The sequence below is a fragment of the Bacteroides sp. NSJ-39 genome, assembly GCF_014287315.1.
Taxonomy (GTDB): domain Bacteria; phylum Bacteroidota; class Bacteroidia; order Bacteroidales; family Bacteroidaceae; genus Bacteroides; species Bacteroides finegoldii.
In genome coordinates this window covers 57,672-104,649 of the sequence record NZ_JACOOB010000016.1, presented here as the reverse complement: position 1 = coordinate 104,649, position 46,978 = coordinate 57,672, and the positions used below count along the sequence as shown (strand labels likewise).

The following is a 46,978-nucleotide window of genomic DNA, read 5'->3' as shown; positions in this document are numbered from 1 at the left end:
AACTAGAGGTTCAAGCAGGGGAAACTAAAGTTTCAGGCAGAGGAAACTGGAGTTTCAAGAGGGGGAAACTAAAGTTTCATACGCAGGAAACACTTGGTGAAAAGCAGGATGGCAAAGACAGTGCGTAAGGATAAGTAAGGGAAAGTGTAAGGATGAGCGAGGGAAAGGTGTAAGATACACCGCATCTGCAACCATCCCACACCACTATCCTACACACTATTAATATACTAATATTCAACAACATAAAGTGAGAATGGTGTAGGATAGCAGATAATCTTCAATTTTAAATCCACGAGGAGAAATACTCTTTCTGATATATTAAAGATATGAACAGGTCTCAATCAGATTTTATACTCTTCTATCTTTCTATACAACGTAGTAAGTCCAATTTTCAGCAAACGGGCAGTTTCCGTTTTATTTCCCTTAGTGTATTCCAAAACACGGGCAATATGTCTTCGTTCCATTGCCGCCAGTTCAAAGCCCTCCGCACTATCGTCCGAACATTCGTAATGAGTATTTTGAATTTCCAAAGGTAAATCGCAAATATCCAACCGCCCACCTTCGCAGACAATCAGGCTACGCTCGATAACATTTCGCAATTCGCGGATATTTCCTTTCCAAGACTGTTTCTCCAAAGCCTCCAGAAAAGCGGGAGTCATCTCACTAATGGAATACGAAAGTTTCTCGGAAAAGCTCTTGGCAAAAGCTGCTGCAAGAATACTGATATCCCCTGCCCGCTCACGAAGTGCAGGGAGATGCACCTGAAATACAGAAAGACGATAGAACAAATCTTCACGAAAACATCCCTCTTTGATTTCTTCCTGCAGGTTGCGGTTCGTTGCAGCAATGATACGCACATTCACCCTGGTAGGCTTTGTGTCACCTATTTTTATATACTCGCCGGTTTCAAGAATACGCAGTAACTTGGCTTGCAGTTCAAAAGCCATTTCCCCTATTTCATCCAGAAAAATCGTTCCGTTATGAGCTTCCTCAAAAAGCCCTTTCTTATCTTTCAAAGCACCGGTAAATGAGCCCGCCTTGTGCCCGAACATCTCACTCTCTAATAATTCCTTACTAAAAGAGGAGCAGTTGACCGCTACGAAATTCTGTTTACTCCGCTTACTATTATAATGGATAGCCTGAGCAAAAACCTCTTTTCCTGTCCCGGTCTCTCCGGTAAGTAATACCGGAACATCCGTGACAGACACCTTCTGTGCCAAAGAGATAGCCTCTTTCAGCACTTTCGATTCTCCTAAAATAGAATCGAACGAATACATCTGCCCGACTTTCTTCTCCAGTTTTTCCAACCGGACATTCATTCTTGCTTTCTCCGCAGCACGACTAATCAAAGGAATGATCTTATTATTATCATCTCCCTTCGTTATATAATCGAATGCACCATTCTTGATCGCCTGCACCCCGTCAGGAATATTGCCATGTGCGGTGAGAAGAATCACTTCCACATTAGGAGCCTGCTTCTTGATATTCAGCACTAAATCCACCCCATTCCCATCAGGAAGAAAAACATCACACAGAACCACATCGGGCGATTGGACTTCAAGTTGTTTGACAGCAGCTTTACAATCGCCAGCCTGACATACTTCGTACCCTTCAAGTTCCAGCATACGTGCCAAAAGGCTACGAATCTGGATTTCATCGTCAACAATAAGAATCTTACTCATACAATTTACTTACATTTAATGGAAGAATAAAAAACAGGGTGTGCAAATATAACTTTTTTCGATGAGTCTATGAACATTTCTTATATATAGTTCGTTATTTCCATAGGAAACTATTTACACTATAAAATTATGAAGATTATCATTATCGGAGGCGTTGCAGGAGGAGCTACCACTGCTGCCCGAATCAGACGAGTAGACGAGACAGCAGAAATTATCCTTTTGGAAAAAGGAAAGCATATATCGTACGCCAATTGCGGGCTGCCTTATTATATAGGAGGAGTGATTGAAGAACGGGAAAAATTATTTGTACAGACTCCCGAAGCATTCTCGACACGCTTCCGTGTTGATGTCCGCACGGAAAACGAAGTGATTTTTATTGACCGGAAGAAAAAGACAGTCACCGTACGTCAGAGTAGCGAGGATACGTATGAAGAGAGCTACGACAAACTGCTGATATCAACCGGAGCTTCTCCCGTACGGCCGCCATTACCGGGAATCGACCTTCCGGGTATTTTCACGCTAAGAAATGTCACAGATACAGACCGTATCAAAGAATATATCAACAGCCATTCTCCCCGAAAAGCGGTAGTGGTAGGAGCCGGATTTATCGGTCTCGAAATGGCCGAGAACCTGCACGCACAAGGGGCGAAAGTCTCGATTGTGGAAATGGGGAATCAGGTAATGGCTCCTATCGACTTTTCGATGGCTTCGCTCGTGCATCAACACCTGATGGACAAAGGAGTGAACCTGTATTTGGAACAAGCCGTAGCTTCTTTCGAACGGGAAGGGAAAGGACTGAAGGTTACTTTCAAGAACGGACAGTCGATTTCTGCCGATATTGTCATTCTATCCATCGGAGTACGGCCGGAAACCAGTCTGGCCCGGGCTGCCGAACTAACGATCGGGCCTGCCGGCGGTATTGCCGTGAACAACTATTTACAGACATCCGACGAAGCCATTTATGCTATCGGTGACGCTATCGAATATCGCCATCCAATCACCGGAAAGCCCTGGCTCAACTACCTTGCAGGCCCTGCCAACCGCCAAGGACGCATCGTTGCAGACAATATACTGGGAGCTAAAATTCCATACGAAGGTTCCATCGGCACTTCCATCGCCAAAGTCTTTGATATGACGGTGGCTTCCACCGGCTTGCCCGGCAAACGGCTACGCTTGGAAGGTATCGATTATATGTCGTCTACCATTCATCCCGCTTCTCATGCCGGATACTACCCGGACGCTATGCCGATGAGTATAAAGATTACGTTCGACAAACAAACGGGACGGCTGTACGGAGGACAGATTGTCGGCTATGACGGAGTGGACAAGCGAATTGACGAGCTTGCGCTTGTCATCAAACATCAAGGTACGGTATACGACCTGATGAAAGTAGAACAGGCATACGCTCCTCCATTCTCCTCCGCCAAAGATCCTGTAGCAATAGCCGGATATGTAGCGGAAGATATGATTACGGGTAAAACGAATCCTGTCTACTGGAGGGAGCTGAGAGACATCGAGATGGAGAATAAATTCTTACTGGATGTCCGTACACAGGACGAGTTTGCATTAGGATCATTACCGGGAGCGGTCAATATCCCGTTGGATGAACTCCGGGACCGGATGTCGGAATTGCCGAAAGACCGTATGATTTATACGTTCTGCGCCGTCGGCCTGCGCGGTTATCTCGCTTACCGGATATTGACGCAACACGGATTTGACAAAGTACGTAACCTTTCAGGCGGATTGAAGACTTACCGTGCAGCCACAGCCCCCATCGTTATACACCAGGAGAATGAAGACCAAACAGACGAATCCCCTTCACCGCAAGAGAAGACACTTTCGAGCGAACCGTCAGCCGCACCGGCAATTCCCGTAGCAGCTGCAAAAACAATCCGTGTGGATGCGTGCGGGCTGCAATGTCCCGGTCCAATACTGAAAATGAAAAAGACGATGGACGGACTGGCTTCCGGCGAGCGGGTAGAGATTACGGCTACCGATCCGGGATTCCCGCGTGATGCTGCCGCATGGTGCAGCTCGACCGGCAATCAGCTCATTTCCAAAGAGGCATCCGGAGGAAAATCTGTTGTTATTATAGAAAAAGGAGAACCAAAAGCGTGCAATATTGTTACTTCTTGTGAGGGCAAAGGAAAAACTTTTATCATGTTCAGTGATGATTTAGATAAAGCTTTAGCTACCTTTGTACTTGCCAACGGTGCGGCAGCCACAGGACAGAAAGTTACAATCTTCTTCACTTTCTGGGGATTGAACGTTATCAAGAAACTGCATAAGCCGGAAACCGAGAAAGATATTTTTGGAAAAATGTTTGGCATGATGTTGCCTTCCAGCTCGAAGAAACTGAAACTTTCAAAGATGAGCATGGGAGGAATAGGCGGAAAAATGATGCGGTATATCATGAATAAGAAAGGTATTGATTCTTTGGAATCACTGCGCCAACAAGCTCTGGAGAACGGAGTGGAATTTATTGCCTGCCAGATGTCGATGGATGTGATGGGAGTGAAACAAGAAGAACTTCTGGACGAAGTGACTATCGGCGGTGTAGCGACTTATATGGAACGGGCCGACAATGCCAACGTTAATCTGTTTATTTAACGGAACGAAATAATAAATATATGCAATGAGAAATATGAAAACAATATGTGCCATACGCGATGTATTCAGAGCTATGACCAATTTTGAGGCTAGCTTTGAGCAAGTCTACCAGATAACGCTGAACGAGGCCATGATTTTGTGCGCTCTCAAGTGCTCTTCGGAAAGAATGACGGCAACAAACCTGTCGAAACAAACAGATTTGAGCCCTTCCCATACATCAAAAATGCTCCGGATACTGGAAGAAAAAGGACTGATCGTAAGAACTTTGGGAAGCGAGGACCGGCGGCAAATGTACTTTACCCTGTCTGCTGCAGGAAGAGAACGGGTTTGTGACATGGAAATACAGAAGGTGGAAATCCCCGAATTACTGAAACCTCTGTTCAAAGACGCAGAATCTTAAACGGTTCTCTGCAAAACTATAAAGAGAGTTCAAAACGCGGATTAACATGAATTAATCCGCGTTTTATTATTCATTATGACACACTCTCTTCTTTATTACAGACACAGAAAGAAAAATGTTAATTTTCCGGCAAAATAATTCTTCGTGCGAACCTTTTTATTTCTTTGTTGTTGTTTGTAACAAAAGCCCCAAGGTACCAGGGCCTGATTTTTATATAACCTAAACATTATAAAGATATGAAGAAATTAATTCCTATTTTATTGGCGGTCTTTGCACTCGCATCCTGCGAAAAAGACCCGGACATGGGTAAGCTGGATAACAACTATCTGGTATACACTAACTACGACAAGAAAGCTGACTTCAAAGTTCCTACATTCTATCTGGCAGATCAAATTCTGGTAATCAACGACAGTAAAGAACCGGAATATCTCGAAGGAGAAGGCGCTGAACAAATTCTGGCTGCTTACACGGAAAACATGGAAGCCAGAGGCTATACAGCCGCTGATACCAAAGAAAATGCTGATCTTGGTATCCAAGTAAGCTACATCGAAAGTACTTATTATTTCACCAGCTACAATCAGCCCGAATGGTGGTGGGGCTATCCCGGCTATTGGGGACCCGGTTACTGGGGCGGAAACTGGGGTGGCGGATGGTACTATCCGTACGCTGTGACTTACAGTTATAGCACCAACTCATTCCTGACGGAAATGGTGGACTTGAACGCCGACCAAGGTGAAAAAGCCAAACTCCCTGTTGTATGGACCAGTTATCTGACCGGATTTGAAACAGGTTCGAGCGCTGTCAACCGTACTCTTGCAGTGGAAGCTGTCAATCAGTCATTCACTCAGTCACCTTATCTTACTAACAAATAAACAACTACAACTGTTATGAAAACAAGAAAAAATATATACTTCAAGGTAGTAGCCTTGGCGGCTATTGCCATCGCCTTCGCCATGCCGGCTAAGGCACAGCTATCAGACAACGGATATGCTAATATCGACTGGCAGTTTAATGTTCCCCTCGGCAATCATTTTGCCGACAAGTCCAGTGGTTGGGGTATGAACTTTGAAGGTGGTTATTTCGTGACTCCTAATATCGGTTTAGGTCTTTTCCTAAACTACCATACGAACCACGAATATGTAGGCCGTGAAACCTTCCAACTGGGAGCCGGTGAGGTAACTACCGACCAGCAACACACCATGTTCCAATTGCCTTTCGGTGCTGCTGCCCGTTACCAATGGAATCGCGGTGGATCCGTACAACCATACGTCAGCGCTAAACTAGGTGCCGAATATGCTAAAATCCGTTCCAACTTCAATATGCTCGAAGCAAGAGAAAACAGTTGGGGCTTCTACGCTTCTCCTGAAATCGGTATCAACGTATTTCCTTGGGTATACGGACCGGGACTACACTTCGCTCTCTACTACAGCTATGGTACCAACAAGGCTGATGTACTGCATTACAGTGTAGACGGACTGAACAACTTCGGTTTCCGACTGGGTGTATCATTCTAAGGCTAAACTCTATCAGAATTACGTTAATAAAAAGAATGCCTCTCTGCTTCCACGAGCAGAGGGGCATTCCATTTTATAGCTTGCCGGAAAAGGAGGGATTACTTTTTCTTCATCGCATCATAAATCGCTTCCTGTATCCTTTCACGAATGTGCAATTGATTCAATTTACGGTTGGTCGCGTCCGGATAAACCCGGTTACTCAAAAAGACATAGACCAACTCATTCACAGGGTCCACCCAAGCACAGGTCCCGGTAAACCCAGTATGACCATACACTTCGGCAGGCACACCGGGAGCACAGTTCCCTTTCTTCGAATCAGTCATATCCGGTTTGTCGAATCCCAAACCGCGCCGGCTTATCTTTGAAACTTCTGTAGTAAACAGTTGACAGGTTTCCTTACTCAGATAACGCTGTCCGTCCAACTCCCCTCCATTCAATAACATCTGATAGATACGGGCAACCTCACGGGCTGTGGAAAAAAGTCCGGCATTCCCACCCAATCCACCAAAGAAAGCAGAAGCCTCATCATGAACAAAGCCTTGCAAAGTCTCTTTTCGCAAGAAACGATCTTTATTGGAAGGCACAATCTCCGATTTGGCAAAGCGGCGTAAAGGCAAATAACCCGTGCGCTCCAACCCCATCGGTCCGTAAAATTCACGTTGCAGATAGGCTTCCATCGGCATTTCCGCCAACTGTTCCACCAGCATTCCCAACAGAATAAATCCGATGTCACTATATACATAGCGTTTCTGTCTCAATGGAGTTTCCGCAATTTTCTCTTCTATCACTTTCCTGAATGAACGGTTCAGCCATATACTATCACAGATTTGAACGGTATAATCCCCGGTCCCGACAGACGAGATATATTCTTTTTTAAACTTAAAATCCGGATTCGCCCATGTGGTCGTACCAATCCGTAACAGATGTTTCGCATCCCTACGCGCACTGAATAATCGTCCGTCGTAACTATCCTTATCTATCACTTCCTGATAGAACGGTATCCAAGATGGCAAACCGGACTGGTGAAGCAGGATTTCCTGAATAGTGATATCTTTCTTGTCTGTACGTTGCAGGAACGGTAAATAATCCGAAATCTTATCGGTAAGGCTGAAACGTCCTTTATCGTAAAGTTTCATAATAGCCAGCAGAGTTCCCGTAGTTTTGGATAAAGAGGCCAAATCGTAAATATCCGTAGATTCAACACGAGGACTGCCCTTTCCCGCATACGTACCGAACGCTTTATCATACATGATATGCCCGTTTCTCAAAACAACTATCTGGCAACCGGGATAGGCTCCCTGCTGAATGCCGTCCAGTGCAATGGCGTCAATCTTTTTCAGAAGAACGGACGAAAGACCATGCTCCTCCGGGATGAAATGTAAAGGCGTTCTCGGTGTAATGGTCACTCCCGCCCCTGTGGGAAACAATCCGCCTATACTTGCCGACAACCTTCCGTCCGCCGTGGCTTTGGCATATAAGATATCAGCCACCTGCCGCTGCACGTCACCATTATGGCTATGCCCCAATATCACGGCTGATGCGCGGGACACCGCACGTTGAATCTGCAACATCATTTTGCCGGGTGTAAAGAACAGATAGATAGCCGGGCTTTTAGGAACAAACTTGGCAAAGAAAGACTGATAAGCCCCCAATCGTTGTTCACTGACCGCTACTACAATCCGTTTATAAGCAGCCAGCGAATCACGCAACTTCTGATTTTCCTGTTCAGTCTGATTGGCACGAAGACGGAAACGGACCAATGAAGTATAACGGGACATCTGACTCGCCAGCGCATTCGTCTCACCCGGTTTTCCAACTTCGAGCAATGCAATCTTCTGTTCCTTGTCCGCGTGCAACGGTAAAATATGGTTCTTATTGTTCAGCACAGTAATCGCCGCCCAATTCAACCGACGGATTAAATCACGTGTCTGAGGAGTGTTAATACGCTGTTCCAAACCGGATACTTGCACAAACGGCTTTTTCTTTAATCCCAGTGCATATTTATAAGTCAGCACCTTACGGCATTTACTCTCAATATCCTCCCGGCTCAACTCCCCTTTTTCAATGGCTTCCAATACGGCGGATATCTCCGCTTTCAGATTACGGGGAGCCAGCACCATATCATTTCCCGCTTTCAATGCTTGCAAACTGACACTTCCATTCCCCGACACCCCTTTCATGGCAAGCGCATCTGTAAATATCAGCCCTCTAAAAGCCAATTCGTCCGTCAGCAAATCATACACCACATTGCGAGACAATGACGATGGGAGTCCGCCCACCGGTTCTATGATGGGCACTTGCAAATGGCCGACCATCATACCGCCCAATCCTGCCCGGATCGCTCTTTTAAAAGGATAAAGTTCTACACTGTCCAACCGCTCGCGAGTGAAAGGAAGCACAGGCAACGCCTTATGCGAATCAATATCCGTATCTCCATGACCGGGAAAATGCTTGCATACAGACAGTACTCCTCCTTCTTCCAGGCCGGATGCGTAAGCGATAACCTTATCTGCCACCTGTATCGGATTTTCTCCGAAAGAACGGGTATTAATCACCGGATTCTTCGGATTGATATTCACATCCGCCACCGGAGCAAAATTAACCTGAGCCCCAATCTGTTTGCACTGGCGGGCTACTTCACGCCCATACGCATGAATCAACCGATTGTCCTGAATACAGCCCAGCACCATATTTCTCGGGAAAACAGGTGTGCCGCGCAAACGCATTGCCAGCCCCCATTCTCCATCGAAAGTAATCATAACAGGTACTTTGGCTTGCCGTTGCGCCCGATTCGTCAAGTTGACCTGGTTCTGCAGTTTTCCACCGGAAAAAAGAAGTCCCCCCACTTTATAAGTATCAACGGCTTCACGCAGCAATTCCAGATTTCGTTTGGTATCCACAGGAGCGATGGTATAGATAAATAACTGCCCGACTTTTTCTTTGAAGGAAAGCCTATCCATTACCGAGTCTACCCAATGGCGGCAGTCCTTATCCTGAAGAGCCTTATATACCAACTGCGGTTCAACGGCAGCAGCATTTTGAGCCGAACCCGTTACCGGTCCGGCTGAAATAAGAAATAAAAACGCTAAGATTGAGGAAAGTTTCTTCATTTATGTTCCAAAGTCAAATCAAGACGGCCTACACGCACACCACTCTTCCCCGTGTGCATGACAGCCACTTCTTCTCCATCCATGTTCAAATATGTTTTCGGGCCTTTCATAAAGGTGTGCGAATGCCCGCCCAAAATCACATCGATATTACGTGTATTCGCCACCAGGCGTTCGTCCATCTGAATTCCCAAATGCGACAGACATACCACAACATCACATCCTTTTTCTTTCAGCAAAGCAGCCACTTCATTCGATACCCCGACCGGGTCCTCATAAACTATTCCTTCACATTTATTAGCCTGAATCAATCCTTCCGGTTCCGCTCCCAGACCGAAGACACCTATTTTCAAACCATATTTCTCTAAAATAACGTATGGCTTTACAATATCTTTCAATACCGTAGCTTCCAAATTATAATTGGCACAGACTACCGGAAACTTTGCCATCTTGAAAATACGGGCCATGTTATCCACATCGAAATCAAACTCATGATTGCCGATAGTCATCGCGTCATAGCCCATTTCGTTCATCAACTTAATTTCCACTTCCCCCTGAAACATATTATAATAGGGAGTCCCCTGCGAAATATCCCCGCAATCGAACAACAATACATTGTCGTGCTCTTTGCGGAACTGTTCAAGGAAAGTAGCCCGGCGGACAAATCCTCCTTCATTATAATTGTGGTCACCTTTCTGATTGACCGGTTCAATACGACTATGCACATCGCTAGTCTGCAAAAGTATAAGTTCTTTAGTATCCTGCGCAAATAGGGAAAAGGCAAAGCTTACTACCAAGCACAGCAGAAATGATATCTGAATTCTTCTCATATCCAACATTTTTAGGTTCTCCTTTTTTATTTTATAGAAATACGTCCATCCAGTCTGGAGGTAATCAGCTTACCTTCGGCAGTCTGCTTCCGCACATATTCAAGAAACAGGCCGCGCAAAGTAGCGTTCTCCGGACATACACGTTTCTCCGCTTGCAGAAGAGCGTCCATCCGCCCGTTTCCATCCGCCAGATAATCGATGGTAGCTACCGTATAAGATTGGTCATCCTTCACCGGTTGTCCGCCAATGGTTACATTCAGCAGTTCGCCTTCCTTACTGATTTCCATACGAATGCCGCTCACTCCTTCTCCATGCAAGGAAGCGATAGCCTTAAAAAGACGTTTCATGTCCGCCCCCTTCATTGTCAACACACAAAGCGAATTCTCGAAAGGAAGGATTTCGAAGATTTCGCCAACGGTGATATCTCCCTTCGGCAGGATATTGCGCAATCCTCCCATATTTACCAATCCCATATCGGCAGGTTTACCCAATACCCGAACCGCCGCCTGCTGCAACACACCTGCCACAAGATTGGAAAGGAGGCTTTCCGGATTCCCTTTATCCATTATCATTTCACTGGTGCCAATGACTTCATACATCATCGCATCTACTTTGTCCTTATAGGGCTTCAATATCTCAGCAGCTCTTTTGTCGGGATTCGCATCCCAGACCGAATCGATCGTAATCATACTGCCTTTTACTCCAACCACTTCGTAGTTAGCCGTGGTTTCCCGTGCCGAGCGACAGGACGTAAAGAGGAAACCTCCCGCCAACACGGCTACAATCAGATACTTTACATAAGTCTGTTTCATGTTCGCTATTTTTAGATATGCTACAAATATACGAAAACATTTGGCTATCTGACAAATAATTCGTTACTTTGCACCGCTTTCGCGCAATCGCTGTCAAGAGAAGAGATACTTGGTATGTTGCGTTGTAACGATGAAACAATTTAATAATAACAACAATGGATTTAATTAAAATTGCAGAAGAAGCATTTGCTACCGGAAAACAGCACCCGAGCTTCAAAGCAGGAGACACTGTAACAGTAGCATATCGTATTATCGAAGGTAACAAAGAACGTGTACAGTTGTACCGTGGTGTTGTTATCAAAATCGCCGGTCACGGAGACAAGAAACGTTTTACTGTACGTAAAATGTCAGGAACTATAGGCGTAGAAAGAATTTTCCCAATCGAATCACCGGCTATCGATAGCATCGAAGTGAACAAGGTAGGTAAAGTTCGTCGCGCTAAATTGTACTACCTGCGTGCTCTTACCGGTAAGAAAGCTAGAATCAAAGAAAAAAGAGCTAACTAATCCTAGTTACTTTTCGATTCGAAATAAAAAAGGGAACTTCCTGCAATGGAAGTTTCCTTTTTTATTGTCATTCCTCCCTCTGATCTTCCACTCTGAAACATAAAACCCCGAGAGTCATAAACTCCCGAGGCTTCATTACCTTTATTACAATAATGATATATTATTCTTTCAGATCCTTCAATTCCCAAGCCAATGCACTGGCACCCAGTACGGCGGCATCAGAATCCTTCAGTTCGGAAACGAGCAATTTCGTCTTACCTTTATAGATATTCAGGATATTCCTATCGATTGATTCCTGAATCGGTTTCATGATATAGTCACCGGACTTAGCCAAACCACCGAACAATACAATTGCTTCGGGACTGGAGAATGCGATAGCGTCCGCCAAAGCTTCACCCAAAATATTTCCGGTAAATTCGAAGATTTCCTGTGCCAGTTTATCGCCTTGAACGGCTGCGTCATATACATCCTTTGAAGTAATGTTTTCTGCAGGAATATTACGGAGCAGACTTGCATCCGTGCGGGCAGCCAAAAATTCGCGAGCAGTACGGGCTACACCGGTAGCCGAACAATAGGTTTCCAGACAACCTTTACGGCCGCAACCACAAAGACGACCATCGCGACGAGCGATAACATGTCCCAACTCACCGGCAAAACCATCATGACCATACACCATCTGACCGTTGATAACGATACCGCTACCTACACCTGTACCTAGTGTAATCATGATAAAGTCTTTCATGCCACGGGCGGCGCCGTATGTCATTTCACCGATAGCGGCAGCATTAGCATCGTTTGTCAGGGCTGTAGGAATGCCCAGTCTTTCTTCAAACATAGCAGCCAACGGAAGAATACCTTTCCAAGGCAAATTCGGAGCGAACTCGATAGTTCCTGTATAGTAGTTACCATTCGGAGCACCCACACCGATACCTCTGATTTTATCCACACCGCCATTGGCGATAATCAATGGAAGAAGATTTTTGCACACTTCATCTGCATATTCTTCTACCGTAGGATAACCGGATGTTTTGATAGAACTGCTTGCTATAATAGTTCCGCGTGCGTCTACAATTCCAAAGACGGTATTTGTTCCGCCTATGTCAATACCTACTACGTAGGGTTTCTCCATGTTTGAATTCATGATACTTTTATTTAAAAGGGTTAGTTAATCATTAAGTTTACTGCACACAAATTACGTAAAGAAGATTGAGTCTACAAAATGTTTTTCAAAAAAAGTTCAACCTCTTTGCAACTTTTCTTTTCTCGCTACCGTCTAATAGAAGAAATTCATAAGAAAACTGAAACTAAATAAAGGAAACTGTGATACAACTGACAAATATCAATAAGACCTATAATAACGGAGCACCTCTTCATGTGCTCAAGGGTATCGACCTCCACATCGGGCAAGGTGAATTTGTTTCCATCATGGGAGCGTCAGGGTCAGGAAAATCGACTTTACTTAACATATTAGGTATTCTTGATAATTACGATACCGGAGATTATTATCTGAACAACGTACTCATCAAAAATCTAAGCGAAACCAAAGCCTCCGAATACCGGAACCGCATGATCGGATTTATCTTCCAATCATTCAATCTGATATCGTTCAAAGACGCAGTAGAGAATGTAGCACTTCCTTTATTCTATCAAGGAGTAAGCCGTAAAAAGCGCAATGCCCTTGCTTTGGAATACCTCGACCGTCTGGGGTTGAAGGATTGGGCGCATCATATGCCGAACGAGATGAGCGGCGGACAGAAACAGCGTGTAGCCATCGCCCGCGCACTCATCACCCGACCGCAAATTATTCTGGCGGACGAGCCCACAGGAGCATTGGACAGTAAGACCTCCGTAGAAGTGATGCAAATACTGAAAGACCTGCACCGGACGGGGATGACCATCGTAGTCGTCACACACGAAAGCGGAGTTGCCAACCAGACCGACAAGATAATACACATTAAGGACGGTATCATTGAACGAATCGAAGACAACATTGCCCATGACGCTTCTCCTTTCGGTAAAAACGGATTCATGAAATAAAGACCAATCAGACATGATCGACATCTGGCAAGAAATATACAGCACCATTAAGCGCAACAAGCTAAGGACTTTCCTCACAGGGTTCGCTGTGGCATGGGGAATATTCATGCTTATCGTCCTCTTAGGGGCCGGCAACGGACTGATTCATGCTTTCGAAGAGTCTTCTTCGGAACGTGCACTGAACAGTATTAAAATCTATCCGGGATGGACTTCCAAGTCTTACGACGGACTCAAAGAGGGACGGAAAATCCAGCTGGACAACAAGGACTTACGGATCACCGACACTCGTTTTCCGGATTATGTAATTAAGGCCGGAGCTTCCATCTGGCAAGGTACCGTCACCATCAGTTTCGGCTCGGAATATGCCAGTGTCGGGTTGGCAGGCGTCTTTCCCAATCATATAGAAATAGAAACCATAAAGCTCTTTAAAGGACGTTTTATTAATGAGACGGATATTAAAGAAAGACGGAAAGTAATCGTCCTGCATAAAAAAACGGCTGAGATTCTTTTTCATAAGACGCATACCGAACCTATCGGGCAGTTTGTCAATATGGGAAACGTTGCCTATCGGGTAGTGGGACTTTGCAACGACAAAGGAGATAGCGGTGAGAAACCTGCCCTCATACCTTTCTCTACCTTGCAAACGATCTATAATAAAGGAGACAAGCTGAGCTGTCTGACCATTGCTACGAAGAATATGGAGACGATTGAAGCGAATAATAATTTTGAAAAAGAGTATCGGAAAGCGTTGGGAGCCAACCACCGTTTCGATCCTACCGACAACAGCGCCTTATGGATATGGAATCAGTTCACCAATTATCTGCAACAACAAAAAGGTATGGCCATTCTACGTACCGGAATTTGGGTGATCGGCATTTTCACTCTTTTAAGCGGCATTGTAGGAGTATCCAATATCATGCTGATCACCGTTAAAGAACGTACACGCGAATTCGGTATCCGCAAAGCGTTGGGAGCCAGACCGGGCTCGATCCTTTGGCTGATTATTGTAGAAAGTGTAATCATCACTACTTTATTCGGCTACATAGGTATGGTGGCGGGCATCGGAGTGACCGAATGGATGAATACCGCTTTCGGCAATCAAGTCATGGATACCGGCGGATGGACAACAACCGTCTTCCTGAATCCGACCGTCGATATAAAAATCGCCATTCAAGCTACACTTACATTAATAATCGCCGGAACGTTAGCCGGATTGTTCCCTGCCCGCAAGGCTGTCAGCATCCGTCCGATTGAAGCACTTAGAGCAGATTAAGATTATGAAAATAGACATGGACACCTGTGAGGAAATCCTCATTACCATCACAAGAAATAAAACAAGAAGCCTGCTGACCGCATTCGGCGTGTTCTGGGGAATCTTCATGCTCGTAGCCCTTATCGGAGGCGGACAAGGATTGGAAGAGATGATGAAGAAAAACTTTGAAGGATTTGCCACCAACTCCGGTTTCCTTGCCGCGCAAAGAACGGGCGAGGCTTACAAAGGTTTTCGCAAAGGAAGATGGTGGGATCTGGAAGCAACAGATATCAACCGCCTCCGGTCACAAGTCAAAGAAGCGGAAGTGATTACTCCTTCCGCAGCCCGCTGGGGCTCCAAAGCCGTATACGAAGATAAAAAATACGATTGCAGTGTGAAAGGACTGTATCCGGACTATCTCCATATCGAATCACAGGAGATAGCATACGGCAGGTTTATCAATGATGTAGATATAAAAGAAGCACGCAAAGTATGCGTTATCGGGAAAAGAATCTACGAGAGTCTTTTCAAGCCGGACGAAGATCCGTGTGGCAAATACATACGTGTGGATGGAATTTATTACCAAGTCATCGGAATGTCTGCTTCCGAAGGAAACATGAGCATACAAGGACGGTCTTCGGAGGCGGTCATCCTTCCTTTTACTACCATGCAACAGACTTACAATCTGGGAGGGCAGATTGACGTGATCTGTTTCACCGTGAAACATGGAGTCAAGGTATCCGACATACAACCCCGAATGGAACAGATCATTAAAGCTGCGCATTATATCGCTCCCAACGACAAACAGGCACTTATGTATCTGAATGCCGAAGCGATGTTTTCTATGATCGATAACTTGTTTACCGGTATCCATATACTCATCTGGATGGTAGGATTGGGAACTTTGCTGGCGGGTGCTATCGGCGTGTCCAATATCATGATGGTCACCGTAAAAGAGCGTACCACTGAAATCGGTATCCGCCGGGCAATCGGAGCACGTCCGAAAGATATCCTGCAACAGATTCTGTCTGAAAGCATAGTGCTGACCGCCCTTGCAGGAATGTGCGGAATCTCCTTTGCCGTCATAGTGCTGCAACTAACAGAAATGGCAGCTAACTCAAATGGAGGTGATATCCGTTTCCAAGTTACCTTCGGACTGGCAGTCGGAACGTGTATCTTACTGATTGCGTTGGGTATGCTAGCCGGACTGGCACCCGCTTACCGGGCTATGGCTATCAAACCGATTGAAGCGATCCGGGAGGAGTAGAAGTTGAGAATGGAGAGTTGAGAATTAGAAATTAAACATATATATCCAAGATGAAAAAGTATCTGAAAATCGCATTATTGGTAGTCGTTGCTATCATTCTTGTCGGAACATTTGTGTTCCTTTATCAGAAATCCAAACCTAAGGTAATCACTTACGAAACAGTTAGACCGGAAGTGACTGACCTCCAAAAAACAACAGTAGCTACCGGAAAGGTGGAACCGAGAGACGAAATCTTAATCAAGCCGCAGATTTCGGGTATTATCGACGAAGTGTACAAAGAAGCCGGACAAGCTGTGAAGAAAGGGGAAGTTATCGCCAAAGTAAAAGTAATCCCTGAACTCGGTCAACTGAATTCTGCGGAAAGTCGTGTGCGCCTGGCAGAGATTAATGCAACACAGGCAGAAACGGATTTTGCCCGCGTAAAGAAGTTGTACGAAGATCAGCTGATTAGCCGGGAAGAATATGAGAAAAGTGAAGTAGCTTTGAAGCAGGCTCGCGAAGAAAGACAGACGGCTAAAGATAATCTGGAAATCGTAAAAGAAGGGATTACCAAAAACAGTGCCTCTTTCAGCAGTACCCTGATTCGTTCCACTATCGACGGACTGATTCTGGATATACCTGTCAAGGCTGGAAACTCCGTTATCATGAGCAACACTTTCAACGACGGAACCACTATCGCCACAGTAGCCAATATGAACGACATGATTTTCCGTGGTAATATTGATGAAACGGAAGTGGGACGTATCCATGAACAGATGCCGATCAAACTGACAATCGGAGCTTTGCAGAATCTGACTTTCAACGCCATTCTGGAATATATCTCTCCGAAAGGGGTAGAAACCAATGGTGCCAACCAATTTGAAATCAAGGCTGCAATTACCATTCCGGATTCCGTACTGATCCGTTCCGGATATTCGGCTAATGCGGAAATCGTATTACAAAGAGCCAATCAGGTATTGGCAGTACCCGAAAGCACTGTTGAATTTAGTGGTGACTCTACATTTGTGTACATCATGACAGATTCAGTGCCCGAACAAAAGTTCCAGCGTACACAGGTGACTGCCGGTATGAGTGATGGGATCAAGATAGAAATCAAGAAAGGGGTAACCATTCAGGACAAAATACGTGGTGCAGAGAAAAAAGATAAATAATTGAATCCGATGAAAATAATTCGTAAAACCATATCAGCCTTTCTGCTTGCCGGAGTCGGAATCATCTCCATCCAGGCACAGAACAACCCTTCGCAAGCGTGGACGCTGCGGCAATGTATCGACTATGCCATTGAGCATAATATAGAAATCCGTCAATCGGCCAATAATGTCGAAGCAGGCAAAGTGAGCGTAAACACCACTAAATGGGCACGCCTTCCGAATTTGAGTGGTAGTGCCAGTCAAAACTGGAGTTGGGGGCGTACCGCTTCTCCGATAGACAACTCGTATAGTGACATCAACAGCGCCAATACCAGTTTCAGCTTGGGAACAAACGTACCTATATTTACCGGTTTGCAATTGCCCAACCAATATTCACTTGCCAAACTGGATTTAAAAGCTGCTATAGAAGATTTGAATAAAGCCAAAGAAGACATTGCAATCAATGTCACTTCCGCTTATTTGCAGGTTTTATTCAACCAAGAATTAAGTAAGGTTGCTCATAATCAGGTAGATTTAAGCAAAGACCAGTTAAAGCGCATCCAAGGGCTCCACGGAGTGGGTAAGGCGTCCTCTTCTGAAGTGGCCGAAGCACAAGCCCGTGTTGCACAGGATGAAATGACTGCTGTACAATCAGACAATACATACAAGTTGTCATTATTAGACCTCACCCAACTTTTGGAATTACCTACGCCTGAAGGATTCGTGCTCGAAAGTCCTAAGGAAGAACTAGAGTTCGAATCTCTCACTCCGCCGGATGACATATATACACAGGCACTTGCTTACAAACCAAGCATTAAGGCTGCAGAATACCGTTTACAAGGTAGTCTTAATAGTATTCGTATTGCCCAAAGTGCGTTTTATCCACAACTCTCTTTCAGCGCCGGTTTGGGTAGCAATTATTATACTGTGAGCGGAAGATCAGAAAACAGCTTCGGCAGTCAGATAAAGAACAACTTGAATAAGTATGTAGGATTCAATTTGAGCGTTCCGATCTTTAATCGTTTTTCTACACGAAACCAAGTACGCACCGCTCGTTTACAACAAATAGACTTATCTTTGAGATTGGATAACGCAAAGAAAGTACTCTACAAAGAGATTCAGCAGGCTTGGTATAATGCTCTAGCTGCTGAAAGCAAGTACAACTCCAGTGAAGTGGCAGTGAAAGCTAACGAGGAGTCTTTCCGCTTGATGAGTGAGAAATTCAATAACGGCAAAGCTACCTTTGTAGAATATAATGAAGCCAAACTTAATCTGACGAAAGCTCTTTCGGATAAGTTGCAAGCAAAATACGACTATCTGTTCAGGACTAAAATTCTGGATTTCTACAAAGGACAAGTCATTGAATAAAAAGAAATATATTTGAGTTTAGTATAGTAGTTCCTTAAAACATATCCGTTGGTTCATTCGTTATTATAGAAAGAACTAACGGATATGAAGTGTTTTATCATCATAGTGATCGTAGTGATTAGTAATACATTTTTAGGAGTTGCTAAACCAATGAAAAATCAATCAGAAATCTATTTTGCAGGAGGATGCTTCTGGGGAACAGAACATTTCCTGAAACAGATTCGAGGAGTAGAAAGTACTCAAGTAGGATATGCCAACAGTAATGTTGCCAACCCGAGTTATGAACAGGTCTGTTCAGGAAAAACCAATGCTGCGGAAACAGTAAAGGTGGTTTATGATCCTAAAACGGTAGATTTAAATTTGCTGCTCGATCTGTATTTCAAGACAATTGACCCTACCAGCCTCAACCGTCAGGGTAATGACCGGGGAACACAGTATAGAACCGGAATTTATTATGTAGATAAAGAAGATCTTCCTGTCATTAACCAGGCTATTAAACTATTGTCTGCACAATATAAGACTCCTATCGCTATAGAAGTAAAGCCATTGACTAATTTCTATCCGGCAGAGACTTACCATCAGGACTATCTGGATAAAAATCCGGGAGGATACTGCCACATCAATCCTGCTTTATTTGAAATGGCACGCAAAGCCAATGCACCGAAAACAAAAGTGTATCAAAAACCGGATGACTCAACCCTCCGCAAGGAACTGTCGGCGGAACAATATGCAGTAACCCAGAAGAATGCCACCGAACCGGCCTTCCACAATGAATACTGGAATGAGCATCGCCCAGACATTTATGTTGATAGAAGAAAGATACTTCGCATGGCATGATACGTACGGAAGTGCGCAGTAGAACCGGAGATGCCCATTTGGGACACGTATTTACAGATGGTCCGAAAGAGAAAATGCAAGAGGAAGGTTATGGAGAATATCTACCACTCGTCAAATAGATATTGAAGAGTTACAAAAGCTAATCGTAACTGTTCATTAGAAAAACAGAACGGTGTACGAAAACGAACGAGGTTGTGTCAAAATGCTGACACAACCTCATCCAAGTTACGGGCGTTGCCCGGAATAGTCTAGCCGGTGAAAACCCGGAGTCTAGTTCTCCTTCCGCTGAGGAGTAATGAGATTGATATAAATAATAAAGGAATAGGTTATCTTCTTGAACCGCTGCTGTTTCTTTCAGAGGAACGGGAAGAGCTTTGAGTGCTATTGCTTCTCGCACTTCCGGAAGAAGAGCGTCTTTCTGTTTGTCCACTAGAGACATTGCTCCGGGTAGATCTACTGCGACCAGAATCACTGCGACTGGAACTACCGCGCCTGGAACTGGAAGAGCTGTTATTTCTCTCAGAACTGTTATTTCTATTATAGGGACTACTATCGTTTCGTTTACTTGAACTTCCTCTCGAACTACTACTTGTTTTTCCACTTTCACGATTGAAGCCAGTTGAACTTCCGCTTGTTGGTCTGCGATTAGAGCTTGAAGAACCGGGACCTGTTTCCGGACGGTAAGAATTACCCGGACGAGTCGGTGCATTATGCGGACGTACCGAAGAATTCGGACGAATCCGAACCGAGCCAAAATCCGAACGGCGGTAAGAGTGATACACTCTTTGATCTCTTACCCGATGAGGCGTAGAATAATGGTGAAAATTATTGTATCTACCCCGATAATAGCTGGTATGATGAATATGCGGACGATAGTGCGCTCCACAATAGGTATGATAATGATAAGGCACACCGAAATAGAACAAGCCGCGATTCGGATAATTGATATAAACCCGTAAACTCCATCTTCCTCCGGTCACATAAATCGGCCGATAAAAATAATCGGCTCCCATGAACCGGCGATATTGTCCATCACTCAATACCCAACGAAGATCGTCATTACGGATATCCAACGCTTCATAATAGTCATCCATCGCCCATTCATAACCACGTGCCACGTAATCCATGATATTACGTACCGAATAAATAAAGTCGTAATTAATCTCATACGCATCATTATATTGTTGAGTGGTCAGATTCAGTTCATACGCCATCTTATCTGTAAGAAAACGTGTTTCCTTACGTATCTTGCTAGTACTCATTCCTGCCATCACAGTCATACCGGCACCCAAACCGATAGCAAAAAGTAAAAATAATATCCGCTTCATAATTCAACCTCCTATCATTTATTATTTCAATACCCCCACACTTAATCATTTATCACTATCGACGTCTGCCGTAGCTTTGCACAAACTTATTCATCTCATCCTTGTTAGACGAAAATGTCAGCGTAGCAATGACTGTAAAGAAAGCCCCTTTATCAACGATACGCGGATACATCATCTTCATAATCTCCATCCGGTCATCATCAAAAGTATAAAGTCGCGTCAATTCAAGACATTGCCCGGAAGTAAAATCCGAACCGGCCAACGCCGTCTTAATCATCTCCATGCGGTCATCCTTAAAAGGTTCTTTCTTCACCTCACTGAGAAACTTCTTAAAAAGTTGCTCACTCATCACTCTGTCATATTGACTATCCGGACAATATCCCTCTTGTCCGGGGCGGCCAGGACTACCAGGACGAATCTCTCCACGTCCATCCACGTAAATCTCTTTCACACTATTCCCATCAAAATAAATACGTTCATTATATAACCGCCTCCCTTTCCATACTCTCTCTCCCGGACGGGCAGAGCGTGTAGCATACACTTCAACGGTGTAATATCCTGATTTCAAGTTAGCGACAAAACATGTTGTAGTCGGCAGACACATCTGGTTTCCTCCCAAATACACAAGAATCGGGGTATCTCCGCCATCAATACGAATTCCACTTACAGCCTGCGCCTTTAAAGAGAGAGCAGCGAGTAGGATACAGAAACTTATTACAATCTTACGCATACTTATCCAGTTTTTATTATTAATATCTCTAATCTGATAGTACAAAAATAGGGTGAGAAAACTCCCCACCCCAATGATTCCCTCTATTCGTGCATAGGGATTTCCCTATTCTATTTAGGATTCCACCAAAGCAATGCCATCCTCATGCAAGGTAATCAGACGTTTCTTATACAAATCGCCTACTCCTTTCTTAAAGGTTTTCTTACTCACACCGAACGTATCATAAATATCTTCCGCAGGACTCTTGTCGTTCAGATGAATCCGTCCTCCCTGCTCTTTGATATAATCAAGTAATGTCTTCGCAAAATCATCGACCTTTTCAAAACCGGGTTTCTGAAGAATCAAATCCACCTTTCCATCCTCACGCACCTGTTTCACAAAAGCCTTCATTTCCATTCCGGTCTCTATCGAACTGAATATTTCATTCTCATACAGTAAGCCGCTATACATATCATCTATAATTGCCTTAAAGCCCAAGTCTGTTTTCTGCCAGATAAGAATATTCACCTCTGCTCCCGGAGCATATTCCGGCTTTTCTTTCGACAGATAACGTTCCACTTTTGCTGAAGCCACAATACGGTAACTCTCTTCATCCACATGTGCATGAACCACGTATTTCCGTCCAACCTGCATTTTCATCTTCTGCTCACGGAACGGCACAAACAGGTCTTTCATCAATCCCCAGTTCAGGAAAGCTCCGTATTGATTTACCCAGGAGACTTCCAGACAAGCAAACTGTCCGACCTGCACTAACGGGGTCAGTGTCGTAGCAATCAGCCTCTCATCCATATCCAGGTAAAGAAACACATTCAAAAAATCTCCTATCTTACAATCCTCGGGCACATAGCGGGTAGGCAACAAAATCTCACCTTCTTCCCCACCATCGAGATATACGCCGAAATCGACTTCCTTCACGACTTCAAGCTGGTTGAACTTTCCTAATTCGATGCTCATATTTTTCCTATTTATACACTATCATATTTAGATCCATCGCAAAGATAATCTATTTTGAACAAAACTACCCTTCCAGGCACTATAACTTTTCGTTATCGGGTAAAACTATTTGCAATGAACAATCAGGCTCGCAATATGTTAACTTTGTAACGGCAAAAAGAAATGAAAAAGTTATTCACCTTTAAATATATTAAGCTTTATGGAATTTTTGACTAACGAGAAACTTACAATTGTGGGAGCTGCCGGAATGATCGGCTCTAATATGGCGCAAACAGCCATGATGATGAAACTGACTCCGAATATCTGTCTGTACGATCCATTCGCACCGGCTTTGGAGGGAGTGGCGGAAGAACTGTATCACTGTGGCTTTGAAGGCGTCAACCTCACTTACACCTCCGACATCGAGGAAGCGTTGACCGGAGCTTCTTATATCGTATCTTCCGGTGGAGCAGCCCGCAAGGCTGGCATGACTCGTGAAGATTTGCTGAAAGGTAATGCAGAAATTGCCGCTCAGTTCGGCAAAGACGTTCGCCAATATTGCCCGAATGTAAAGCACATCGTAGTCATTTTCAACCCTGCGGATATCACCGGGCTGATTACCTTATTATATTCAGGTCTGAAACCTTCACAAGTTTCCACCCTCGCCGCATTGGACAGCACCCGCCTACAAAACGAATTGGTGAAATACTTCCATATCTCCGCTTCCGACATTCAGAATTGCCGTACGTATGGCGGTCATGGAGAACAAATGGCAGTATTTGCCTCTACAACAAAAATAAAGGGAGAACCGCTGACTGACTTTATCGGTACCACCCGCCTGCCATTAAACGAATGGGAAGAACTGAAAGTACGCGTCATACAAGGGGGAAAACATATCATCGACCTACGCGGACGTTCTTCTTTCCAGAGTCCGGCCTATCTTTCCATCGAAATGATTGCCGCCGCTATGGGAGGACAACCTTTCCGCTGGCCTGCCGGAACCTATGTCTCAAACGGGAAGTTCGATCATATCATGATGGCAATGGAAACTTCGATCACCAAAGATGGCATTACTTATAAGGAAGTAGCGGGAACACCTGCCGAACAGGAAGAATTGGAAAAGAGTTACGAACATCTGTGCAAGCTCCGCGACGAAGTCATTGAAATGGGAATCATCCCAGCCATCAAAGATTGGCATACATTAAATCCGAACATCTATTAAACGGATAATATTAGTATAACGCCGGAACTGAACGATATTTTCTATATCGGAGTTCCGGCTTATTTTGTTTATGAGTGCGACGCAGGCAGGGAAGAACATTCCGGGCAAACGCCCTTCAACACATAGTTTATACTATGCAGTGCAAATCCCTTCGGCAGATCAATGACCGGAATATGCGTGCCTTCCAAACAGAATGTCCTGTGACATTTCTCGCAATAGAAATGCGAATGTAAATCCTGAACCACACAATTGCAGGAATTATCACAAACAGCATATTTCAACGACCCACTTCCATCATCTATACTATGTATCAGGTGATGCGATAAAAAGAGAGCGATTGTCCGGGATATAGTCGACTTGTCAACCGTATCCAATAACGTTTCCAAATCGAGCAATGATACCGCACGCCCGACTTCCATCATATTCTTCAGTATGAGAAGCCTTATCGCCGTCGGTTTGATATCTCTCCGCGCCAACTTATCCAAATAAATATTCTCTTCCATATTCTCTCCTATTTTATCATTTTCTGTATTCTTACAGCATTCATAATAGCGAGCAACGCCACACCGACATCCGCAAAAACGGCTTCCCAAAGAGTAGCGATTCCACCCGCTCCCAATATCAGCACTAACAGTTTCACTCCGAATGCAAGCGTAATATTCTGCCAGATAATCCGGTGTGTCAGTTTTCCTACCTTTATAGCTTCCGCCACCTTAGACGGCTGGTCCGTCTGAATCACCACATCAGCGGTTTCTATTGCCGCATCACTGCCCAAGCCACCCATAGCGATACCGACATGGCTCAACGCCAATACGGGCGCATCATTCATGCCATCGCCTACAAACGCTATCTGATTAGCCTCATCCTGCCGCAGTTCTTCCAAATGTCGCACTTTCCCTTCCGGCAGCAAGTCTCCATACGCCTTCGATATACCTAGCTTTTCAGCAAAGTTAGTAACAATACTTTGTTTATCACCGGACAATATCTGAATGTTTTCAATATTCAACGCTTTTAGGTTATCAATCGCTGTTTTTGCATCGTCTTTCAGCGTATCAGCTAATAACAAATAACCGGCATAGTTAGTTCCGATGGAACAGACCACAACCGTATCGGTTATCTTCAACAATTCTGCCGGATATGCAATATTAAATTTGGACAACAGTCGACTGTTTCCGACCAACACAGTATTTCCGTCAACCGTCGCCTCCAGACCAAAACCGGCAAACTCTCTCGTATCAGAGGTTGACACCAGTTCTACATTCTGTTGTTTCGCATATTCCACAATGGCTTTAGCTATCGGATGTGTGCTATTTCGTTCTACCGAAGCTATCAATCGAATCAGGTCTTCTTTCGCAATACCGGACACCGGTTTACATTCCTGCACCTCAAACGTTCCTTTCGTCAGAGTCCCTGTTTTATCGAATACAACTGTATTGATTTTCGTAATAGCATCCAGATAGTTCCCGCCTTTAAACAGGATGCCAAGCCGGGATGCGGCTCCGATACCTCCAAAATATCCCAACGGGATGCTCACCACCAAAGCGCATGGACACGAAATTACGAGAAAAACCAAAGTTCTGTACAACCAATCATTAAATGTAAATACAAAGTGCGTGCCAAACAACGAATAGACAAATGGCAGAAGAACGATTAATACTGCCATCCCTATTACAATCGGGGTGTAGACACGCGCAAACTTCCGAAGAAACAACTCTGCCGGTGCTTTCCGTTCGGAAGCGTTCTGAACCAGTTCCAGTATCCGGGCAAGCGCACTTTTATCAAAAGGTCTTGTCACCTTTATACGAATAACCTTATCCGTCACAATCATTCCGGCAAGTACTTCCTCTCCTTTCCGAATATTGCGCGGCACACTTTCACCCGTTAGCGCCGCTGTATTGAATGCAGCGACCTCACTCTCCATCGTTCCGTCCAAAGGTACCCGCTCACCTGCTTTTACTTCAATTATCTCACCGACTTTGATATTCTTCGGGCTCTCTACAATCAATTCATGATCTCTCAGCACCAAAGCTTTTTCCGGTCTCACATCCAAGAGAGCGCCAATATTACGTTTCGCTTTATCAACCGCTTTCTCCTGAAATAGCTCTCCGACTGTATAGAACAGCATTACAGCCACCCCTTCCGGATACTCGCCTATATAAAACGCACCGATTGTAGCCACAATCATTAGAGTAAACTCACTGAAATAATCGCGTTCCTTCATGCTTTCCCAAGCCTCTTTCATCACAGGAATCCCTACCGGGAGATAAGCTATGACATACCAAGCCAAAGCGACATATTCCTTCTGGAAAAATGCCACATCCAAAGCATTCATTACGATACCGGCTATCAGCAATATAAATGAAAGTCCGACTTTCCAATATTCTTGAAATACAGACCTCTTAACTCCAATTTCCTTTTCAGACGCACACCCGTGTCCGTGTGCACAACAACTGCAATGTCCCATATCTTTCCTCCTTTAGCTGCTGCAAAGATAGCGAATGATTCGTGCAACAAAGTTGCAAAGATACATTTGATAAGATTTACCCGCCCGAAAAAAGGAAGTAAGACGTAAGCGCTACCAACTATTCCAACATCGCTATAACGGCTTCTTGAACAAATGCTACAAAAGCTGTTTTCACATAGTCTTTAATACATTCTACTTGTTCTTGCGTTAATTCGACCTCTCCATTTCTGTAAATATCCCGAGCTAGTTCCAACTCGCCCAAATCAGCAGTTTTCTGATAAATTGCATTACCTAGCACTTTGGACATATCAAAAGGAATAATATTCCCTTCAATGTCTTTTACTTCAATTCTTCTAAAGTCTATTTTCATGATTTAAAATTTATTACGTCCAACAATCATCACATTAAAAGTTTGATCCGCATTATCCCCTCCTCTGTTTCGTACATATATGACAAAATAATTGTTGTATATTTCCGGAACAAACACAAAACTATGATTGCTTATACAGGTCGTAAACACCATATAATCAGTGTCATTTAGGTTATGGTCAACTATATAAACTCCCGTACTACTTCTACGCACCCTATTTATCGTACATCCATTACCCCAATTCGCTTGAACATCACCTCCGCTAGATATTCTACCAGCCCATAATACTCCGGGAGCATTCCATACATCACCGCTACGTTGATAAAACATATGTTGACCAGCACTTTTTATGGCATATCCCGTTGTATTAGCCCCATTTGCTGTAATAGCCAATGCAGTACCACCACCATAAGTAGACAAAGACAAAGCATCCCCCTGATCATTTCGAATATTCATCATCCCTTCCCCTTGTTCATTAATTCTTAGAAACTTGCCTCCGTTACATTCCAGATTGAGACCGGCTATAGTTGGATCACCTATACCTGTGCTATAATTAGCCATGATTCTATTGTTGTATATCTTCCACGAACCAATAGTAGCTCCGTCACTCACTGTTAAATTTTCCGTATACAAATTCTTCGCGTCAATCATCGGCACCCCATTCACCTCTTTAAACATAGCGATCTCAACTCCCGAGTTACTTCGGACAAGAGTTTTATCAGCCGTCAACACTATTTTACGATTAGAAATATCAATACCGGTTTTCAATAATTCTTTAGCAAATGCTCCTAACTTTCTTATTGATACATTTCTAATATATCCTGTTCCACCTATACCTCCCAAAGCTGTTACTTTAAAAGTAGGAACAGATGAAATATTCCGAACCTTAAAAATTTGGGATATAGTCTGCCAACTATTCAATTCCTTAGCAAGGAACGTTTTCTGACCACCATTAGCTTCAAATTCATAAGATACTGTTAAATTCGCAGTATCTGCGTAAACCTCAAAACCAAGTTGATACTCCCCATCCATCCCTATCTCTGTAACATAGCGAGGAATATTGACCGAGGTATGTACGGAATGGTCTGAATATATTTCCTGAACATAGCCCGAAAGCAAACGATACCAACCACAATCGCTCCCGGTATTATTAGAACTATCTTTTCTATATCCCACTATTACAAAATGTTGCCCTGCAGCAGGAACCGTGATTGAAACCGTCTTGGTGTTTGTTCCGGTTCCCGAAACTCGATCCTGGTAATTAGAATAAGAAGCATTTGCATCATCCACTTTTCCAACAAAAAGCCAGTCATAATTAGATTCCGAGTTTGCCTTAATTTCAAATCTCACCACAGCATTTGCAACATTTGTATAGAATAAGATCTTTTCACGAGTAACCTGATTGTGGGTTATAACAGGAGATTTGCGATAAACCCCATCTATAGTCCATAATCCATAACTATCCATATTCACATATTCCACACTCACAGGTTTCTGGTAACGTGTTCTGAGCTCAAAAACCGGAAAATCGAATCGCGTTGTATTCAAATGCGCATGATACCCTTCCTCCGGATTGGCAATACTTGCATCATAGTCACTCCATCCGATTGCAGAAACTGTACCATTAAGGCTCTCATCCCATCCCGGATGCACCTCTTTCTGTCCAGCATAATCACTATTAGGAACCAGATTATCACCTCCTCTCACAGTATCTTGAACCACATTTTCAATACCACCAACCGAGAATTCCAATCCGTCCGGATCTACTAGCCGCCCATCTACAGTCAGTTCCAGTCCACTTACATTATGCTTAATCGCTCCTCCCGTCATTTCCCAACCTTGTGTCCTATTCTGATCACCTACAAATATAGAAGAAGCCCCCAACACATCAATAGAAGCATTTTCCGCAAGCATGACCTGAGTAGCCACATTGACAAACTCATTAAAATTGCTCCATTGCGCAGAATCAAAAACAGTGTCCGAGGTATGAGAAACCTTACATACATAACTGTTGCCATTATAAATTACCGTATCCCGATACATACTATCATTTACATAATCAACTCCAGTTTGCCATATTCCACGAGGGCGGAGCAGGCTTCCATCCTTACCATCAATCCCTTTCCTTACAAGCAATTTCCAATCAGCAGCATCTTCCGTCGGTTCCTGTTCCGTCGAATTCTCGGAAATACAAAGCCATGTACTTCCATTATACACCACCTCATCATAATAATAGTAAGAATTTCCTAGTACATATTCACCTTTAAAACAGGGAACCGGCGTTTCTGTAACACCATCAGAAGACAATTGCCTGATTGTTCCAGTCAGATACACATTACGCAAATAAGCGCTGTGTCCTTCCATATTGATACCAAACAATTTCAAGTTTGACAAATCTCCCAACTGCATCACAATACAATCTTTTGTAATCTCCCAGTTACTAACTCCCGACAAATAACGCTTATAACTTTGTGTCTCATAACTGGAACACTGCCTGGAAACATTCGTAAAATTACCATAACAGACAAAATGCATCAATGCACACGGATGATGCGTCGTTCCGTCACGAAGCACATAAGCAAACGTAGCCTCATCCACTATCTCCGTAACCCGGAAATAAACCGTTTGAAAACCTATCGCATCATTAAACGTAGCCTTGCAAATATCATCTACCGCCACCGAAGCAACCTCCCCCGGCTCAAGCTTCAACCGAATCCTGCAGGTCTCTTCATCCACAGAAGCGATAATGCCACCTCCCGAAGCATTCCAACGTTCCCCACTGACCACTTCGACCCGGTTATATCGCAACTCGTCCGATTCCAGAAAGCCACGAACACGTACATTACCAAATTCTGCATCACCTGAAGGAGAAATCAACCATCCCAAAAACTTTTCAGCATAATCATAGGAAGAAACAGTACCGGAGAATGAAGCTTCCTTACCTACCAGTTTATCAAGAATATGCATGATTTGAGTAGTGACTTCCGTTGCGGTAAGCGTATCGGTTGTCAATCCTCCCGTTACCGAAAGCCCTTGTTCTATAAGTAACCCACCTAAGAATTTGAGGAAATAATTGCTTTCATCCGGACGCAGCTTGCTAATAGCACGTTCATCGATTTCTTTCCGGGAACGCAAAGATGAAAACACATCATAATTGGTCGGAGTCTTTGTATCCCAAGTTTTCAACACTTCAATAATAGCCTGTTTGAAATTCTCGGCCACTACATACTTCAAATCATTCAGTCCTGTATCGATACTTTTCTTCCATCCCTTCCCTACCTTATTCGTACATTCGATAGTAGCACCGGACAAATTATCGAGCTTACGTGAAATTCTCGTTATACGTGTATCCTTGTACCCCGTTTCACCGAAATACTCGTTACTCAACAGTCGGACACGTTGTCCCGGAATGAGGGGTACCCGATTGGCATCCACGTAAATATAATCCATGTCACAACGATAAACAATTGTATCAACACTTCCCTTTTGCAGATAATCACGTACGGCGGCTTCATATTCCTTTTCAGCCTGCGTATAATACTCATCGGGCATACTGATATTCCACAAGATATATTCATCACCAGACGCAGGAATTATATGACCGCCCGGAATCTGCGTCCTCTCGTCAGGAAACGTCGTGATAATCTCAAATTCACGCGTATTACTATTATAATTCACTTCAAAATCACGCCCGTTCAATTCACCACTCAGAAAACTAATATGTTTCACCAAACCGGGAAGTTCATAATCATTCGGATTGAAATTCAATTCCTTATCCTTGAAGTAATAAATTGTATACGGCTTCTCATTCTTCTTCTCAATATGGCGGACATCAGACACTTTGCCGACACGCTTGGGGTAAATTTCAGAGAAAGCAGCTTCCTCCACCTGTTCATATAATCCATACTGAATATTTTGTTCTACATACTTTTGCCGTCCGGGAAGTTGCAACCGGGAAAAGCCATATTTACTCCGGTCAATATTGCGGGCACTACCCAAAGGAATCAACCGGGTAAAGAATTTCACATCACTGCTGTTCTCAGTAAGAGCTATTTTAGTCAGTCCCTGTCCGTAGCCAAGACTTACCGCATCTTCACGTTCACAGCGGGTCAAGTTTACGTGATGCCCGTCTATCCACCACTCCGTCTCAAAAGTCTCGGCAATCATGCCAAGAGCATCCCAGCAATTCACATTGCTGTATTCAATGTTTCGTTTTCCGTTGTCAACAACTTCACCCACTTTCCATGTATCAGAGCCATCAATACGGTTCAGATTATCCACCACTTTTTGTAGATGGGCTGCCGCATTATTATCCAGTGAGAACTGGGATTCAAACTGCCCGTCCGTCAGATTCAACATCTTCACCCGCTCTGCATCATGTTCCGGTCCGTAAAAATGCATATTGTAACTGTACTCCAACGTACTATTCTGCTGTGGCCGGTACTCACTACGGATAGTAAAACGGATGTCCGCGACTTCTATATAGTCATTTACCAAAAAAGTCAAGAGTTCAGGAGAAATAAAACTGACAGAGAGACTGTTTTCGGACATCAGTTCATGGGTCCAGGTACAAGAAGAAGAGGTAGGAGCGGTAAATTTCAAAATACCTTCTCCATTATAAATATTTAATTCCATAAGTCATTTCATTTTTTCAATTATTATACACTCGGAACCGGCTCCCGCAACTTCACCTTAAAACGTGCAGCGTACAAGCCATCCTTTTCGAGGAAAGTCAGTTGATCATAACTACTACATTCCTTATAATACATCCGGTACGTCTTATCTATTTCCGGCAATCGTATTTGAAGCCATCCACTTTTAAGAAGATTGACAAAGCCGGTATAACGTTCCAACCATTTCTGTGTTGTCTCCGCTACAATAGCAAAATATAGGGTCACATCCCGCGCCTCGAATCTCGGTTGAGGCAATACTTCCGGTAACTCTTCACCATCTCGTTCGCGATAAACTACGGCAGGATAATCCTTCATGGAAGGTGGTTTGAGCAATGCCGAGTAATTACTATAATCACCTTGCTTGTCCTCTGTAAGGAAAGCTCCATACTGTAGATACACATCCTGATTATTGACAAGCAATAATCCTTCTAAAATCTTTTCCATACTTATTTCATTTTAATTCCATCACGTTTCAATTCCGATATATCTGCCGCCATCTGTTCCAAATGGTAGCAATAGCCTGTATTGCGTACAATAGCAACCAATGAGTCCGATGCTTCGTACATGGAACGGCTGATATCAAAAACAATAGTATCTATGCTGCTCACATGATCCTGAACAGAAGTAAACAATCCTTCGAGTTTTGTTCCTTGCTCTTGAGACATGGTAGTGAAGGAGCCGGAGCGACCGGACTGCGCGGAATTTTCTTCTTTCTCTTTTTCTTCCAAGTCGATACCGGCTTCGGAAAAACTCTCTTTCATTGTTTCCCATGCAGCATTGTATTGTTGGCCTAATTCCATCACTCCTCTTTTAAAATCAGAGGCAGCCTTAGGGTCAAGAGAGTAATTATAATTTCCTTTATCCATAGATTGGAACAAACTACTCACGAGTTTATTCATCTCTTCCGTCAACATATTCCGAGCCAATGTTTTCTTTATAATATTTCCAATAGCTCCATCTATATTCTGTGACAATTCATCCAGCGCATTATCAATAGAAGGATCTGTAAAAGAATCAACAATCATATTAGTTATATCTGCAAAAGAGAATCCCAATATAGTGTCTTGTACTTCTTGATTAAATTTTGCCAGTTTTTCTTTACTCTCGGCCATAGCTTTTATATACTCCCTCATCTCACTCGGAATATGCGCCCAAAGACTTGGAATCTCTCTTAGTTTCACCAACTGTTCATCACTCATCTCACTCCAAGTAGTAGTATTTATTCCTATTTGCCTTAACTCTGATTTATATCCTTTGAGCCTATCATTCAAGCGATAACCGTAAGAGTGACTAAAAGCTGAAGAACCAGCAGAAGCTGCTTCTCCCAACATTGTACGGCTAGCGGTGATCTGTTTACCAATATCTTCTGCAGTCTTCCTTATGTTATTGCCAAAGTTATTACCCCCCAATTTGTCCAATAAGCCGATCTGTTTATCTATCAAATCATCCATTGCCTCCATCCAGACACCATAACGAGCTACCATTCCGGCATCCATCTCTTTTTTCGCTCCTATCAATCCGGCAGTTACAGATATTACTTGTTCAGCTGCAGCCGCAATACCACCCACGAGTCCTCCATTAGCAAACCCATCCGCAATACTGCCAACGGCATCTAAAGCCATATCCAATCCTTCATCCAGTCCACCAAACGCCCCTTTCAAAGAGCCGACAACCTCGCTTGCAGTCTGCATCCGCCCTTGAAAAGTAGTAGCAAAATCCATAGCTTTCTCTTTAGCTTCCTCTTCGCTACTCCCAAGTTTTTGATAATGCTTCACTAATGAGTTCATTGTCTTCTCGTCTAATATTCCTTTTATAGACTTAGGCTTTTTGCCTTGTTTCTCAAGGCCGGCAATAGTAGTTTCTAATTGTTCTTTTGCTTGCAGGCTCTGCTCATCATTCATTGTGGACAAAATTGCCAATCGTTCTTTTGCATATTTCAACATAATATCATTACGTTGCTGCTCTACATACTCATCCATCTCCAAGCCTTGAGTTGCAATTTCTTGACGCTGAAGTTCTATTTGCTCCGCATTATCCAGCACATCTAATTTAGAACGGTTCCTTTCTGTATCTTTATCAGCTTCCCTGTTCTTATTGATAGATTCAATCATTTCCGGATCTTTATTTGCTCTTTTAACTAGTTCATCATAGGCTTTGTCTATATCCATTAGGCGTTTTTCTAAAGCTGACGCTGAATGGGAGTTTATCTCGTCCTGCAAGTCTCTCACACGTTGTTTTTCATTTTCATTAATGCTCTTTTTTCCCTTGTCATGTCTTGCATTCTCTTTCATACGTTGTTTGTCAGCCTGTGAAGTAACAATCTTTTCTGCATTTTCATCAACCTTAATACCTTTTTTCCTCGCCTCTTTAATCGCCTGAATACGATCATTCTCTTCTTTATTAATCCTATCCAACTCCAATTGATGATTTAATTCCTCCCGCTCCCTCTCTTTTTTAGCTCCATCCTCAAGAGCAGCAATAGTCATTGCTGTTATTTTTCTTCTTGCTTTAAGTTCCGCCTGTCCGAGTTGTTCTATAAATGAAGTTTGCTCTTCCGGTGTAACTGTACGAATATTAGCACCAGTTATTTTATCTAGTTTAGATTGTTCCGCATTTATCTGAACCATCAGTTTATTATATTCCCCCCTACTTGTGACCTTTGATAAAGCTTCCTTTTTTCTTTTTATACTTGCTTCAATAGCTTCTATTGATCCTTTCACTACTGTATCAGCCGCCTTAATATCTGCTTTTTTTAGTATTTCCGCACTTTGATTAGAAAAAGCGAGACTTTGGGTTATATACTTCGTGCCCTCTTCCGCTTGTGCTTTAGCTTTTTTTATAGCTTTACTTTTATTGGAATTGTCTACTTCATAAGATATAACCGGTCCAAACATTCCTTGTGAAACAAATACAGTCTTCTTATCAGGCATACTTTCAGCCTCCATCATTGCAATCATAGATGCTTTATACTTTTCCGAAGCCAATTCCATAGCTGCTGCCGCTTTAGCTCTCAATTCAATACTTTCTATAAAAGCATCTTTTTGACTATTAAAAAGATTTTCGGCATCAGCTACACTCGTTATAGATACCCCCAATCGTTTGAAAGCCTCTTGATTCTCATCAATATATTTCTGTTTATCTTCCAGAGATTCTCCCAAAGCTTCATATTCACCACTCATTTTCTGGAAATTCGCAACTGTAGAAGCAGACATATCTGCGACTTTACTTCTGAATGCTTCATTTGCCTTAGCAGCTTCGGCTTGCGAAGTCGTATAATTATCCCATAGCAGAACTAACCCCGTAATGACAACAGAAAGTCCTAAAGTTAATGTAGCCATCAATGCTTGTGCAGCAACTGTCGAAATGCCCAAAGAAGTGGCAAGTGCCATATTCGCTGCAGTAAGCACCTGTTTTGCTCGTGACAAAAGAAGGGTATTAGAGATTCCAGCACCATTCAAAACATTTGCTATCTGCTGTAAAGAATTGGTAATTGAAATCATTGTTTGTAGCTTAGCTTGAATTTGCGTCAGGCGAGACTGCGCTATCCCTAACAGAGATGCCGTATTGATAGCCACATTCATTCCAGAACTCATTAATTTCAAATCCTCTTTTACTCCCTTCAAATTTAAGAGTTTACCATCATCAGGAGATACTGAAGACAAAATATCCGCATTACTCCTTACCACCCCCAATTGAGTATTCAAGCCAACCAGCTCACTTTTTAAATTTCCAATTTCAGAACGTAGTACAATTATCATTGCCAAATTTTCCGTTTGGTCTATTTTAGCACTCATTGCCCGTTCAAAAACTTTTTGCATTGAAAGCAAACTATTCTCTAATTTTCTGATCTCTTCATTCAGATTAATGACTGACGAACTCAAGGCATCAACTTTATCAGTAGTACTTTGCATATTTCGCAATGCACTACTATTCATAATGTTTTCTAAATCGATTGTTCCCATGTACTTGATATTGTTTAATTCCACATCATTTATTCAATTAAAACAACACAAACATACCATAGGAAAGCCTATAACACAAATAAGTCCGTAACACCTACATAAATATATGTAAGCGTTACAGACTTATTATCAATAAAGAATGATTTATAAACTAGTATTGAATAATAGTCAACACCCCATTTTTAAAGTATAAATAACAACTTGAGGAGTATACCCACTGTTCTGTGGTTCCACCTGCACCGGACATAACATTTACTGATTTTGGAGCACCCCAAGATTCACGACACATAGCCTTGCTCCATCCGGTACGTACTTGATTCCTTATTATCAAATCCGCATTGACCTTACCGTATTTTCGAGCTAAACTTGTTTCTTTTTGTAGGCGAACTTTATACATTTCAGGGGTATCCAATCTTTCCATCTCCACACCAAGCGTAAGGTCGGCATAAAAGTCACCATACTTTTCATGATGTAATAACAACAAAAGATGATATTGATTTCCATCCTCAATACTTATGTCTATGCACTTTAGATGAGTTCCTTTAGGTATTTTTTCATATTTCCCTGTGCCAATCTTTTCTAAGCCACTATCATCTTTATGAATGATTAGCTCCTTACTAACATACTTTTGTTTCAATTTCTCGATATAACCGACATTAATAAATGTTCTAAAATATGCATCTCTAGAATCAAAATCATAATAAACAGTATCATAAGGAGCATCTTTCATAATAAGTTCATAAGAATAATTTAAGTCAGATTTCTTAGAAGCATTCTTCGGATCCTCAATCAGACGATTCACATAATAGTATTTTCCTACAACAGATTCATAATCCGAGCCTCCTTCTCCTTCTACTACCGTAAACTTATATATTATAGAGTCAGGCAAATATCTCATATTCTTATTCTTAAGTACCAATGCAAAATACTCAAATGTTGGCATTGTAGTAATACCTGAATACACTCCCGTTTTCTTAAAAAACGCATCATCATTCAAATACAAAGTCTGTCCCACCTGACTACGGAAATTCTCCTTACAAATATTCTCCAAACTATCGTAAGGAGCAACAACTTCTTGTTCAAAAGTCTCTTCCTGAACCGTTTTAATCTTCGATATTTGTGCTATTGCTACATTATTAAAAACGAACAATAGCATGAACAATACCAGTTTTACTATAAAAAATTCACACTTGCTATTCATTACTGATAGGTTTACTGCTTTACAAATATTTCAGAGTATCCATCCTCGTCAACTAAAATCATTGTAGTACCTTCAATTGTTCCATTCTCTTTATATCCATCAAACCAAGTTATTGAAACGGATGGAGCAGCGTACTCATATTTTCCACTACCTGTAGAACGCCTTTCATCTTTTCCATGAGGGGTTTCTATTACTTCCACCGAACACTTTCCATTCGTATGAAATTGTATAGTACGAGAGCCTTCGTCGAAACCCGGAACTTCCTCATTACAGACCCAAGTTGTACCGGATAATGCATCTTTTTCATCATCATCCTTACAAGAAGAAAAAGTAATTGCAATAACAGCTATTGCCCAAAATAAATAGTTTTTCATATATTATGACTAATTTAGTTTATAAATTGTTTTGTTGTAGGCAGCACAAAGATAGGCAAAGATTCAGAAACAATTCCTTATATTCAAGAAAATCAATAAATAAAAAGGATGTAAATGTGAAAATAACAGAGAATTCAAGTAAAGTATGGCAATAATAGTAATGCACAAAAAGCAAAAAGAAACCGGAACTGATTAAAGAGATTGACACTTCAGTTCCGGTCTGCTTATAAAACTAATCCTTATGCTGGAGTTACTTCCGGCGGATAAATGGCATAACTAGCGCCACCATTAGCAGAAGCCAACACTTCCAATTCGCACTCGATAGCCAAAACCTCACTACCATTAATATTACCGGAAAGCTTAGCGGAAAGACTACCATTGAAAACACGGATAGTATGCCCACTTGCACACTTAATATCTGCAACGCCAACCAAATCTTCTACCTTTTCCGGTGGAGTATATGTACCGTCAGCAGCCACAGTACCTCCCATCACATCCTTACAATGCGCACCGTCAAGTTGGATAAGCTTGAAAGTAATCACATTCGTACCATTATTCTTGGTAATCACTTTCACCGGACCGCCTTTAATCTGAGCAGCATTGATTTTCACCTTCTCTGGTTTATCACCGCCCCAAGCCAGGCCTTCTTCACTAATGTACCCCAGTACTTGTTCACCAAACTTAAACTGGTCTAATCCATAAGTCAAACCATCATTTACTTGTGCCATAATTTTAATTTGTTTTTAGTTAATAAAATAAGTAATCATTCAATTCAATTCTTCAATCAAGCACCTGCAGAAGAACTTGCAGGCGGGCAGATAGTATATCCAGCTCCACCATCAGCAGAAGCCAGTATCTCCAGTTCACATTCGATAGCCAAAACTTCACTACCATTGATATTACCAGAAAGTTTCGCAGATAAACTACCTTTACTGATACGAATAGCATGCCCACTAGTGCAGAGTATTTCAGCGGGACCTTCTAGGTTTACCGCAACAGGTGGTGTGTACGTCCCATTAGCTTCAGTCTTTCCACCCATCACCGCTTCGCAATGTGGACCATCAAGCTGAATAAGCTTAAATGTAATCACATTAGTACCGTTGTTCTTAACAATGATTTTTACCGGACCGGATTTTACTTGAGTAGCATTGATCTTCACTTTCTCAGGTTTATCACCTCCCCAAGCCAAACCTTCCTCACTAATGTAACCTAATACTTGGTTGTTGAATTTAAATTGGTCCAATCCAAACGTCAGACCGTCATTAATTTGTGCCATAATAAATATATTTTTAGTTATTAATTAAACGACAATGCAAACATACAGGGAGAAGAAGCTAAAAACAAATAACAGTATAACGCTTACATAAATGTATGTAAGTATTGCACAAGTCGCATTTTTTTCCATTATAATACAAATATTTTTTAGACCTTTATGATAACAAATTCAAGAAAAGAGATTGACTCACAAGAATAAAGAACTAAAAAGTACAGATTATGAGAAACAAAATGGAAGGTAAAAGTTACGAGGAAAGAGTGAAAGACGTAAATCGAATTTATGACAAATATTCACGGTCAGGTTTATCCAATAGAGAAATCCTCAGACGATATATATATCCAATCTATCATATCTCTGAAAAAACATTCTACAACTATCTCAACGCAATCACTAAATTCCCCAATTACAACGTTTAGTAAAAAAAGGAAATTCTGCGTAAATGAGTTTTATTCATAAACGCAGAATTTCCTTTTCAACTTCATTCAGTAGAATCTATGTTCTTTTCTTTATTTTTATCACAAAGACAAAAGATAAAATGATTGCCGAACATTTTCCAAAACATATCCAAAAGAACTGCCATCCGGTTGGTCCTCTTGTCATAAGAGATGTTGACTGATACGTAGAAAAATCACGAAACCGGACTAGCTCTTCTTCCAACCGCAAATACTCCCGTTGCAGGCTATCACAAGTAGCTGTCAGAAACAAGGTATCTCCCTCTGTTTTTGTGATGTTTATTATAGCACGACCGCTCTGATGCATATATCCGGCTCCAATTGGAAGAGATTTAATCTGTGGTATTATCAGTTTGAGTTTTGCCTGGCTTGGAGGCACGGGCATAAGTGCCAGTTCCACCTTTTTTCTTGACCGGAGGCTGTCGCCCTGATAATCCGACTGCATTTGCAAGTTCTGCTGACTCCTGCAACTCATGACGCATAGGGCAATCATCCCAATAGCAACAATCTGTAGCTTTGAGTACTGCTTTTTCAAACCGCTCCACAATCTGGTATAATTTTCTGTTTTCATCTTTGATATGAGTTAAAGTTGTACATACATCATTGTACATCACCTGATAAATATCATGTACTTCTTTCTTTTTCTTAGCACGGTAGAGATTACGGCTAAACATCCAGGTCACGATTGAGCCTATTCCGGCAGGAAATAGCATAGTCAATATTTGCATAAATACATCCATCGTCCCCTATGCTAAAGTAAATCCCATCCTGCTTCTACATCAGCCATAACAGCCGATGTTCCATTCTCTACCCGATTCATCGCCCCAGCCAATGCACACATGAGATGACGGTCATAAATATCAATCCGTCGGTCGGGGTCGATACCCGCTATCTTCGCAACAGTAGTAATATAGCTTTTCGTATCGTTCTCCGAAGGTGGGGCCCATCGGCTCACCATCGTACGAATAGTATAGCAATGATGTAACAACGCATAGTTACGTAGTAGTTTCAACATGGCTCTATAGCCATATGCCATAGTTTTGAACTGTTTGAATGCAAAATCTGTTGAGGGAATTATTTCTCCCTGCCACCGTGTTCCATCGTGGCGAATATTACCCGGATTATTATTTCTCAATCCTCTAGTCATATAATTCTATTTTAAGTTAATATTTATTCATCTTTTGATAATCTGGTCTGAAAAAAGTCAAGCGCCTGCTTACCTTTGCAATAATTCCTGCGTGCTTTTTTCTGTGCCTCTTTTGTATCCACATACCTTGGTGTATCCGCTGCCATTAGCAGTAACATGGGATAAGAGATATTCCACATAATATAGCGAGGTGTCCAACCTGTGGCAGAGGCTATCTGCCAAATTAATCCGAACGGGCTATGAGGGCCTTCCGTATGTCCCTTTAACTCCCTGTTGTTCCATGGCTCAAACGGCGAGTCATCACATTCATCATCTGCGCCGATTTGATAGTAGTCGAGAAAGACTTTATGTCCAACAAAAGTAATAGCTGTAACATAGCTTCCTGCAAATAGGCCGGATGCACACGCCAGCGTAACCACCAAGCTACTACTTTATTAAACAATCGTCCAGTGATATAGCCGCTGACGATGGCACAAGCTACCAATTCACTGACTTCCTTGCCACGTCCGGCTACAAACTCCATGTTCTGGTCAAACGTATAATTCTGCATTTCATCGACTGATACCCCCAGTTGCAAATACTTACGGGAAATCCGGATAAGCCCGCCTAATGCGGGAGTACGCATGGTAATTCCACACCGTTTCTTCTTTGTCATGAATCGTAATGGACGAACCGGAATAGAGATTCCCAAATCCAGCAGAAGCCCGGAAGCCCGGAATTCGGCTTTTTGTTTCATTGTAATTGTTTCTTCATTCATCATTACATATATTTATGTTATTAATTCAAATACGGATGCAAACATAAGGGTCATCCCTGCCAATCGACAAATTACAATGTAACAGTTACATAGAACTATGCAGGCACTTCATACTTATTTTTCTATCCACACAGAAATACCCTACTTTGCAGATATTATTTAGTATCAACATTATATTTAATTTCTTGAATCATGAAAAAAGAACTTTATCAGGCAATGGTGAACCGCTTACGAGAAATCACCAATGAAAATACCCAAGAGTGTGTTTTCAAAGATCTCGGATTATGGAAACCGGAAATTTTGAACGAGGTAAGTAATCTATCGGATAAAAGACCTGCCATATTCATTGAATTTCTCCCTATCATTTGGAAGGCTCCCTGCAGTGGTGTACAGAATGGAAATGTACAGATACGATTGCATATCATCGGCACTGAATCTACCGAACTGGAAAACAGTCTGCAATTACTGGATTTGGCAGAAACGGTAAAAGAACACATCGTACATTGGCAGGACTCAGACTATGGTAGAATCGTTTGTGTAGAAAGTGCGGTTAATCATGAACAAGCACTGAAAGAATGTATAGAAATGTTCCAAATTTCTATTCGACAGTAAAAAAATACTGTTGTAGATATACACTACAAAACTCATAAGTAATATCTACAGCAGTTATTTTCACAACAAGAAATAATATAACCTTAAAAGAAAGGATGTAATTATAAGACCCCTCACTATAATCTCGATGAGAAAAAAGAGAAAACTTTGTATGTGAAGAGTTCATACCCCTTTATCACATAGCATTTCCAAATATGAAAAACATCTGCCATCCTACACCATCTACAACTTATTTCACTGAACAGCAACAAATTAAGCAGGTGTAGGAAACAGGTAACAGATGGTGTAGGATATACGTATCTGTCACCCCATACGACTATACGATTCGGCTAAAACGACTATACGTTTCACCCTAAACATACGGCACAAAGTGGCGTTTCAGCAGCGTGAAACAATATGTTCGCCAGCGTGAAATAAAGTGTTTCCGAATACCTCAAACAACTAAAAAAATAAAATTAGAGCACTGTTTTTTTTAAGTTCTATAAATGACACTAGTTAAAAAGTATAATGGCTACCAAGGTTCAGACAATAGGCAACTCGTACATCAGGAATAATTGCTGAAAAGGCTTGAATGGTCATATTACGGTAGGGATTAAGTATACTAAATTTGTAAATGTAATGAATTAAGATGTAATACTTATTAAGCGTTTGCCCTGGGAAAGGGTAAAGAATTTATAAAAGAAAGAAAAAGTTTGCCGTTCCCTTAAGAATAAACATCTTTGTAACCGTGGTTACAGTAACCACAGTTACTAATATAATTCACTGACTATGAGGTTTTATAATAGAGAAGAAGAACTAAAAGAGCTAAAACGAATTCAGCAATTGGCATTTGAGGAAAGTTCAAGAATGACAGTCGTTACCGGTCGCCGTAGAATTGGGAAGACAAGCCTCATCATGAAAGCCGTTGAACAAACTCCCACTGTCTACTTATTTATAGGGCGCAAAAATGAAGCAACCTTGTGCGAAGAATTCATCCCACTTATCGCACAAGCCCTACAAATCTTTGTTCCGACAGAAATCCGAAGTTTCCGAAACTTATTCCAATACCTAATGCAGCTTTCGACACAACGGACTTTCAACCTGGTTATTGATGAATTTCAGGAATTCTATACTATTAATGAATCCATATTCAGCGATATGCAAAATATTTGGGACCAATATCGGAAGTCCTCACACATGAATTTGATTGTCAGTGGTTCCATCTATTCTCTTATGCAAAAAATTTTCCAAGACAACAAAGGACCACTCTTCGGAAGAGCTGATAACATAATCAAGCTGTCAGCCTTCAGTCTCTCTGTTCTAAAAGAAATCATGCATGAATATGCCCCGACACATTCGAATGATGATCTTTTAGCACTTTATACTTTTACTGGCGGGGTGCCTAAATACGTGGAACTTTTTTGCGACAACCATACGCTTCACGTGGAAAGCATGATCCATTTTATGGCTCGCGATGAAACAATGTGTTTGTCATTGGAAGATATGTAGTACATAGTTAGGCACGGATGACAGGTTTTCTATGAGATCAGTCCCCATCACCTGTATTCCGTGCCCAATTATCATTGCAGGTTTTCTTCCCGGTCTGTCCGGATAAACTCCAAAAGTCGTTCTACCGCCTCTTCTTCAGGAATATTCTTCTCTACACACACCTTGCCTTTATAAAGACTGATTTTGCCTCGTCCTGCTCCTACATAACCGTAGTCAGCATCCGCCATCTCACCGGGACCATTCACGATACAGCCCATAATGCCGATCTTCAAGCCTTTCAAATGTGAAGTGGCTGCCTTGATACGGGCAATTGTTTTCTCCAAGTCGTAAAGCGTACGGCCACAACCGGGACAAGAGATATACTCCGTCTTTGAAGTACGGGTACGTCCCGCCTGCAAGATTCCGAAAGCCGTCGCATCAATTACCGCATGACTGAGGTTGCCTTGATTGAATATAAAGATTCCGTCACAAAGCCCGTCAAAGATCAGAGCTCCCATGTCGGCCGCAGCTTTTATCTGCAAATCCTCCGCATCATCCTCCACATAATGCTGGAAGAAAACAACCGGATTTTGCAGCCCTTCTGTCATCAGTTGATGTACCAACGCACGATGTTCGCCCAAACGGTTCGGATGGTTGCTTTGAGAGACGACAACCACTTCGGGATGTTGTTTCAGACAGGCAATCACTTCATCCGTCTGTGCCATATAAGGCATAAACAGGAATTTGAGTTCTGCATTACATCCTCCCATCAACGGCAGTTGCTGATGATTATAAGCAGGCCAAGTACCGGCTTCTCCGGTCCATACGTCCGCATCAAGAATATAGTCCACACCTTCTTCCCGTTGTTCGGGCAAAGCACGTCCGGCATAAATATAGTCCGGAGTAAATTGCGGATTCACTTCGGTCTTCCCGTCCATACGGTCGGCAATGACCACAGGCACGTGTTCACCTCCTATATTGCGGACAGCCCGCGTCTTACGGCGTTCGGGCGACAAATAGTTAAATCCAGGCGCTTCCAGTCCGGGAATATAAGGATGATTCCGCCTCAACAGGATATAGTCCACCAACTTACGGGCAACAGGAATTTCCGCTTCGGGAGCTTCGCTCAAAGATACCCGTATAGTATCCCCCAGTCCGTCGGCCAACAGCGCACCAATGCCGAGAGCGGACTTGATACGTCCGTCCTCACCGTCTCCGGCTTCTGTCACTCCGAGATGCAACGGGAAAGCCATCCCTTCTTTCTCCATCACAGCTACCAACAGACGAACGGTTTTCACCATGACAACCGTATTGGACGCTTTGATGGAAATAACCACATCGGTAAAGTTCTCATCAACACAAATGCGAAGAAACTCCATACAAGACTCTACCATGCCTTCGGGCGTATCACCATAACGGGACATGATGCGGTCGGACAAAGAGCCGTGATTCACACCGATACGGATAGCCGTATGATTCTCTTTGCAGATATTCAGAAAAGGCACAAAGCGGTCATGAATTTTTTGTATTTCCTGCGCATACTCCTCGTCGGTATATTCCAGCTTCTTAAAAGTACGTGCAGCGTCTACATAATTCCCCGGATTGATGCGTACCTTTTCCGCATATCGGGCTGCCACATCGGCAACTTTCGGATTAAAGTGTACATCGGCAACCAACGGAACCATATATTCCTGACTGCGCAAACCGATATTAATATTTTTCAGGTTCTCCGCTTCCTTGATACCTTGCGTCGTCAGACGGACATACTCACCGCCCGCGTCGACAATACGTTTCGCCTGTTCCACACAAGCCTGCGTATCCTGCGTAGACGTATTGGTCATCGACTGGATACGAATAGAATTGGGGCCACCCAACGGTACGGCCCCAATATTCACTTCGGTAGTTTCCCTCCGAAAATAATTGAATAGATCCATTAGTTCGTTTTATATTCAAACTTGACTTCTTTCAGTTCTTCGTTTGCTTTTACGATTTTCTTTTTCAGTCCTTCTTTGTAAGCTGCAAATGCTTCCGCCAGCTTTTCATCACTCAAAGCAAGCATCTGAATGGCCAGAATAGCCGCATTCATCGCTCCGTTGATAGCAACAGTGGCTACAGGAATGCCCGGAGGCATTTGAATGATGGAATAAAGTGCGTCCACACCATCGAGCACGGAGCCTTTCACCGGCACTCCGATTACAGGAAGTGTAGTGTTAGCCGCGATTACACCGGGAAGGGCGGCAGCCATTCCGGCAGCAGCGATAATTACTTTAATGCCACGAGTACGGGCATTCTTAGCAAACTCTTCCACAGCCTCAGGCGTGCGGTGAGCGGAAAGTGCGTTCATTTCGAACGGTACATGCATATCATTCAGCAGTTGTGCGGCCTTTTCCATAACTGGAAGGTCGGACGTACTGCCCATGATGATACTTACAATTGGAGTCATATTTTTAATGTTTAATTTATCCGTTAATCACTTCTTTATACCCTTCCGCATCCAGCAAGTCTTCTACCGCCTTCACATCAGCAGGTTTCATCTTAATCAGCCAACCCTCGCCGTATGGGTCTTTGTTCACCAGTTCCGGGTTCTCTTCCAGCGCTTCATTCTGTTCCAGCACCTCACCTGCTACCGGCAGGAAAAGATCAGAAATTGTTTTCACTACTTCGATAGTTCCGAAAACCTCACCGGCTTCCAGCGACTCACCGACCGTCGGTATGTCCACAAACACAATATCGCCCAATTGCTCCTGAGCATAATCGGTGATACCTACGTATGCAATATCTCCTTCTACGCGTATCCATTCATGTTCGTTCGTGTACTTCAAATTCTGTGGAAAGTTCATAATAATTAGTTTTTAGGATTTATACTGTTTTAAAATAAAAATACTCGAAATAAGATATTACTCACCGGATGAAGCACCAAAAGGGCGCATACCAAGCCGACCGTAAAACCGGAAATGACCTCTCCCAGCGTATGATGTCCCAGAATGATACGGGCAGAACCCAGCACACCGGCTATCAATATAAACAGACACAGCCACCCTACCGGGTTATAACCGAACAAGGCGCTAAAGGAAACCAATCCGCCTATCACTCCGCCTATGCCCGCCATGTGCTCGCTCAGTTTCCATCTCAGATTTACTGCTATACAAATGATGGAGACTACGAGAGAAGCCAGAATAATGCCGGTCATGTACCAAGGCAGATTCAGCCTACGCATCATCAGCAGGCAGAATACATACGAAATGATAGTCAGCAGGATAGGTACAAAACGTTTCTTCCGTTCGCCCAGCTCCTGACGGGCAAAACCATTGATCTTGCGGAACAGAAAGATGGTTATAGTGGGAGTCAATATAGTAAAGCAATAGACAATTCCCAATACAATCAACTTATATACCATCGGCATGATACGGAGATAAGAAAACAGGAATAACACCAGAAATGACAAAAACGGAATAGAAAACGGGGTAAACACCATCGAAGTGACTCTTGACACCTGCAACATTGTCTTATCCGCTATGATATGCTCTTTCTCTCTGTCCATTATCAATTATCTATTAATCAATTATTTTCTAAGTCTTGCCACCGGAATATTCAACTGCTGACGGTATTTCGCCACTGTCCGACGTGCAATAGGGTAGCCTTTTTCTTTCAGTATGTCCGCCAATTCATCATCGGTCAACGGTTTCTTCTTGTCTTCTCCGTCGATACATTCTTTCAAAATCTTACGAATTTCGCGGACAGACATCTCTTCCCCGTCTTCCGTCGTATATCCGTCGCTGAAGAAGAACTTCAACGGATAAATACCGAAATTGGTCTGCGCATATTTACTGTTGCTGACACGGGAAATGGTTGATATATCCAGTCCCGTACGTTCGGCCACATCTTTTAGAATCATCGGTTTCAGCAGGGATTCGTCCCCTTCGAGAAAGAAAGGACGCTGCAGGTCGATGATAGCCTGCATAGTAGTCATCAACGTATTCTGCCGCTGTTTGACCGCATCTATAAATCCTTGCGCTGCATCCATCTTCTGTTTCAGAAACATCATCGCTTCTTTGGACTCTTTGGACTGGTTGGCCTTATTCTTGGTATGTTCCTCCACCATCTCCGTAAAATCACGGCTCATACGAAGCTCCGGAACATTACGGTTATTAAGGCTGACATTGATAGTACCGTCATCATACGTTTCTACGATGAAGTCGGGGACTATCTGCTGGAGGTTCCTCCCGATAGCCTCTCCCAAAGAAGCTCCCGGACGGGGATTCAACTTTGTAATCTCACTGATAGCTTCATTGAATGTTTCTTCATCAACATCCAGCTTTTTTATAATCTTTTCCCAATGCTTCCGGGTAAATTCTTCATAACAATCTCTGATGATGCGTTCTTCGATATCCAATATAGGAGCAGGATTCATCCCTTCTTCCTTCTTCCGGCGGATCTGTATCAACAGACATTCTTGAAGGTCACGTGCTCCGATACCTGCCGGATCGAAATCCTGCAAGATGCAGAGTGCTTCTTCCAGCTCCTCTTCCGTAGATTCTATACCGGCATAAATAGCCAGTTCATCACAGATACTTTCCAAAGATTTGCGGAGCAGGCCGTCATCGTCCAACGAGCCGATCAGGTATTCCACCAGTTCATGCTGGTGTTCTGTCAAATTG

General features: G+C 42.9%; 39 protein-coding genes and 2 pseudogenes (1 of these 41 running past the window's edge). 15 read left to right on the top strand and 26 right to left on the bottom strand.

Annotation, left to right across the window (positions count from 1 at the left end; all coding sequences use genetic code 11):
• Positions 1 to 341 precede the first annotated feature (341 nt).
• Entirely contained in the window at positions 342 to 1,682 is a 1,341-nt protein-coding gene (locus H8S63_RS15975) for a sigma-54 dependent transcriptional regulator (protein WP_007756821.1), read from the bottom strand.
• Between the two features lie 129 nt (positions 1,683 to 1,811).
• Here H8S63_RS15975 and H8S63_RS15970 point away from each other — a divergent pair, with 129 nt between their 5' ends.
• The 4 genes from H8S63_RS15970 (at position 1,812) to H8S63_RS15955 (ending at position 6,206) form a co-directional block, all read left to right on the top strand.
• Entirely contained in the window at positions 1,812 to 4,292 is a 2,481-nt protein-coding gene (locus H8S63_RS15970) for an FAD-dependent oxidoreductase (protein ID WP_186927359.1), read from the top strand.
• 34 nt (positions 4,293 to 4,326) lie between these two features.
• Entirely contained in the window at positions 4,327 to 4,692 is a 366-nt protein-coding gene (locus tag H8S63_RS15965; RefSeq protein WP_032839862.1) for a winged helix DNA-binding protein, read from the top strand.
• A 236-nt stretch (positions 4,693 to 4,928) separates the two neighbouring features.
• Complete coding sequence (locus H8S63_RS15960; protein WP_007756809.1) at positions 4,929 to 5,564, top strand: DUF4136 domain-containing protein; 636 nt, start codon at positions 4,929 to 4,931, stop codon at positions 5,562 to 5,564.
• 15 nt (positions 5,565 to 5,579) lie between these two features.
• Complete coding sequence (locus H8S63_RS15955) at positions 5,580 to 6,206, top strand: outer membrane beta-barrel protein (RefSeq protein ID WP_007756808.1); 627 nt, start codon at positions 5,580 to 5,582, stop codon at positions 6,204 to 6,206.
• Positions 6,207 to 6,304: 98 nt separating this feature from the next.
• Here H8S63_RS15955 and H8S63_RS15950 read toward each other — a convergent pair whose 3' ends face one another.
• From H8S63_RS15950 to H8S63_RS15940, 3 genes are read right to left on the bottom strand one after another with little or no spacing between them, the layout of a single operon-like run.
• Entirely contained in the window at positions 6,305 to 9,316 is a 3,012-nt protein-coding gene (locus tag H8S63_RS15950) for a glycoside hydrolase family 3 N-terminal domain-containing protein (protein WP_186927358.1), read from the bottom strand.
• Positions 9,313 to 10,143, bottom strand: a complete 831-nt coding sequence (locus H8S63_RS15945; RefSeq protein WP_186927357.1) for a bifunctional UDP-sugar hydrolase/5'-nucleotidase — start codon at positions 10,141 to 10,143, stop codon at positions 9,313 to 9,315. Before H8S63_RS15945 ends, H8S63_RS15950 begins: the two co-directional genes overlap by 4 nt.
• 26 nt (positions 10,144 to 10,169) lie before the next feature.
• The gene (locus H8S63_RS15940) at positions 10,170 to 10,955 is read right to left on the bottom strand and encodes a 5'-nucleotidase C-terminal domain-containing protein (RefSeq protein WP_186927356.1); all 786 of its coding nucleotides are present in this window, start codon (positions 10,953 to 10,955) and stop codon (positions 10,170 to 10,172) included.
• Positions 10,956 to 11,110: 155 nt separating this feature from the next.
• Between H8S63_RS15940 and rplS the strand changes: the two genes are divergently transcribed.
• Positions 11,111 to 11,461, top strand: coding sequence for a 50S ribosomal protein L19 (rplS, locus tag H8S63_RS15935; protein WP_004296199.1), 351 nt, complete (start codon positions 11,111 to 11,113; stop codon positions 11,459 to 11,461).
• Positions 11,462 to 11,621: 160 nt separating this feature from the next.
• Here the strand turns inward: rplS and H8S63_RS15930 are convergent, their stop codons facing one another.
• Complete coding sequence (locus H8S63_RS15930) at positions 11,622 to 12,602, bottom strand: ROK family protein (protein WP_022275422.1); 981 nt, start codon at positions 12,600 to 12,602, stop codon at positions 11,622 to 11,624.
• A gap of 179 nt (positions 12,603 to 12,781) precedes the next feature.
• Between H8S63_RS15930 and H8S63_RS15925 the strand changes: the two genes are divergently transcribed.
• The 6 genes and pseudogenes from H8S63_RS15925 (at position 12,782) to msrA (ending at position 19,471) form a co-directional block, all read left to right on the top strand.
• Entirely contained in the window at positions 12,782 to 13,498 is a 717-nt protein-coding gene (locus H8S63_RS15925) for an ABC transporter ATP-binding protein (RefSeq protein ID WP_007756800.1), read from the top strand.
• Between the two features lie 13 nt (positions 13,499 to 13,511).
• Positions 13,512 to 14,771 carry an ABC transporter permease gene (locus tag H8S63_RS15920; RefSeq protein WP_186927355.1) on the top strand — a complete coding sequence of 420 codons (1,260 nt, stop codon included), beginning with the start codon at positions 13,512 to 13,514 and terminating at the stop codon, positions 14,769 to 14,771.
• 4 nt (positions 14,772 to 14,775) lie between these two features.
• Positions 14,776 to 16,017 (top strand): ABC transporter permease, encoded by a 1,242-nt coding sequence (locus H8S63_RS15915; protein ID WP_186927354.1) that lies wholly within the window; start codon positions 14,776 to 14,778, stop codon positions 16,015 to 16,017.
• A 50-nt stretch (positions 16,018 to 16,067) separates the two neighbouring features.
• The gene (locus H8S63_RS15910) at positions 16,068 to 17,168 is read left to right on the top strand and encodes an efflux RND transporter periplasmic adaptor subunit (protein ID WP_055279212.1); all 1,101 of its coding nucleotides are present in this window, start codon (positions 16,068 to 16,070) and stop codon (positions 17,166 to 17,168) included.
• A 9-nt stretch (positions 17,169 to 17,177) separates the two neighbouring features.
• Positions 17,178 to 18,515, top strand: a complete 1,338-nt coding sequence (locus H8S63_RS15905) for a TolC family protein (RefSeq protein ID WP_186927353.1) — start codon at positions 17,178 to 17,180, stop codon at positions 18,513 to 18,515.
• Positions 18,516 to 18,599: 84 nt separating this feature from the next.
• Positions 18,600 to 19,471 (top strand): annotated as a pseudogene (msrA, locus tag H8S63_RS15900) (peptide-methionine (S)-S-oxide reductase MsrA).
• 207 nt (positions 19,472 to 19,678) lie between these two features.
• Here msrA and H8S63_RS15895 read toward each other — a convergent pair.
• From H8S63_RS15895 to H8S63_RS15885, 3 genes are all read right to left on the bottom strand, one after another.
• Complete coding sequence (locus tag H8S63_RS15895; protein ID WP_186927352.1) at positions 19,679 to 20,680, bottom strand: hypothetical protein; 1,002 nt, start codon at positions 20,678 to 20,680, stop codon at positions 19,679 to 19,681.
• Positions 20,681 to 20,735: 55 nt separating this feature from the next.
• Positions 20,736 to 21,410, bottom strand: coding sequence for a DUF4476 domain-containing protein (locus H8S63_RS15890; RefSeq protein ID WP_186927351.1), 675 nt, complete (start codon positions 21,408 to 21,410; stop codon positions 20,736 to 20,738).
• Between the two features lie 114 nt (positions 21,411 to 21,524).
• Complete coding sequence (locus H8S63_RS15885; RefSeq protein ID WP_186927350.1) at positions 21,525 to 22,364, bottom strand: S1 RNA-binding domain-containing protein; 840 nt, start codon at positions 22,362 to 22,364, stop codon at positions 21,525 to 21,527.
• A gap of 199 nt (positions 22,365 to 22,563) precedes the next feature.
• Between H8S63_RS15885 and H8S63_RS15880 the strand changes: the two genes are divergently transcribed.
• On the top strand, positions 22,564 to 23,565 hold the full coding sequence (locus H8S63_RS15880) for a malate dehydrogenase (protein ID WP_186927349.1): 1,002 nt from the start codon (positions 22,564 to 22,566) through the stop codon (positions 23,563 to 23,565).
• 68 nt (positions 23,566 to 23,633) lie between these two features.
• Here the strand turns inward: H8S63_RS15880 and H8S63_RS15875 are convergent, their stop codons facing one another.
• The 10 genes from H8S63_RS15875 to H8S63_RS15825 all read right to left on the bottom strand — a co-directional run bounded on the left by H8S63_RS15875 (position 23,634) and on the right by H8S63_RS15825 (position 37,885).
• Positions 23,634 to 24,068 carry a Fur family transcriptional regulator gene (locus H8S63_RS15875; RefSeq protein WP_143865290.1) on the bottom strand — a complete coding sequence of 145 codons (435 nt, stop codon included), beginning with the start codon at positions 24,066 to 24,068 and terminating at the stop codon, positions 23,634 to 23,636.
• Between the two features lie 8 nt (positions 24,069 to 24,076).
• Entirely contained in the window at positions 24,077 to 26,029 is a 1,953-nt protein-coding gene (locus H8S63_RS15870; RefSeq protein WP_186927348.1) for a heavy metal translocating P-type ATPase, read from the bottom strand.
• A 118-nt stretch (positions 26,030 to 26,147) separates the two neighbouring features.
• Positions 26,148 to 26,399, bottom strand: a complete 252-nt coding sequence (locus tag H8S63_RS15865; RefSeq protein ID WP_186927347.1) for a hypothetical protein — start codon at positions 26,397 to 26,399, stop codon at positions 26,148 to 26,150.
• A gap of 3 nt (positions 26,400 to 26,402) precedes the next feature.
• Positions 26,403 to 31,034: a hypothetical protein gene (locus H8S63_RS15855; protein WP_229102250.1), complete on the bottom strand. Its 4,632-nt coding sequence runs from the start codon at positions 31,032 to 31,034 to the stop codon at positions 26,403 to 26,405.
• A gap of 23 nt (positions 31,035 to 31,057) precedes the next feature.
• A complete protein-coding gene (locus H8S63_RS15850; RefSeq protein ID WP_186927346.1) occupies positions 31,058 to 31,516 on the bottom strand; it encodes a hypothetical protein in 459 nt (152 codons plus the stop codon).
• Positions 31,517 to 31,518: 2 nt separating this feature from the next.
• Positions 31,519 to 35,034: a hypothetical protein gene (locus H8S63_RS15845; RefSeq protein WP_186927345.1), complete on the bottom strand. Its 3,516-nt coding sequence runs from the start codon at positions 35,032 to 35,034 to the stop codon at positions 31,519 to 31,521.
• A gap of 151 nt (positions 35,035 to 35,185) precedes the next feature.
• A complete protein-coding gene (locus H8S63_RS15840; protein ID WP_186927344.1) occupies positions 35,186 to 36,235 on the bottom strand; it encodes a hypothetical protein in 1,050 nt (349 codons plus the stop codon).
• Positions 36,236 to 36,246: 11 nt separating this feature from the next.
• Positions 36,247 to 36,609, bottom strand: coding sequence for a hypothetical protein (locus H8S63_RS15835; protein ID WP_186927362.1), 363 nt, complete (start codon positions 36,607 to 36,609; stop codon positions 36,247 to 36,249).
• A 239-nt stretch (positions 36,610 to 36,848) separates the two neighbouring features.
• The gene (locus H8S63_RS15830) at positions 36,849 to 37,337 is read right to left on the bottom strand and encodes a hypothetical protein (protein WP_186927343.1); all 489 of its coding nucleotides are present in this window, start codon (positions 37,335 to 37,337) and stop codon (positions 36,849 to 36,851) included.
• A gap of 56 nt (positions 37,338 to 37,393) precedes the next feature.
• Entirely contained in the window at positions 37,394 to 37,885 is a 492-nt protein-coding gene (locus H8S63_RS15825; RefSeq protein WP_186927342.1) for a hypothetical protein, read from the bottom strand.
• 218 nt (positions 37,886 to 38,103) lie between these two features.
• On the opposite strand from H8S63_RS15825, the gene H8S63_RS20200 reads away from it, so the two are divergent.
• Positions 38,104 to 38,301 (top strand): hypothetical protein, encoded by a 198-nt coding sequence (locus H8S63_RS20200; protein WP_255467672.1) that lies wholly within the window; start codon positions 38,104 to 38,106, stop codon positions 38,299 to 38,301.
• Between the two features lie 368 nt (positions 38,302 to 38,669).
• Here the strand turns inward: H8S63_RS20200 and H8S63_RS15820 are convergent, their stop codons facing one another.
• The 3 genes from H8S63_RS15820 to H8S63_RS15810 form a co-directional block, all read right to left on the bottom strand.
• The gene (locus tag H8S63_RS15820) at positions 38,670 to 39,077 is read right to left on the bottom strand and encodes a hypothetical protein (protein ID WP_186927341.1); all 408 of its coding nucleotides are present in this window, start codon (positions 39,075 to 39,077) and stop codon (positions 38,670 to 38,672) included.
• Positions 39,078 to 39,088: 11 nt separating this feature from the next.
• The gene (locus H8S63_RS15815) at positions 39,089 to 39,484 is read right to left on the bottom strand and encodes a structural protein P5 (protein ID WP_186927340.1); all 396 of its coding nucleotides are present in this window, start codon (positions 39,482 to 39,484) and stop codon (positions 39,089 to 39,091) included.
• Between the two features lie 262 nt (positions 39,485 to 39,746).
• Positions 39,747 to 40,220, bottom strand: coding sequence for a hypothetical protein (locus tag H8S63_RS15810; RefSeq protein WP_029425900.1), 474 nt, complete (start codon positions 40,218 to 40,220; stop codon positions 39,747 to 39,749).
• 213 nt (positions 40,221 to 40,433) lie between these two features.
• Between H8S63_RS15810 and H8S63_RS15805 the strand changes: the two genes are divergently transcribed.
• Both H8S63_RS15805 and H8S63_RS15800 read left to right on the top strand, forming a co-directional pair.
• Positions 40,434 to 40,853: a hypothetical protein gene (locus H8S63_RS15805; RefSeq protein WP_007764125.1), complete on the top strand. Its 420-nt coding sequence runs from the start codon at positions 40,434 to 40,436 to the stop codon at positions 40,851 to 40,853.
• Between the two features lie 768 nt (positions 40,854 to 41,621).
• A pseudogene (locus tag H8S63_RS15800) lies at positions 41,622 to 42,314 on the top strand (ATP-binding protein); the annotation flags it as partial.
• 98 nt (positions 42,315 to 42,412) lie between these two features.
• On the opposite strand, the gene H8S63_RS15795 reads toward H8S63_RS15800, so the two are convergent.
• The 5 genes in view from H8S63_RS15795 to rpoN are tightly spaced (at most 29 nt apart) and all read right to left on the bottom strand, a layout consistent with a single transcriptional unit that may run on beyond the window.
• Positions 42,413 to 44,254: a 4-hydroxy-3-methylbut-2-en-1-yl diphosphate synthase gene (locus H8S63_RS15795; protein ID WP_186927339.1), complete on the bottom strand. Its 1,842-nt coding sequence runs from the start codon at positions 44,252 to 44,254 to the stop codon at positions 42,413 to 42,415.
• The gene (gene purE, locus H8S63_RS15790; protein ID WP_007756780.1) at positions 44,254 to 44,763 is read right to left on the bottom strand and encodes a 5-(carboxyamino)imidazole ribonucleotide mutase; all 510 of its coding nucleotides are present in this window, start codon (positions 44,761 to 44,763) and stop codon (positions 44,254 to 44,256) included. Before purE ends, H8S63_RS15795 begins: the two co-directional genes overlap by 1 nt.
• 16 nt (positions 44,764 to 44,779) lie before the next feature.
• Positions 44,780 to 45,160, bottom strand: a complete 381-nt coding sequence (gene gcvH / locus H8S63_RS15785; RefSeq protein WP_007756779.1) for a glycine cleavage system protein GcvH — start codon at positions 45,158 to 45,160, stop codon at positions 44,780 to 44,782.
• Between the two features lie 29 nt (positions 45,161 to 45,189).
• Complete coding sequence (locus H8S63_RS15780) at positions 45,190 to 45,861, bottom strand: hypothetical protein (RefSeq protein WP_186927338.1); 672 nt, start codon at positions 45,859 to 45,861, stop codon at positions 45,190 to 45,192.
• A 21-nt stretch (positions 45,862 to 45,882) separates the two neighbouring features.
• Positions 45,883 to 46,978: the 3' portion of an RNA polymerase factor sigma-54 gene (gene rpoN, locus H8S63_RS15775; RefSeq protein ID WP_007756776.1), read on the bottom strand. The gene runs 389 nt beyond the window's last position; 1,096 of the gene's 1,485 nt are visible here — the last part of the coding sequence; its start codon lies off the right edge, out of view; the stop codon is at positions 45,883 to 45,885.

Excerpts from the sequence above, each read along its gene's own strand:
- rplS (WP_004296199.1), top strand. The coding sequence starts at position 11,111 with ATGGATTTAATTAAAATTGCAGAAGAAGCATTTGCTACCGGAAAACAG.
- H8S63_RS15855 (WP_229102250.1), bottom strand. The coding sequence starts at position 31,034 with ATGGAATTAAATATTTATAATGGAGAAGGTATTTTGAAATTTACCGCT.
- H8S63_RS15850 (WP_186927346.1), bottom strand. The coding sequence starts at position 31,516 with ATGGAAAAGATTTTAGAAGGATTATTGCTTGTCAATAATCAGGATGTG.
- H8S63_RS15835 (WP_186927362.1), bottom strand. The coding sequence starts at position 36,609 with ATGAAAAACTATTTATTTTGGGCAATAGCTGTTATTGCAATTACTTTT.
- H8S63_RS15830 (WP_186927343.1), bottom strand. The coding sequence starts at position 37,337 with ATGGCACAAGTAAATGATGGTTTGACTTATGGATTAGACCAGTTTAAG.
- H8S63_RS15845 (WP_186927345.1), bottom strand. The coding sequence starts at position 35,034 with ATGGGAACAATCGATTTAGAAAACATTATGAATAGTAGTGCATTGCGA.
- H8S63_RS15810 (WP_029425900.1), bottom strand. The coding sequence starts at position 40,220 with ATGAAACAAAAAGCCGAATTCCGGGCTTCCGGGCTTCTGCTGGATTTG.
- H8S63_RS15880 (WP_186927349.1), top strand. The coding sequence starts at position 22,564 with ATGGAATTTTTGACTAACGAGAAACTTACAATTGTGGGAGCTGCCGGA.
- H8S63_RS15865 (WP_186927347.1), bottom strand. The coding sequence starts at position 26,399 with ATGAAAATAGACTTTAGAAGAATTGAAGTAAAAGACATTGAAGGGAAT.
- H8S63_RS15940 (WP_186927356.1), bottom strand. The coding sequence starts at position 10,955 with ATGAAACAGACTTATGTAAAGTATCTGATTGTAGCCGTGTTGGCGGGA.
- H8S63_RS15945 (WP_186927357.1), bottom strand. The coding sequence starts at position 10,143 with ATGAGAAGAATTCAGATATCATTTCTGCTGTGCTTGGTAGTAAGCTTT.
- H8S63_RS15905 (WP_186927353.1), top strand. The coding sequence starts at position 17,178 with ATGAAAATAATTCGTAAAACCATATCAGCCTTTCTGCTTGCCGGAGTC.
- H8S63_RS15875 (WP_143865290.1), bottom strand. The coding sequence starts at position 24,068 with ATGGAAGAGAATATTTATTTGGATAAGTTGGCGCGGAGAGATATCAAA.
- H8S63_RS15950 (WP_186927358.1), bottom strand. The coding sequence starts at position 9,316 with ATGAAGAAACTTTCCTCAATCTTAGCGTTTTTATTTCTTATTTCAGCC.
- H8S63_RS15910 (WP_055279212.1), top strand. The coding sequence starts at position 16,068 with ATGAAAAAGTATCTGAAAATCGCATTATTGGTAGTCGTTGCTATCATT.
- H8S63_RS15895 (WP_186927352.1), bottom strand. The coding sequence starts at position 20,680 with ATGAAGCGGATATTATTTTTACTTTTTGCTATCGGTTTGGGTGCCGGT.
- H8S63_RS15870 (WP_186927348.1), bottom strand. The coding sequence starts at position 26,029 with ATGGGACATTGCAGTTGTTGTGCACACGGACACGGGTGTGCGTCTGAA.
- H8S63_RS15890 (WP_186927351.1), bottom strand. The coding sequence starts at position 21,410 with ATGCGTAAGATTGTAATAAGTTTCTGTATCCTACTCGCTGCTCTCTCT.
- gcvH (WP_007756779.1), bottom strand. The coding sequence starts at position 45,160 with ATGAACTTTCCACAGAATTTGAAGTACACGAACGAACATGAATGGATA.
- H8S63_RS15930 (WP_022275422.1), bottom strand. The coding sequence starts at position 12,602 with ATGAATTCAAACATGGAGAAACCCTACGTAGTAGGTATTGACATAGGC.
- H8S63_RS15965 (WP_032839862.1), top strand. The coding sequence starts at position 4,327 with ATGAAAACAATATGTGCCATACGCGATGTATTCAGAGCTATGACCAAT.
- H8S63_RS15820 (WP_186927341.1), bottom strand. The coding sequence starts at position 39,077 with ATGGATGTATTTATGCAAATATTGACTATGCTATTTCCTGCCGGAATA.
- H8S63_RS15955 (WP_007756808.1), top strand. The coding sequence starts at position 5,580 with ATGAAAACAAGAAAAAATATATACTTCAAGGTAGTAGCCTTGGCGGCT.
- H8S63_RS15805 (WP_007764125.1), top strand. The coding sequence starts at position 40,434 with ATGAAAAAAGAACTTTATCAGGCAATGGTGAACCGCTTACGAGAAATC.
- H8S63_RS15825 (WP_186927342.1), bottom strand. The coding sequence starts at position 37,885 with ATGGCACAAATTAATGACGGTCTGACGTTTGGATTGGACCAATTTAAA.
- H8S63_RS15885 (WP_186927350.1), bottom strand. The coding sequence starts at position 22,364 with ATGAGCATCGAATTAGGAAAGTTCAACCAGCTTGAAGTCGTGAAGGAA.
- H8S63_RS15780 (WP_186927338.1), bottom strand. The coding sequence starts at position 45,861 with ATGGACAGAGAGAAAGAGCATATCATAGCGGATAAGACAATGTTGCAG.
- H8S63_RS15795 (WP_186927339.1), bottom strand. The coding sequence starts at position 44,254 with ATGGATCTATTCAATTATTTTCGGAGGGAAACTACCGAAGTGAATATT.
- H8S63_RS20200 (WP_255467672.1), top strand. The coding sequence starts at position 38,104 with ATGAGAAACAAAATGGAAGGTAAAAGTTACGAGGAAAGAGTGAAAGAC.
- H8S63_RS15975 (WP_007756821.1), bottom strand. The coding sequence starts at position 1,682 with ATGAGTAAGATTCTTATTGTTGACGATGAAATCCAGATTCGTAGCCTT.
- H8S63_RS15970 (WP_186927359.1), top strand. The coding sequence starts at position 1,812 with ATGAAGATTATCATTATCGGAGGCGTTGCAGGAGGAGCTACCACTGCT.
- H8S63_RS15815 (WP_186927340.1), bottom strand. The coding sequence starts at position 39,484 with ATGACTAGAGGATTGAGAAATAATAATCCGGGTAATATTCGCCACGAT.
- H8S63_RS15915 (WP_186927354.1), top strand. The coding sequence starts at position 14,776 with ATGAAAATAGACATGGACACCTGTGAGGAAATCCTCATTACCATCACA.
- H8S63_RS15920 (WP_186927355.1), top strand. The coding sequence starts at position 13,512 with ATGATCGACATCTGGCAAGAAATATACAGCACCATTAAGCGCAACAAG.
- purE (WP_007756780.1), bottom strand. The coding sequence starts at position 44,763 with ATGACTCCAATTGTAAGTATCATCATGGGCAGTACGTCCGACCTTCCA.
- H8S63_RS15960 (WP_007756809.1), top strand. The coding sequence starts at position 4,929 with ATGAAGAAATTAATTCCTATTTTATTGGCGGTCTTTGCACTCGCATCC.
- H8S63_RS15840 (WP_186927344.1), bottom strand. The coding sequence starts at position 36,235 with ATGAATAGCAAGTGTGAATTTTTTATAGTAAAACTGGTATTGTTCATG.